Source organism: Fuscibacter oryzae, from assembly GCF_016765795.1.
Lineage (GTDB): Bacteria > Pseudomonadota > Alphaproteobacteria > Rhodobacterales > Rhodobacteraceae > Fuscibacter > Fuscibacter oryzae.
In genome coordinates, this window is the sequence record NZ_JAESVP010000011.1 from 53,907 (window position 1) to 109,525 (window position 55,619).

Genomic DNA, 55,619 nt, shown 5'->3' on the forward strand with positions numbered 1-55,619 from the left:
CTTCATATTGCCGCTGAACCGTACGCGCAGGTCAGCCACCGGCTCACCGCCTTCTTCACGCGGGTTCTCAAAGGCGATGTCGGCGTCCATTTCAACCAACGTGATGTAAAGGCCGTTGCGCGTCAGGTTCTGGCTGACACCGGGCACCAGCACGTCCGACCCTTCGACGATCAGTGCCGCGCAAACCGGAAAGGCGGCGCTGGACGGATCGCGCGGCACGGCCACGGTTTGGGGGCGCAACTCTGGCCGGCCGGTCAGGGTGATGACATGGCCTTCGCCGGTCTTTTCCACATGAAGCTGCGCGCCAAAGCCCAGCAGCATCCGTTCGGAATGGTCGCGGGTCGGTTCCTTTTCGATCACCACCGTCTCGCCCGGCGCATTCAAGCCCGCCAGCAGAATGGCCGATTTCACCTGAGCCGAGGCGACGGGCAGGGCATAGCGCACCGGCACCGGATTGGCAGCACCCACCACCGTCATCGGCAACCGCCCGCCCTTGCGGCCAAAGGCCTGCGTGCCGAACAACGACAGCGGGTCGGTCACGCGGCCCATCGGACGCTTGCGCAAACTGGCGTCACCCGTGAAGGTGGCCGAAATCGGCGTCGTGGCCATGGTCCCCATGATCAGCCGCACCCCGGTGCCCGAATTGCCGCAATCGATCACATCGGCAGGCTCCTGAAACCCGCCGACGCCGACGCCGTTCACTGTCCAGACACCTTCACCGTGGCGTGTCACGGTCGCACCAAACGCCCGCATTGCGGATGCCGTATCCAGCACATCCTGCCCTTCCAGAAGGCCGGTGATGCTGGTCTGGCCCACCGCCATCGCCCCGAAGATCAGCGCGCGATGCGAGATTGACTTGTCTCCCGGAATCAATGCCGTGCCTTTCAGCGGCCCCGACTTTTCGGAAATCATCGGTTGAGCTTCACCGTGGCCGGACATGCACGCCTCCCTTGAATTGCCAAAGCCTGATAGCGCAAGCGGGCGGGGCGGTCCACACCCTCGGGCGAAGGTGCTGGTTGATCCTGCGGATGCCTCCGGCGGGGATATTTATGAACAGATGAAGGGGAGGAAACTCATCTGTTCATAAATATCCTCTGGGGGTGCGGGGGGCGAAGCGCCCCCGCTGCCACGGCTTACCCCTTGCGGTGAAAGGTCAGGTAATGCGGCAGGCGGCCTTCGCGTAGCGCCTTTTGTTCATAGCGGGTTGAAAACCAGTCGGACCAGTGTTCGCCAAGGCCCCCCTGATGGATCAGGTCAAAGCCGGCGGGCGGCACCTCTTCCAGCGTCTGGCGGACGTAATCGGGAATGTCGGTCGCCACGCGGAACTCGGCCCCCGGTTTCATCCGGCTGGCAAGCAGGGCCAGATAACCTGGCGTCACAAAGCGGCGGCGGTGGTGGCGGGCCTTGGGCCAGGGGTCGGGGTAGTTGAGGAATACCTTCGACAGCGATTGCGCGGGCAGCACATCGAACAGGTCGCGCACATCGCCGGGGTGCAGCGCAAGGTTCGTCACCGCTGCGGCGCGGATCTTGCCCAACAGCATTGCGATGCCGTTTACGAAAGGCTCTGCCCCGATGATCGCCACATCGGGATGGTTTTGCGCCATATGAAACAGATGCTCGCCCCCGCCAAAGCCCACCTCCAGCCACAGCGGGCGGCCTTGGGTCAGGCCGGTCAGGTCCAACGGGGTGCGGGCAGGGTTTTCGGCGGGGCTGACTCCCCGCAGGCTCATAGCCTCCAGATCGCCCAGATAGTCGCGCTGGCTGGCCCGCAGGGTCTTGCCGTGAATCCGCCCGTAAAAATTGCGCCGCTCGGTCGTCATCTTGGCCCTCGCTCTGAACCGGCGCGCTATTGGCAGGCGGCGCGCGGGTGGTCAAGCCCGCACAGATGCAAGGCGTATCAGCCTTAGGGGGATTGTTGTGATCCTTCGCGGTCACGCTGGGATGCCCGGTCCTCTGCGCGCTCGATCGTCTGGGCGTGGGCTTTCATCTCGCGTTCTTGCTGGTCAAGCGCGCGGATCAGGTCGGGCAACGAGGGGTTCGCCGTATTGATATAGGCAATCGCCGCGCGCAGGGCCTGCCGCTTTTCGCTGTCGGGCAGGCGGTCCATGCTGATGTCGGGCGCGCCGGAATGCGGATACCAGCGCGGACCACCCAGCCAGACGGCGGCGAACATGATCTTGGCGCGCGCCGGTCTGGTGCCACCCGCGACCAGCGTGTCATAGAACATGCGGTGCACATCCTGCCATGTGGCGGCGTGATAGGCGGGGCCCGCCTCATTCCCGATGCCGCAATAGGCATCGTGCATCGCGGCGGCCAGCGCGAATTCGGGATCGCGCGGATTACCGATCACCGACACGAAGACCGGCGGGATTGATGCGCCATCGGTCAGTGTCAGGCGCGCAGCAGTCCAGCCGCGCGCCTTACCATCGACGAAATCCAGCTTTCGCGCCGTGGGATAGAAGGTATAGGGCCGGCCGGGCAGGGTGACGGGCTTTGGCTCCAGTGCAAGGGGTGCGTTGCGAAAGCGGCAGGTCTGCCCGCTGACGGTGTCCTGACCGCATTCATCGGGCGACAGGGGCAGGCGCGCATCGGCCAGCCTGTCGGGCGAGGAGACGCAGCCGCCCAGTACCAGCGCGACAGAGAAGACAACGGGCAGAAAAGGGCGGGCAAAGGGCTGACGGGAACGCGGCATCGGCTGATCTCCCCCAAGGATTTCGCCCTGCGCTAGCCCTGTGCCCACCCTGCGTCAAGCGTGGATCACAGGTACATGCCGCCCGAAACCTCCAGCCGCTGGCCGGTCATCCAGTTGGCCTCTGCGGTCAGCAGGCTGGCCACGGCGGCGCCGATGTCATCGGGCTGTCCCACCCGGCCCATGGCGGTGACGCTGGCGACAAAGCTATTCAACTGCGCATTGTCGCGCACCGCCCCACCGCCAAAGTCGGTCTCAATCGCGCCGGGGGCGATCACGTTCACCGAAATGCCGCGCGGCCCCAGTTCGCGCGCCATATAGCGGGTCAGCGTTTCGATCCCGCCCTTCATCGCGCCATAGGCGGCATAGCCGGGCAGCGAGAACCGGGCCAGACCGGATGAGGTGTTCACCACCCGCCCGCCATCGCGCAGCAGGGGCAGCAAGCGCTGGGTCAGGAAGAAGGTCGATTTCAGGTGGATGTCCACCATCTGGTCGAATTGCTCTTCGGTTGTCTCGGCAAAGCTGGCATGAGTGCCGGTGCCTGCATTGTTCAGCAGAAAATCCAAGGCGTCATGGCCAAGGGTTTTCAGGGTTTCGGCCAGCACTTCGGCAAAGGCTGCGAAGGTGGCAGCCTTGGACACATCCAGCGGCAGGGCTGCGGCCTTGATGCCGATGGCCCGCAGATCGGCCACCACATCATCAGCGGCAGCGCGATTGTTGTTGTAGGTCAGCACGATATCCACGCCCTTGCGGGCCAGATGCAGGGCGGTGTTGCGGCCAAGGCCACGGCTGCCGCCGGTGATAAGGGCAATGGTCATGTCAGTCTCCTGTCGGGGTGCGATGACGGGAACTTAGGAGGTGCAGCATCACCATGCCTGCCGGTTTCTGCGGCTGCTCTGCCCGATTGTCTAAAACATCACTGGGGGCGGCTTGTCGGCTGGTGGGGGCGGGCCTAGCTTTGGGCACAAGTTATAAAGGGCCCCCGTCCATGCAGATCGATGCGCTGAAAACTCTGGCCCTGCGCCATGCCGATCAGGCTCGTGCCGGATATGAGCCGGTGGCGACTGGGGTTGCTGGCTTTTCGATCATCCGCACCCGCCAGCCCACCGTGCTGCGCCCGCAGATCTATCAACCGGTGTTTTGTCTGGTCTTGCAGGGCACGAAAGAGCTGTATTCCGGGGATCGAAAGGTTGCCTTTGGTGCGATGCAGTCACTGTTGGTCACGGTGGATTTGCCCGCGCTGACACGGATCGTGAAAGCCAGCCCGGCAGAACCCTATATCGCGCTGGCCTTGGGGCTGGATGCGGCCCTGCTGGCCGAAATGGCCGATCTGGTTCCAGAGCACACCGAGGCGGGCGGGCCGGGGTTCGGCATGGGGCAGGCAGATGGGGCAATTCTTGATGCGATGGGGCGGATGGCGGCGCTGATCGGGCGGCCAGAGGCTGCGGGCGTGCTGGAACCGCTGATCCGGCGCGAAATTCATTACTGGCTGATGACCTCTTCCCATGCGCCAATGTTGCGCCGGATTGTCAGCGCCGATGGCAATGGTGCGCGGATCGCCCGCGCCATAGGCACCATCCGGCGTGACTTTGCTGCCCGCCTGCCGGTGGACGATCTTGCCCGCGCGGCGGGGATGAGCCTTTCGGCCTTTCACGCCCATTTCCGCATCATGACCGCGACGACGCCGCTGCAATTCCAGAAAAGCCTGCGCCTGATCGAGGCGCGGCGGCTGTTGCTGGCGGGTGGCCACAGCGTGTCGCAGGCGGCTTTTGCCGTGGGCTATGAAAGCCCGACCCAGTTCAGCCGTGACTTTTCACGGCGGTTCGGTATTGCGCCATCCGGCGTGGCGCGGGCGGAAAGCGGCGGCGCAGAGGCGGCCTAACCGCGCCCGCGATAGGGGGCCACGCCCTGATCTGGCACCCAGGCCCCCGCAGGCGGCGCGCCCGTCTGCCAGAAGACATCAATCGGAATGCCGCCGCGCGGATACCAATAGGCCCCGATGCGCAGCCATTCCGGGGCCAGCAGGGCAACCAGCCGCTTGGCAATATCAATCGTGCAATCCTCATGGAACGCACCGTGGTTGCGAAAGCTGTGCAGGTACAGCTTCAGCGACTTCGATTCCACCAGCCAGTCGCGCGGGATGTAGTCGATCACGATATGCGCGAAATCGGGCTGCCCCGTCATCGGGCAAAGCGAGGTGAATTCGGGCGCGGTAAAGCGCACGACCGACAGGCTGCCCGCATGGCCAAAGGGCACCCGTTCCAACACCGCAGTTTCGGGGCTGGCGGGCAAGTCGGTCTTGGAACCCAACTGAGTCAGGCCGGAAACGTCGGTGTGCGTCATCTCGGACTCCTTGAAGGCGCAGGGGCGCGCTGATCGGTTCAGGCCAAAGTCAGCCGCGTTGAACCAAGACCAGCCCCGCAACCATAGCGGCGATCCCTGCCGCGCGGGTCATCGACAGGCTGTGAACCGTGGCGCCGAACAGGGCGAAATGGTCAATCAGCGTGGCTGCAATCATCTGACCCAGCAACACGCAGAACACTGCATTTCCAACCCCGAAGCGCGGTGCAACCCATGTGACCGACAGGACATAGAAGGCGACAAAAAGGCCCGCCAGAAACAGATGTTTCGGCTGGGCAGGCAGGGCGGAGAGTGCAGGGCTCTGGCCTGACACCAGCAGAACCACACCGCATGCCAGCAAGGCCACCGCGAACAGCACGACCGATGCCGCTACGGGGGCTGCAATCCTGCTGCCCAATTGCGAATTCAGCGCCGCCAGCATCGGGATGCCGATGCCGGCCAACAGCATGATCGCGGCATAGCGCAAAGTGTCACCTGACATAGCAAGGCCCTCCATTGCGATTTGCACCACAGTATAGTGCCGCCGCGCAACCTGACCAGTCGTTTGGCAAGCCTAGAAAGGGCTTGCCAAAGTTGATCAGACCGCCTTTTTCAACGCCTCGATCAGATCGGTCTTTTCCCAGCTAAAGCCGCCATCCGCCTCTGGCGCGCGACCGAAATGGCCATAGGCGCTGGTGCGGGCATAGATCGGGCGGTTCAGGTCCAGGTGGGTGCGGATGCCGCGCGGGGTCAGGTCCATCACCTGGGCCACGGCGCGTTCGATCACCGCCTCGTCTACCTGGCCCGTGCCATGGGTATCGACATAGATTGACAGCGGCTTGGCCACACCAATGGCATAGCTGACCTGCAAGGTGCAGCGGTCAGCCAGACCGGCGGCGACGATGTTCTTGGCCAGATAGCGCGCGGCATAGGCGGCGGAACGGTCAACCTTGGTCGGGTCTTTGCCGCTGAAAGCGCCGCCGCCATGGGGGGCAGCCCCGCCATAGGTATCGACGATGATCTTGCGGCCCGTCAGCCCCGCGTCGCCATCGGGTCCGCCGATCACGAAGGTGCCGGTCGGGTTCACATGCCATTCGGTCTTTTTGGTCAGCCAGCCTTCGGGCAGGATCTCGCGGATATAGGGTTCCACGATACCGCGGATCACCTTGGACGTCTGGCGTTTCGAGGTGTGCTGGGTAGACAGCACGATCGAGGTCACCTCAACCGGCTTGCCGTTTTCATAGCGCAGCGAGATCTGGCTTTTCGCATCCGGGCCAAGGGTCGGCTCGGCACCCGATTTGCGCACTTCGGCCAGACGGCGGAGGATCGCGTGGGAATATTGGATCGGAGCCGGCATGAACTCGGGCGTCTCACGCGTGGCATAGCCGAACATGATGCCCTGATCGCCCGCGCCATCGCGGTCAACGCCTTGGGCGATATGGGCGGATTGTTCGTGCAGATAGTTCTGCACCTTGATCTTTTCCCAATGGAACTTTTTCTGCTCGTACCCGATGTCGCGCACGCAGTCGCGCACGATGCCGTCGATACGGTCCATCATCGCCTTGGTCTTTTCCTTGGTGGAAAGACCAACTTCGCCGCCCACAACCACACGGTTCGTGGTGGCAAAGGTTTCACAGGCGACACGGGCGTTCGGTTCTTCGGTCAGGAAGGCATCCAGCACTGCATCGGAAATGCGGTCGCACACCTTGTCAGGGTGCCCCTCCGACACGGATTCAGAGGTGAAGACATAGTTCAGTCTGCTCATGGGAAGTGCTCCATTGGATATCCCCGTCACGCCAGGAAGCCGTTGTGACGGTTTGATTGCGGGCGATGCCTAGGGGCAATGGCGGGCAGGGTCAAGCCACTCTGCGGTGCCGAGGCCGGATCAACGCAAGGGAGAGCCCGGCCAGCAACACTAGCACCGGAGTTTCGCCGAACCGGGCATAGGGCGTGGGCGGTCGCGCGCCGGGCAGGGTAACATCCAGCGCGCCCTCAGTCTGGAACGGCAGGCTGGCGATGGTGCGCCCCCGCGCATCGTAAACCGCTGTCACGCCGGTATTGCCCACCCGAACCAGCGGCAGGCCCATCTCAATGGCACGCAGGCGGGCAAGGGCGGCGTGCTGGAACGGACCGGTCAGGCTGCCGAACCACGCATCATTGGTGATTTGCAGCATCCAGTCGGCGCGGTCAGGCGCGGCCCGCACATCTTGCGGAAAAACCGCCTCATAGCAGATCAGCGGCAGCACCTTGCCCAGCTTTTGGCCAAGATCAACCACCCTTGGCCCCGGCCCGGCGCTATAGCCCGCCCCGGCCTGAGAGGCGAAGGCCCGCACCCCGAACAGCCGGAACATCACATCGCCCGCCGGGATATATTCGCCAAAGGGCACCAGATGCGCCTTGTCATAGCGCGCCGCCTCTGCCCCATCGGGCGCAATCACGGTCAGGCTGTTCCACGCCAGATCGCCGTCCATCCGCTGCGCGCCAATCGCCACCGGCGCATTGTGGCCAACCCCGCCGATCATGCCGAAAATCTCTGGGTGCAGGTCCAGCGAATAGGGCAGCGCGGTTTCGGGCCAGATTGTCAGGTCGCGCAGCGGGCCTTCGGCGGTCAGCCGCATCAGCAGGTCAAAATGGGTCTGCGCCAGCGCAGGGTCCCATTTCAGCGCCTGTTCGGCATTGGGCTGGATCAGCCGCAGGGTCACATCGCGCGGCGCAGGGTCGGGCTGCGACAGATCGCGGATACCAAGGCCCCAAGCGGCGGCAACCAGCAATGCCGCCCCCGCCATCGGGACGATGCGCAACCGCGACAAGCCCGCCGCCGCCAGCAGCGTCAGCAGCGTCAGGCCATAGCCGCCAAACAGGCTGGCGGTCTGGATGACGGGGGCGTGAAACCAGATATGGCCGGGCAAGGCCCAGGGAAAGCCGGTCAGCACATGGCCCCGCAGCATCTCTGCCGCCGTCAGCGTCAGCGCAAAGGCCAGCGCAGGGCGGGGCAGGCGGGTGGCCACCATGGCCGCCGCCATCCAGAACAGCGCCAGACCAAAGGACAGAAAGACCACGGCAAAGGGGATCATCCAGGCATAGGCGGCGGCATCAACCAGAAACGGCTCGGTAATCCAGTTCAGCGCCAGCGCGAAATGCGCGGCCCCGCCTATGAGCGCCAACCAGCCAGCTCCCCGGCGGTTTGCCACCAGCCAGACCAGCAAGGCATAGCCGGGCAGGGCGACCCACCATAGGCCAAAGGGTTCCTGCCCAAGTGCTGCCAGCGTCCCGGCCAATACCGCCAGCCCGGCCAAGCCACGGCCCGGCCAAGCAGCTCGGGCCGCCTGGAGCCACCGCCGCAAGATCACCTATTTCGCCGCTAGCTCAACGGGTTCCACAGGCGTCTCCGCACCGGGTAGCCGCACCCGCAACCGTTTGATCCGGCGGGCGTCTGCGTCGATGACCTCAAACTCGATGCCCTTCTCATGGGTGACAATCTCGCCCCGTGCGGGCACCCGGCCCGTGCGCAGAAACACCAGACCGCCCAGCGTGTCGATTTCGGCATCGTCTTCATCGGTGCGCAGGGGCATTCCGATGGCCTTCTCGAAATCCTCCAGCGGGGTCAGCGCCTGCGCGACAAAGACGCCGGGCTTTTCCTCTTTCCACATCGCGCCTTCGTCTTCGTCGTGCTCATCCTCAATCTCGCCGATCACGGTTTCGATCAGGTCTTCGATGGTCACCAACCCGTCCACGCCGCCATATTCATCGATCACCAGCGCCATGTGAATCCGGTCGCGCTGCATCTTTTGCAGCAGCGTGCCCGCAGGCATTGACGGGGGCGCAAACAGCACCGGGCGCAGCAGCTTTTTCAGGCTGAACCGCCCCGCCGCACCAAAGCCGTATTGCAGCGCCAGATCCTTCAGCAGCACCAGTCCCTCGGGGTTGTCCAGCGTGCCCTTGTAGACCGGCAGGCGCGAAAATCCGTGCTTGCGAAAGGCCTCGACCAGTTCATCCTTGCCGATGTCCAAGGGCACGGCGGCAATGTCAACCTTGGGGATCGCCACATCGTCCACCCGTAGGCGGCGCAGGTTGCCAAGGCCGTGGCCCGTATTGTGACCAGAGGGCGGCGCTTCGGCCTGCCCGGTCGTGTCCTGCGGGGAGAGGGCGTTCAGAATCCGCCCAAAAAATCCACGAGATTGCGTGTCGCCATCCGTGTTGCCTTGCGCTGATGCGCCCGACTCGTCGCTGCTACTGCCCATTGGTCCTTGGTCCAAACGCACCCTTGCCGGATGCTGCTTCAATATGGGTCAGAAAGGCCCATCCGCGCAAGTATCGCGGTCTCTGTCGATTCCATAAGCTCTGCATCGGCATCATCGATATGGTCATAGCCCAAAAGATGCAGAAACCCGTGAACGACCAGATGTGTCACATGCTCGGCCATCGGTTTACCCGCCTCGGCCGCCTCGCGCGCGCAGGTATCATAGGCGATGGCAATATCGCCCAGATGTTCGGGGTCATCCGCCTCGCCCGGCGTGGGCAGGTCGGGTGCCATGCCGGGCGAGTCACTTGCACGTTCGTCCGAAGGCCAGGACAACACATTGGTGGGCTTGGGTTTTCCACGATGATCGGCATTCAGCGTGGCGATGCGGGTATCGTCACATGCCATCACGCACAGGGTAAAGCCTTTCGCGGGCAGGTTCAGATGGGTCAGCGCCTGCCGAACCACCTGATCGGCCAGCGGTTCAAGCCCGAACTCCTCCCAGCGCGCATCCTCAATGACGAAATCTACCAATGGTTCCAGATGGTTGTCTGGCAAAGTTGATGCTGTCACAGCCATGCCCCCCGCCCGGTGCCGACCGCTGCTGCCACATTGGCCAAACCGGCTTTCCGCGCCCGATCTTCCAGCCCGCGCAGCACGTCCGTGACCAGCGACATGCCGTTATAAACCAGCGCGCTGTAAAGTTGCAGCGCCGAGGCCCCCGCCAACAGCTTTTGCCAGGCCTCTTCGGCGCTGGAAATGCCACCCACCCCGATCAGCGGCAGCTTTCCTTCGGTCAGCTTCGACAGTTGAGCCAACACACGCGTAGACTTTTCGAACAATGGCGCACCGGAAAGGCCGCCTATCTGGTCACGGCTTGCACTTTTCAAACCTTCGCGCGAAAGCGTGGTGTTGGTGGCGATAATCGCATCAAGGCCAGATGCCAAAGCCACCTCGGCAATCTCGGCCAGTTCTTCCCCGTTCAGATCGGGTGCGATTTTCAGGAAAACCGGAATGCGGCGGGGCAGGCCGGCCCGCGCCTCCATCACCCCCGCCAGCAGGGCGGACAGGGCAGCCCGGCCCTGAAGGTCACGCAGCTTTTCGGTGTTGGGGGAACTGACATTCACCGTCGCAAAATCGACATGCGGGCCGCACAGGGTCAGCACGCGGGCAAAGTCACCTGCTCGGTCGGTGCTGTCCTTGTTGGCCCCCAGGTTGAGACCCACCGGCACCGGCCCCTGCGGGCGGGTTGCGAGGCGGGCGCCGATCACTTCGGCCCCGTCGTTGTTGAAGCCGAAACGGTTGATCACCGCGCGATCTTCGGTCAGCCGGAACAGGCGCGGCTGCGGGTTGCCCGGTTGCGGGCGCGGAGTCGCGGCCCCCACCTCGACAAAGCCGAAACCGGCGCGCGTCAGAGGCGCAATGGCGGTGGCGTTTTTGTCATAACCTGCCGCCAACCCCAACGGGTTGGGCAGCATCAGCCCGGCGAGATTGGTCGCCAGTACGGGTGAGGTGATCGGCCCCGGCAGGGGCACCAGCCCAAAGCGCAACGCCGAAATGGAAAGACCATGCGCGCGCTCTGGGTCCATCCGATGCAAAAGGCCAAGGCCCAGCCGCTCGACAAAGTTCAAATCACACCTTCTGGGAAAATATGGCCCGCAGCGCCCAACGGCAGGGATTTGTCCCACACCACATCAGACAGCAGCAAGTTGCGGTAAAGATGGGGGAAAAGCGCGCCCCCGCGCGATGGCTCCCACCGCAGCGCCTCACCCAGACGGGCGGTGTGACAGGCCACCAGCACCAGATCGCTTTCGGTGGCGAAATGGCGCGCGGCGGTTTCTGTGACCTGTGCCGCCGTCGAGAAGTGGATGAACCCGTCGGCCAGATCGACCGGCGCGCCCGCCGTCTCGCTGGCAGCGCGGAACGCATCCCATTCGGGGCGGCGAAGGATCTTGTATATCAACATGGCCGCGTGATGCCCCTTCCGGCGGCGGCGGTCAATGCCGTCATGATCCTGTCGGCAAGGTCTTGGAAAGGTTTGACAGCCGCGCCCGGCTGGCGCGACCATGCCCTATCGACGTCAGAGCCAAAGGTATCGCCATGACACGAATCATTCCCCTGACCTTTCTTGCCGCCCTTTCCGCTACGCCCCTGTGGGCCGACAGCGTGAAGATCACCTTGCTGGGGGTGGGCGACGTTTACAATTTTGATGAAGAAGACGGCCGGGGCGGCTTTGCGCGCCTGAACGCGGTGGCCAAGGCGGAACGCGCCGCCAACCCCAACACGCTGTATTTGTTTGACGGCGACATGCTGTCGCCCTCGTTGATGTCGGGCTTCGACAAGGGCCAGAATACCATCGATTTCACCAATCTGGAACCGTTCGATCTGGCCGTGCCCGGCAACCATGAGTTCGATTTCGGGCCGGAGAATTTTTATGATAAGATGAAGGCCTCAAAATACCCTTGGGCCGCGATCAACATCACCAAGGCCGATGGCAACGCCATTGAAGGCTTGGGGGGGGTGATGGTGAAAGAGGTCGCGGGCCTGAAGATCGCGCTGATTCCGGTGGCGCAGGACACATCGCCTTCGGTGTCGGATACAGGTGACCTGAAATTCCTGCCCACGGTCGATACCGCGATTGCGGCGGCGGAAAAGGCCACCGAGGACGGGGCCGATCTGGTGGTGGGGGTGGTGCAGACCGATATGGGCAACGACCGCCGCCTGATCGCCAGCCATGCCTTCGATGTCATCCTGTCGGGTGACGACCATTCCTATGCCACGGCCTATGACGGGGTGACGGCCTATGTTGAAACCTCGATCGACGGGCAGCTTTTGACGGCTTTGGACCTGAACGTGGAGGTGAAGGAAAAAGATGGCAAGCGTGACATCAAGTGGCAGCCAGAGTTTCGCTTTATCGACACCGCCACGGTTGAACCTGATCCAGAAGCCAAGGCTTTGGCCGATAAGCTGAATGCGGAATTGGACAAGCAGTTGAACGTCGAAATTGGCACGCTGGAGGCCCCTCTGGATTCGCGGCGCAACATGGTGCGGGCGGAAGAGGCGACGATGGGTGACCTGATCGCCGATGCGATGCGGGTGCAGACCGGCGCGGATATTGGGCTGATGAACGGCGGCGGCATTCGCGGCGACCGCACCTATGACGCGGGTGCCAAGTTGACCCGGAAAGACATTCTGACCGAGCTGCCTTTTGGTAATGTGACTGTGGTCACCGAACTGCCGGGGTCACAGGTGCTGCTGGCCTTGGAAAACGGGGTCAGTCAGGTCGAAAAGGGGGCAGGGCGGTTTCCGCAGGTCTCTGGCCTGACCTTCACCTTTGACGCCTCTGCCCCTGCGGGCAGCCGGGTCAGCGAAGTGATGGTGGGGGCCAAGCCGCTGGAGGCGGACACGCTTTATAAGGTGGCCGTCAATGACTATATCCTTGGCGGTGGTGACGGCTTTGCGGCGCTGGGCGGCGGGCGGATTGTCACCGATACCGGCGGCGGCCAATTGGTGGCCAATGACGTGATGGCCTATGTTGAGAAGCTGGGCAAAGTGAAGATCGAGACCGACGGTCGGATCAAGAAGCTGGGCAACTGATCACGGGGTTGAGCCTGCCCGCCTGAGGTGCTATCAGGCGGGCAGTTGCGGGTGTTGTGTAATGGTAAGACCTTAGCCTTCCAAGCTAAAGACACGGGTTCGATTCCCGTCACCCGCTCCAAAATCTTAGACCCGACGCATCGACAAAGGCCTGTCACATCTGTGACCGCCCTCTTTTTTCGCGTATCAGCCGTTACCCTGCACAGCGGCCGGGTCCATCCAGAACACGCCAAAACCGTTGCCGTCCGGGTCATAGAAGGCGCGCGAATACATGAAGCCCAGATCCTGCGGCGGTTCGGCGTCCGAGCCGCCTGCGGCAATTGCGGCCTCGGTGATCGTGTCAACCGCATCGCGGCTGTCGCAGCTAAGCGAGATCAGCGCGGTGGTGCCGTTGCGCGGGTCCACCATGGGCTTTTGTGAAAACCCCTGAAACCGCTCATGCGTCAGGACCATGAAATAGATCGCTTCGGACACCACGATGCAGGCCGTGGTCGCATCCGAAAACTGTTCGTTGATCGTCCAGCCCAGCCCTTGATAAAAGGTCCGGGCGCGGGCCACGTCGGTGACGGGCAGGTTGACAAAAATCATCTGGGGCATCGGTTTCCTCCGGTTCGCCTCTTATAGTTAGTGTATTGGCTAACTATTGGCAATCATCCCAAGCGGAACATCGACAGCAGGGGCAGGGCGACCCAAGCATAGGTGGCGGTTGTGGTCAGATAGGCGCCTGCTGCCAACAGTCCGCGGCGCCATGACATCGGGCGTTGCAGGCGGATTACCTGCGCCGATTGCAACAGGCCCGACAGGCCCAGCAGCACGAAGATGAACAGGAAATAGGACTGCGTCAGGATTGCCAGCGCCGCAGCCAGCGCCGACAGGGCCAGCGTAACCCCCTGCGCCGCGCCGGGCAGGAATGTGAAGACCAGTATTCGCAAAATCTTGCCGCCATCCAGCGGCCAGAACGGCATCAGGTTAAAGGCGTTCAGCCCGGCGATGACCATGGCAAGGATCTGCATGCCATAGGCCAGATGCGGCGCGGCATTCCACAGCAATTCCGAGGCGGACAGCAGCACAAACATCGGCGCAAGGCCGATGGCGGGGCCCATCAGGGTGATGAACACCTCTTCCACATGGCTGCCGGGCAGGCGGGACGAGATGGCCTGCCCGCCGACCAGCGGCAGCAGGCGAAACTGTGCGTCGGCATGGCCGCAAACGCGAAAGGCGGCAACATGGCCGTATTCATGCAGCAAGACCGCGACGATAAAGGCCAGACCAAAGACCCAGCCAAAGAACCAGACTGCCGCACCCACCGCGACGACCGCCAGCCCGACGGCGTTGGGGTCAAGCCCGGTGCGGCGAAGGCCGGGGCCAGACCCGGCAAAGCCGCCGCGCAACGTGGCCCAAGTGCCCGACAACAAACACAAAGAGACGAACAGCGCGACCATTTACCCTAACCGGCGCGAGAGGTGTCAGAGATTGTCTTGCTGCGGCATTCCCAGAACGTGATAGCCGCAATCGACATGCACGATCTCGCCGCTGGTGCAGTTGCCATAGTCGGAACACAGCCATGCAGCGGTGCCGCCAATCGCTTCCAGCGTCGCGTTCTGGCGCATGGGGGAATTGGCTTCTGTGTGGCGGAAGGTGGCGCGCGCGCCGCCAATGGCCGCACCGGCCAGCGTCTTCATCGGGCCGGGGGAAATGGCGTTGACGCGCACCTTTTGCGGGCCAAGGTCATTGGCCAGATAGCGCGTGGCGCTTTCCAGTGCCGCCTTGGCCACGCCCATCACGTTGTAATTGGGCGTCACGCGGTTCGACCCGGCGTAGGTCAGCGTGATCAGGCTGCCGCCATCGGGCATCAGTTCGGCGGCGCGACGCGACACGTCGATGAAGCTGAAGCACGAAATCGCCAGCGAATTGCTGAAATTGCCGCGCGTGGTGTTGATAAAACGGCCCGTCAGCTCGTTCTTGTCGGAAAAGGCGATGGCATGGATCAGGAAGTCCATCGTGCCCCAGCGGTCTTTCAGCTTGCCAAAGCAGGCATCCAGACTGTCGTCGTTTGTCACATCGACATCGACCAGGAAATCGCTGCCGACGCTTTTGGCAAGCGGTTCGACCCGCTTGCCAAAGGCCTCTCCCTGATAGGAAAACGCCAGTTCCGCCCCTTCGGCCGCCAAGGCCGAGGCGATGCCCCAGGCGATGGAGCGTTCGTTGGCCACACCCATGACAAGCCCGCGCTTGCCCTTCATCAGTTCGGCCATACCGGCACTCCTGCTATTCAAATCAGCCGAGGTATTTCGACATCACCAGCGTGGCGTTGGTGCCGCCAAAGCCGAAAGAGTTCGACAGCACGCTATCCAGTTCCACCCCGTCGCGCAGGGTCTGCACGATTTCGCCGGGGTCAATCGCCGGGTCCAGTTGCGTGATATTGGCCGAGGCGGCGATGAAATTCTTGTTCATCATGATCAGCGAATAGATCGCCTCATGCACGCCGGTGGCACCCAAGGAATGGCCGGTCAGCGATTTGGTCGAGGCGATGGGCGGGGTGGTGCCGCGGCCAAAGACGCGGCGGATCGCCTCCAGCTCGGTCACGTCACCTACGGGCGTCGAGGTGCCGTGGCTGTTGATATAGTCGATCTTACGGCCTTCGGGCAGGGTCGAAACCGCCAACCGCATCGACCGTTCGCCGCCCTCGCCACTGGGGGCGACCATGTCATAGCCGTCGCTGGTGGCACCATAGCCGGTGACTTCGCCGTAGATTTTGGCGCCGCGCGCAAGGGCGTGGGACAGCTCTTCCAGCACGACCACACCGCCGCCGCCTGCGATGACAAAGCCGTCGCGCGTCGCGTCATAGGTGCGCGACGCGGTTTCGGGCGTGTCGTTGTATTTCGACGACATGGCGCCCATGGCATCGAACAGGCACGAGAGCGTCCAGTCCAGTTCCTCACCACCGCCGGCGAAGACGATGTCTTGCTTGCCCATCTGGATCAGTTCGACGCCATTGCCGATGCAATGGGCCGAGGTGGAGCAGGCCGAGGTGATCGAATAGTTCACGCCCTTGATCTTGAAGGGCGTGGCAAGGCAGGCCGAATTGGTGCTGCTCATGCAGCGGGTCACCATGAACGGCCCCATCTTCTTCGGCGCGCCCTTGTTGATCACGCAATCGAAGGCGGTGAAGAAGTTCGAGGTCGATGGCCCGCCCGAGCCCATGATCAGGCCGGAACGCTCATTGGAAACGTCCGACTCTTCCAGCCCCGAATCCGCGATGGCCTGCTGCATGGCAAGGAAGTTATAGGCAGCACCCGGCCCCATGAAGCGCAGGTTGCGCTTGTCGATATGGTCTTCCAGATTGATCTGCGGTTGCCCGTGAACCTGGCTGCGGAACCCGTGTTCGGCATAGTCAGGCGCAAATACGATGCCGGATTTCCCGGCCCGCAGGCTGGCTTCGACCTCATCAGCGCTGTTGCCGATGGGAGAGATGATCCCGATGCCGGTGATGACGACGCGACGCATGGGCAATCCTTTCCTGTCAGTTCGCCGAAAGGGCGACCTTCATATCCTTGACCTGATAGATAACCTCGCCGTCGGCCTCTACAATACCGTCAGCGACGCCCATGGTCAGGCGGCGGGTTTGCAGGGCTTTGGTGAAATCCACCTTGTAGGTCAGCATCTTGCGATCGGGGCGCACCATTCCAGTCAGCTTGACCTCGCCCACACCCAGCGCGTACCCGCGCCCTTCCCAGCCGCGCCAGCCCAGATTGAAGCCGGTCAACTGCCACAGACCGTCCAGGCCAAGGCAGCCGGGCATGATCGGGTTGCCGGGGAAATGGCAGTCAAAGAACCACAGGTCGGGGGTGATGTCGAATTCAGCGACCACATGACCCTTGCCGTGAAGCCCGCCATCGCCCGAAGTTTCGGTGATGCGGTCCATCATCAGCATGGGCGGGGCGGGCAGTTGTGCGTTGCCGGGGCCAAACAACTCTCCACGCGAACATTTCAGAAGGTCTTCCTTGCTGAAGCTTGTCGGATACCCGCTCATCCTGTCCCAATCCCCCCGATGGTCTTTGACCCCATGTAACAGAGGGGGGGAAGGGTAAGCAAGGGCAGGGGCCGGTCTGTGCGACCTCTCCACGCCTTCTGGCCCGCTCTGCGCGGGTCTTTGCGGCTTTGCGATTGAATTTCACCCTCATTGTCATCTATATATCGCGGATGAAGGATCAACTGCCCCAGATGCACGACGACCTTGCCGCGACATGGTTGTCGCGTGGCGGCCTGCGCCCGACGCGGCAGCGCTTGGCTTTGGCTGCGCTGCTGGTGGGCGACGGGCAGGACCGGCATGTCACCGCCGAATGGCTGTATGACGCCGCCGCGCGCGCCGGAGAGCGGGTTTCGCTGGCCACGGTTTACAACACCCTGCGCGCCTTTTGCGATGCCGGGCTGGTGAACGAGGTGGTCGTCGATGCCTCGCGGTCGTATTTCGACACCCGGCTGGATGACCATCCGCATTTCTATTGGGAAGACCAGCAACTGCTGACTGACGCGCCGCGCGATCAGTTGAAGATCACCGGCCTGCCCACCCCGCCCGAAGGCACCCAGATTGCCCGTGTCGATCTGGTGATCCGGCTGCGCAAGGCTTGATGCGCCAAGTCTGAGTACGCAGCACCTGACCCTTTATCGACATTCCGCGAGGCTATGATGATCCTTTACGGCATTTCTACCTGTGACACCTGCAAGAAGGCGCAAAAGGAACTGACGGCAGCGGGCCATCAGGTGACGTTCCGCGATGTGCGGGCAACCCCGCTGTCGGCGGACGAGATTGATCGTCTGGTTGGAACCTTCGGTGATGCGATCATCAACAAGTCCTCGACTACCTACCGCAGTTTTGGCGAGTTCCTGAAGGCGTCGGACCCAGAGGCGCAACTGGCCGCCCAACCCGCCGTGATGAAGCGCCCGGTGATCGAGCGTGACGGCGCGCTGACGATGGGCTGGGACGAGACGGTGCGCGCCAAGTATCTTTAGCGCGTCGACCACCCTGTAACGGGAAACGGCCCCGCGCAGGGGCCGCCCGTATTATAAGGCGCGGCACGCCTGCCGCGCGGGCGGCAATCAGAGCAGTTTCAGATCCGACGCCGAGGCGCGGCCATCGCGGCCCGACTGGAGTTCGTATCCGATCTTCTGATTGTCGTTCAGGCCCTTGAGGCCAGCACGTTCCACAGCCGAAATGTGAACGAAAACGTCCTTGCCGCCATCATCGGGGGCGATGAAACCAAAGCCCTTGGTGGCGTTGAACCATTTTACGGTGCCGGTGGGCATTCCGTCTCTCCTTACTCCGTTTCTCCCCTTGCGGTATTGCACGGGGCCGTGCGCCAAATCTTCCGGGCCTACGGGTAGAGGCAGTCAGAAAGCCTGTCGTCACTGTCGAAATCATGCCAAAGCTCAATTGAAAATCAAGCGCCGAATCGGGTTGTCGATTCTGGGCGTCAAGTGCTTGAAAACAGGAGAAAAGTATGCGGAACGCCGCACTTGTACTGGGGATCATCGGCGGAATCTGGGCGATGATCGTGGGTTTTTTCGGCTATGGCTACACCACATTCGTCGAACAGCATGGCGCGATTGGCGAGATGGGCAAGCAGGTTGACCACCCGATGGTGATCAAGGCGGCCAGCTTTCTGGCTCCGGTTCTGGCGATTGCGGGCGGGGCCATGGCACGGTCGCAGAACCAGCCGGCGGGGGTTTTGCTGTTGGCGGCGGGGGCGGCGATCTGGTTCGCCTTTGGCTTCAATGTCTTTACCATGTTCCCGATTGCCTTTTGCGGCCTTGGCGGAATTCTGGCACTGGCAGCGCGGCAGCCCGACACCCATTGAGATCATTGACGGGCGGCAGGTGCGTGACCTCGCGCACCCTATGGGCGAACGCCCCCACCGCGAATGGGGAAGGGGGCGTCGGCACAGACGTTCTTAGGGTGGGGTGCGTGATGTACCCCCCCTGTCAGGACGATGGCGGCAGGCTTTCCAGCCCAAGGACACGAAGCGCCTCGTCAAAGCCCATGGTCTCGGTGCGGTTCTCACCCAGACGGCGGACCGAAACGGTGCGGTCTTCCACCTCTTTCATGCCGATGGCCAGGATGACCGGCACCTTGCCCACCGAATGCTCGCGGACCTTGTAGTTGATCTTTTCGTTCCGCGTATCGGCCTCGGCCCGAACCCCGGCTTTTTTCAGCGCCTCGGTCACTTCCATCACATAGGCGTCGGCGTCCGACACGATCGAGGCGACGACCACCTGACGCGGGGCCAGCCAGAAAGGCAGCTTGCCGGCGTAGTTTTCGATCAGGATGCCGATGAAGCGTTCAAAGCTGCCGAGGATGGCGCGGTGCAGCATCACGGGGCGGTGCTTGGCGCCGTCTTCCCCGACAAATTCCGCATCCAGCCGGTTCGGCAGGTTGAAGTCGGCCTGGAAGGTGCCGCACTGCCACTCGCGGCCAATCGCGTCGGTCAGCTTGAAGTCCAGCTTCGGGCCATAAAAAGCGCCATCGCCGGGGTTCACCTCATAGGGTAGACCAAGACCTTCAATTGCCTTTTGCAGCGCCGCCTCGGCCTTGTCCCAAACCTCGTCCGACCCCACACGCACTTCGGGGCGGGTGGACAGCTTGATGTCGAACTTCTCGAACCCAAGGTCTTTGTAGACCGAAGAGAGAAGGGCGATGAAGCCCGCGCATTCGCTTTCGATCTGATCTTCGGTGCAGAAGATATGGGCATCGTCCTGCGTAAAGCCGCGCACCCGCATCAGGCCGTGCATCGAACCGGAGGATTCGTAGCGGTGGCACGAGCCGAATTCGGCCAGCCGCAAAGGCAGGTCGCGGTAGCTCTTCAAGCCCTGATTATAGACCTGAACATGGCAGGGGCAGTTCATCGGTTTCAGCGCATTGATGCGCTTTTCCTTGGCTCCCTCCTCGTCCACTTCGACGATGAACATGTTCTCGCGGTAGGCTTCCCAGTGGCCCGATTTTTCCCACAGGATACGGTCAACCACTTGTGGGGTCTTGATTTCTTTATAGCCGGCCGTGCGCAACCGGCCGCGCATGTAATCTTCCAGCCCGCGCCAGATCTGCCAGCCGTTGGGGTGCCAGAACACCATGCCGGGGGCTTCTTCCTGAAGGTGGAACAGGTCCATCTCGCGGCCCAGCTTGCGGTGGTCGCGTTTCGCGGCCTCTTCCAGCATGGTCATATGGGCCTTGAGGTCGTCGCGGTTCTTGAAGGCAAGGCCGTAGATGCGTTGCAGCATCGGGCGGCTGGCATCTCCCAGCCAATAGGCACCGGCGACATGCGTCAGCTTGAAGGCATCGGCGGGCACTTGCCCCGTATGTTGCAGATGCGGGCCACGGCACAGGTCTTGCCAGTCGCCATGCCAATACATCCGCAGGTCTTCGCCTTGGGGGATGCGGTTGATCAGCTCGACCTTGAAGGGCTCGCCCTTGTCTTCATAGAATTTGATCGCGCGGGCGCGGTCCCAGACCTCGGTTTTCACCGGGTCGCGGGCGTTGATGATCTGCTTCATCTTCGCTTCGATCGCGCCAAGGTCTTCGGGCGTGAAGGGCTCGGCGCGGTCAAAATCGTAAAACCAGCCGTAATCACGGACCGGGCCGATGGTGACCTTCACCTCGGGCCAGATTTCCTGCACGGCGCGCGCCATGATATGCGCAAGGTCGTGGCGGATCAGTTCCAGCGCGGGGGCGTCATCTTTCATCGTGTTGATGGCGATGGTCGTCGAGGCTGTGATCGGCCATTGCAGATCCCAGTGCTGGCCGCCCACTTGCGCGGAAATCGCGGCCTTGGCCAGCGAGGGGGCGATGGAGGCTGCCACTTCGGCAGCGGTCACGCCCGCCTCATAGTTGCGGATATTGCCATCGGGAAATGTCAGGGAAATCTGGGCCATTGGCCTGATCCTCGTCAGTTTGGCGCCCACGGAACGCCCGGTTGCGGGTTATGGTTCGGGGGTTTTGGCCCCCAAGGGGGTGAAAGTCAACCGGGGCACGGGTGGAAAGCTGCGCCTCCGGCGGGAGTATTTTTGCCAAGAGGAAGGGGCTTTGCGGGGTGATGGTGGCCGTGGCAGGTTGGCGAAAGCAGGAGGGATGTGATGCGCAGCTTTGACGAAATTCTAGCAATTGCCGCAGAGCGCAAGGGGGGCGTGGCGGCGGTTTTGGCAGGGGCGACGCAGCCCTTGGCGGCGGCGGCGCTGGCGGCCATTCCTGATGACCGCTGGCTGGCGGCGATGGCGCGGGGCATCTTTCAGGCGGGCATAAGCTGGAAGGTGGTAGAGGCGAAATGGCCGGGGATCGAGGCGGCGTTTGCTGGCTTCGATCCGGGCCGGCTGGCGATGTTTGAGGGCGAGCGGATTGATGCGTTGGTTTCGGATACCCGCGTGATCCGATCGGGGCCGAAGATCGTGGCGATCCGCGACAATGCGGTGTTCGTGCAAGGGGTTGCGCGTGAATGTGGCGGCTTCGGGCGGCGGATCGCCGATTGGCCCGTGAACGACTTTGCCGGATTGCTGGCATGGCTGGGCAAGAACGGCAGCCGGTTGGGGGGATCGACCGGGGCCTATATGTTGCGGCATATGGGCAAGGAAAGCTATGTTCTGGGGCCGGATGTGGTAGCGCGGCTGGTAGCTGAGGGCGTGATTGACGGCCCGCCCACGTCGGCCAAGGCGATGGCGTCGGTGCAGGCGGCATTCAACCAGTGGCAGGCCGAAAGCAGGCAGCCCTTGAATGTGATCAGCCGGGTGCTGGCGCAAAGCATTGGTGCGGTTGGCAGCGGCGCGGGGCCTTGATAGGGTCCGCCCCAAGCCGAAGGAGAGCGCCTTGCCCCAGTTTCTGAAGACACCGCAGGGCCGCCGGATCGCCTATCACCAGACACCGGGTCAAGGGCCGGGTGTGGTGTTTCTGGGTGGCTTCAAATCTGACATGGAGGGCACCAAGGCGGTGTTCCTGCAAGACTGGGCTGAGCGGACGGGGCGCACATTCTTGCGGTTCGATTATTCGGGGCATGGCGAAAGCGGCGGCGATTTTCTGGACGGCGCGATTGGCGACTGGTTCGAAGATGCGGTGGCCGCGATTTCGGCGCTGACGGAGGGGCCGCAGGTGCTGGTCGGGTCATCGATGGGCGGCTGGATTTCGCTGCTGGTGGCCCGTGCGATGCCGGAACGGGTGGCGGCACTGGTGGGAATCGCTGCCGCGCCGGATTTCACCGAAGACAGCATGTGGGCGGGGTTTTCTGCGGCCCAGAGGAATGAGTTGGCCGCGATGGGGCGGGTGGTTCTGCCGTCTGAGTATGATCCGGCGGGCTATGTCATCACCCGGCGGCTGATCGAGGAGGGGCGGGGACGATTGGTCTTGCGCACCCCGTTGGAGTTGCCGTTTCCGGTGCGGCTGTTGCAGGGCACGGCGGATACGGATGTGCCGCAATCGGTGGCGCTGAGGCTGCTGGATCACGCAACAGGGCCGGATATTCGCCTCACACTGGTGAAGGGCGCGGACCATCGGTTTTCGTCGCCCGACTGTCTGGCGCTGATGGTGAGGACGGTTCAAGAGGTGCTGGGTGCGTAGGGTCACGCACTGGATGAGAATTGGGCTGATTGTCTTTTTCGGACTTTTTGCGGTGGCATGGGTCTTTGCCAAGGATGGCCCTGTAGAACGAAATCTGTCGTTTGATGAAGCTATTCTGCCGGAAAGCTCAACCGATCTTGCGGCATGGCTGGCGAGGAGCGAGCTACAGTTTTCCGATATTCGGCCCGGAGACGGCAAGCAGATTGTCTGGGCAGGTGTGGCAGGGAAAAAGACTCCGCTTGCGATTGTATATCTGCACGGCTTTTCTGGGGGGCCATGGGAAATTCGCCCGGTGCCCGACCGGGTTGCCAAGGCGCTGGGTGCGAACCTGTTCTTTACCCGGCTGACCGGCCATGGCCGGTCAAGCGCAGCGATGGCCATGGCATCGGCGGGCGACTGGCTGCATGATACCGCCGAAGCGCTGGCGATTGGCCGCAGGTTGGGCGACCGGGTGGTGGTGATTGCCACATCGACCGGAGGCACCTTGGCGGCGGTGGCGGCGACCGAACCGGCATTGGCGCAGGACATGGCGGGGATCGTGATGATCTCGCCCAATTTCGGGTTGCGGCGAGGGGAGGCCATGCTGCTGGACATGCCGTTTGTGCAGGCTTGGGGGCCGCTGTTGGTCGGACGGGAGTTGGGTTTTGAGCCAGTGAACGCTGGCCATGCCGCACATTGGACGACGCGCTATCCGACGCGGGCGGTTTTCCCGATGGCAGCCCTGGTGAACTATGCGCGCAAGCTGGACTATGGCGCGGTGAAGGTGCCGATTCTGGTGCTGATCAGCCCGCAAGATCAGGTGGTCAGCCCCAGAAAAACGCGCAGCACCCTGGCAGGGTGGGGCGGGCCGGTCACGCTGGTTGAGCGGCAGATCGGGCCGGGGGATGACCCGTATGCACATATTCTTGCCGGGGATATCCTGTCACCCAACCAGACCGCGCCTGTGGTGGGGCTGATCACAGACTGGCTGCGGGGCCTACAATGAACGAGCCTTTGGTAATGATCCCCGGGCTGATGGCCGATGCACGGCTGTTCTTGCCGCAGATGGTGGCCTTGGGCGCTGGTCGGCAGATGCAGGTGTGCCTGCCCGTGAAGGGTGAGACGGTCGAGCAGATTTCCGAAGCGATGTTGGCGGGGTTACCCGAGCGTTTCGCCCTGTTGGGACACGGCTTGGGGGGCGATGTGGCGCTGGATCTGGTGCGGCGGGTACCGGAGCGGGTGACGCGGGTGGTGCTGATGGCGACCGATCCCTTGGCCGAGCCGCCCGCAACGGCGGCGGCACGCGAGGCGCGGATGGTCGCGGCGCGGGCGGGTCGACTGGCGCAGGCAATGCGCGAGGAAATTCCCGAGGGGGCGCTGGCCGATATGCCGTGGCGCGCTGATGTGATGGCGCTGGTGACCGATATGGCGCTGGGTCTGGGCGAGGGAGTTTTTCTGCGGCAAAGCAAAGCCTTGCAGCGTCGCCCCGACATGCAGAAGACCATGCGCAAGGTGCGGCTGCCCGCGCTGGTGCTGGCGGGGGCGGCCGATACGCTTGTTCCGTTGCGGCGGCAGGAGTTCACTGCGCAACTGATGCCCTATGGCCAGTTGCAGGTTGTTCCCGATGCCGGGCATCTGGCAAGTCTGGAACAGCCAGAGGCGGTTTCGGCGGTTCTAGAGGCGTTTTTGAACGGGCCGATGATGCTGCGATAGGGCGCTAGCCCCATCGCCGGAGTGGGGAGGCTAGGGGTGGGTGAGGGGTTAGCCGTTCGTGACAGCCTTCAGCCGCGCAGGCTTGGGCGTGCCAGCATTGGCATCAATGAAATCCAGCACCAAAGGGCGGATGTTAAGCCGCCAGCTTTTGCCAGCGAAGATGCCATAGTGGCCGGCCTCAGGCTCCAGATGCCAGGCCTTCTTGCTATCTGGCAGGCCGGTGCAAAGTTTCAGCGCCGCCACGCATTGGCCGGGGGCCGAAATGTCGTCCTTCTCGCCCTCGACCGTTTTCACCGCCACTTGCGTAATCGCGCCGAGATCAACCTTTTTCCCGGCGACGGTAAATTCGTTACGGGCGATTTCGCGGTTTTTGAAGATCCGCTCGACCGTCGAAAGGTAGAATTCGGCGGCCATGTCCATCACCGCCAGATATTCATCGTAAAAGCGGTTGTGCGCATCGTGGTCCGACGCCTCGCCCCGCGCGGCGCGCATGATCTGTTCTGCGAACGCCTTCGAGTGACGCTCTGCATTCATTGACATGAAGCTTTGCAGTTGCAGCAATCCGGGGTACACCAGACGGCCCACGCCCTTGTATTTGAAGCCCACGCGCTGAATGGCGATCTGCTCCAACTGGCCCATGGTGATTCGGCGGCCAAAGTCGGTCACCTCGGTCGCGGCAGCGTCCGGGTCGATCGGGCCGCCGATCAGGGTCAGGGTGCGGGGCTGGGCATCGGGATCTTCGGCCGCCAGATAGGCCGTTGCGGCCAGCGTCAGGGGGGCAGGCTGGCAAATGGCGATGACATTGGTGTCAGGCCCCAAGGAGCGCATGAAATCAACAAGGTAGAGGGTGTAATCCTCGACATCGAATTTCCCGGCGGAAATCGGAATGTCACGGGCGTTGTGCCAATCTGTCACGAAAACGTCGGCATCGGGCAGCAAGCTGGTCACGGTAGAGCGCACGAGTGTGGCATAATGCCCCGACATCGGCGCCACGATCAGGATTTTGCGGGCCATGGGGGCACGGCGGCGCACGAAAAACTGGATCAGGTTGCCAAAAGGCTTTTCGACGACAGTCTTGACGTCAACCAGATGGTCCTGCCCTTCGGGTCCTGGAATGGAGCGGATTCCCCAGTCTGGCTTGACGACCATGCGCGAGAAGCTGCGCTCGGTCACCTCGCCCCAGGCGGCCATCAGCGAAAGCATCGGGTTCATCGTCAGCGCGAAGGCAGGATACGAGGCCATGGCCCGCGCGGTGGCGCCCATCCACTCGTTGGTGTTGCGCACACTTTCCATAAGGTCATAGGTGGCCATATACTTCATGTCAGGGAGTCTCCACCGATGATACGCCATACTGTGCGGCGCATCGCGTTTTGGCGGGCGCCTTCATGCTGCATAGCAGCGAGAGTAGGGGCAAAAAATAAGCATGGCAACTAAGGAATACGAGGCGGCACCAAAGTTGGAGAAGCTGACGGCCAATCTTGCCAAGGTCGAGGCTCTGACAGAACGCCTTATGGCGGCGATGGCACAGCAAAAGGCGCATGACCCGGCGCTGCATGGCCCCTCGGCCGAAGTGTTCATGAAGGCGGCGCAGGCCTATCTGGCCGGGATGATGCAAAGCCCCGCAAAATTGCTGGAGCATCAGGTCGGCTATTGGACCAAAAGCCTGAAGCATTACATCGAGGCGCAGCAAGCCTTGGCCAAGGGTGAGCTGAAGGCCCCCGCCGACCCCGGCCCCAAGGACCGCCGTTTTGCCAACCCGATGTGGGATACGCATCCGGCGTTCAATTACCTCAAGCAGCAATATCTCATCAATGCCGAAGCGGTCAGCCAGGCGGTCGAGGATATGGAAGGCATCGCGCCGGACGAGAGGAAGCGGGTCGAGTATTTCAGCAAGCAGATCGTCGATATGCTGGCGCCGACCAATTTCCTGGGCACCAACCCCGATGCGCTGGAAAAGGCGATTGCGACGGACGGCGAAAGTCTGGTGCAGGGGCTGGAAAACCTGATCGCCGATATCGAGGCCAGCAATGGCGGGCTGACCGTGACGCTGGCCGACCGCGAGGCGTTTCATGTTGGCCAGAACATCGCGACAACGCCCGGCAGCGTGGTGTTCCGCAACCGAATGTTCGAGCTGATCCAGTACACGCCCACCACCGAAAAGGTGTATCAGACGCCGCTGCTGATCTTTCCGCCGTGGATCAACAAGTTCTATGTGCTGGACCTGAAGGCACAGAACAGCCTGATCAAGTGGATTGTCGATCAGGGCTTTACGCTGTTCGTGGTCAGTTGGGTCAATCCCGGCGCGGAATATGCCGATGTCGGCATGGATGATTACATCCGCGAGGGCTATCTGACCGCGATGGCAGAGGTGCGCCGCATCACGGGCGAGGCGCAGATCAACTGCGTCGGCTATTGCATCGCGGGCACCACCCTGTCCTTGACGCTGGCGCATCTGGAACGGGCGGGGGACAAGACCGTCAAATCGGCGACGCTGTTCACCACCCTGACCGACTTTTCCGATCCGGGAGAGGTGGGGGTGTTTCTGTCCGATGATTTCGTGGACGGGATCGAGCGGCAGTCGAAGGTTGACGGCATCCTGTCGAAATACTTCATGAGCCGGACCTTCAGCTATCTGCGGTCAAACGACCTGATTTATCAGCCTGCGATCAAAAGCTACATGATGGGCGAAGCCCCGCCCGCGTTCGATCTGCTGTACTGGAACGGCGATGGTACCAACCTGCCCGCCAAGATGGCGGTCGAGTATTTGCGCGGGCTGTGTCAGGGGGACGGTTTTGCCAAGGGCACGTTCCAGGTGTTCGGTCAGCCTGTCAGCCTGGCGGGCGTCAAACTGCCCGTTTGCGCCATTGCCTGCGAGACCGATCACATCGCCCATTGGCGCGGCAGCTTCAACGGCGTGCGACAGATGGGATCGAAGGACAAGACCTTCATCTTGTCGCAGTCCGGCCATATCGCGGGCATCGTGAACCCGCCGTCAAAGGGCAAGTATGGCCATTACACCAATGACGGCCCGATGACGACGCCGGAAGATTGGATGGCCAGCGCCACCTTTCATGCCGGTAGCTGGTGGCCACGCTGGGGCGAATGGTTGGCGGGCCGGTCGGGCAAGAAGATCACGGCGCGGGTGCCCGGTGATTCGGGGCGCGCTGTTTTGGGGGCGGCACCGGGGGGCTATGTCGCGGCGGTTCCGGCAATCTGATGTGCGGGGGCTGAATCGGCTTACCTAGGGTCAATATTCGTGCTGCGTTGCAGAAATTTCACTTGCAATGCTGCGGTGCAGCATCTATGTTCTTTCTATCAGAGGCCGGGGGATGTTGCCCCGGATTTGCAGGAGCAAGACAATGAACAAGACCCCCGACTTCACCAAGGTGTTCCAGGATTTCGCGGCTTCCTTCCCGGTTGACGCGTCTTCGCTGCAAAACGCATTCAAGACCCAGGCCGCCTTTGGCGAAAAACTGACCGCCGTTGCGCTGTCGGCTGCCGAGAAATCGACCGAAATCTCGACCAAATGGGCCAAAGACACCATCGCCAAGCTGACCGTGGCTTCGAAAGCCAAGGCAGAGCCGGCTGAATACACCAAGGCTGCGTCCGATTTCGCGACCGCCGCTGCCGAACTGGCTGCTGAAAACCTGGCCGCTTTCGCCGAGATCGCGAAAAAGGTCCAAATGGACACCGTTGAACTGATCCTGGCCGCTGGCAAGGACGTTTCGGAAGAAGCGCAAGCTGCTGTCAAGAAGGCCACCGCCGATGTGACCGCTGCCGCCAAAAAGGCTGCTGCGGCTGCGAAGTAATCGCGCCCTTTACGTCAGTATCTAGTGTTGGGCAGGCGCTTAGCCTGCCCTTTCTTTTTTGCTGCACCTCTCCTAGACTTCTCTGCACAAGCAAAATCTGGGAGGGCTCCAAATGGCCGATACTGCGAAGCCGCTGTTGATCAAGCGCTACGCCAGCCGCAGGCTGTATAATACCGAAACCTCCGATTATGTGACGCTGGAAGACATTGCCGGGTTCATCCGGTCTGGCCGCGAGGTGCAGATCGTCGATCTGAAATCGGGCGATGATCTGACGCGCCAATACCTGCTCCAGATCGTGGCCGAGCATGAATCGAAGGGCGATACCGTTCTTCCGACCAATGTGCTGACCGATCTGGTGCGCTCTTACGCCACCAACATGCAGGCGGTGATGCCGCAGTTCCTGCAAGCCAGCTTCGAGATGCTGCGCGAAGGTCAGTCGAAGATGGTCGAGAACCTGAGCACCATTCCGAACCCGCTGGCCTCGGTGCCGGGCTTTGACGCGCTGCGCAAGCAGCAGGAAGCCTTTATGAAGACGATGATGGGCGGTTTGCCTGGTTGGACCGGCACCGCCCCCGCCAAGGAAGAGGGCGCGCCAGAGCCGGGATCGGCCGAGGAACTGGCCGAGATCAAGAAGCAGTTTGCCGAGCTTCAGAAGAAGCTGTCGAAGCTCTGACATGCCGCAGGTTCAGGGCCGCGTTACCCTGTGGGGGATCGAGGTCTTTCTGGCGGTAGCGGAAGAGCGGGCGATTTCAGCCGCTGCCCGGCGGCTGAACGTCTCACCCTCTGCCATTTCGCAGCAACTTACCGGGATCGAAGCGGCGCTGGGCGCGGTCTTGCTGGACCGTTCGGCCCGGCCCCTTGCGCTGACGCCTGCGGGGGCGATGTTTCGTCGCCATGCGCAGGTCATCCTGTCGGCCGAGGCCGAAGCGCGGGCCGAACTGGCGGTGGCCGATCTGGCCGGGCTGACCACGCTGCGGCTGGGCATGATCGAGGATTTCGATGCCGAGGTGACGCCGCGTCTGCTGTCGGGGTTGGCACGAGAGTTGAAGGGCTGCCGGTTCCTGCTGGAAACCGGGGCAAGCCATAGGCTGCTGGATCAATTGGAGGCGCGGGCGCTGGATATTGCCGTCACCGCCGATGCCGGGATGACCCAAGGCGATGACGGCTGGCGTGAGGTGCATCCCCTGATGGCCGAACCCTTCGTCGCGGTGGCGCCCAAAGGGCGGGGCACCACGGGCCTGCCTCTGATCCTTTATACCGCGCGGCATCTGATGGGCCGCCAGATCGCGGCGCATCTGGCGCGGCAGAACATGGGGCAGGCGGCGCGGTTCGAGCTGGACAGTTACAACGCCATTCTGGCGATGGTGGCAGAGGGCGAGGGCTGGACCATCCTGACCCCGCTGGCCTTGCACCATGCCGCGCGGTTCCAGGCGGCGGTAGAGGTGTTGCCCCTGCCGATGGACCCGATTTCGCGCACCCTGTCGCTGTCAGCGCGGGCGGGGGTGTTGCAGGATATGCCGGGCCAGATTGCCTTGCGGCTGCGCGGGTTGATCCAGGATCAGGTGGTTGCCCCGATGTTGCAGCGGATGCCTTGGGCCAAGGGCGCGCTGCGGGTGCTTTAGGGCAGGGCGCGTGCCAACACGCGCCCTGCCTTTTGCTTATTCCAGCTCGATCAGCAGGTCTTTCGCCTCGATCTGGCTGCCCGCGTGAACATGCAGCGCCTTGACCGTGGCGGCGCGGTCGGCGTGCAGGCCGGTTTCCATCTTCATCGCCTCGATCGTCAGCAAGAGGTCGCCCGCATTGACCTTTTGCCCCACCGTCACCGCCACCGACGCAACCGAGCCGGGCATCGGGGCACCGATATGGGCGGGGTTGCCTTCCAGCGCTTTGGGCCGGGCGGCGGTCTTTGCCTTGACCGCCCGGTTCGACACGCGGATTACGCGGGGCTGGCCGTTCAGTTCAAAGAACACCTTCACCTCGCCATCCTCGCCCGTCTCGCTGACGGTTTGCAGGCGAATTTCCAGCGTCTTGCCGGAATCGATCTTGGCGGTGATCTCGTCCCCCGGCTGCATCCCGTAAAAGAAGGTGCGGGTGGGCAGCACACGAACGGGGCCATAGGTCTTGTGACGGCCCATGTAATCCAGGAACACCTTGGGGTACATGAGATAGCCGCTGAGGTCTTCGTCATCGATGACAAAGCCATTCAACTCCGCCGAAACCTTGGTTCGCACTGCCTCCAGATCGACCGGGGGCAGCGATTTGCCGGGGCGGTCGGTCAGCGGGGCCTCGCCCTTCAGCACCTTGGTCTGGATGCCCTTGGGCCAGCCGCCGTGGGGTTGGCCAAGGTTGCCTTTCAGCATGTCGGCCACCGAATCGGGGAACGCCACATCAACGGCGGGGTCTTCGACCTGCGCACGGGTCAGGCCTTGGGCCACCATCATCAGTGCCATGTCGCCCACCACCTTGGACGAGGGCGTGACCTTCACGATATCGCCGAACATCTGGTTGGCATCGGCATAGGCCTGCGCCACCTCGGGCCAGCGTTCCTCCAGCCCAAGGCTGCGGGCCTGTGCCTTGAGGTTGGTGAACTGGCCGCCGGGCATTTCGTGCAGGTAAACCTCGGACGCGGGGGCCGGGATGCCGGATTCGAACGCGGCATACTGGGCGCGGACATGTTCCCAATAGTTGGAAATCTCACGAATGGCCCCGATGTCGAGGCCGGTGTCACGGTCGGTATGGCGCAAGGCTTCGACGATAGACCCAAGGCAGGGCTGCGAGGTGCCGCCCGAAAACGCATCCATCGCGGCATCGACCGCATCCACCCCGGCATCGCAGGCGGCAAGAATGGTCGCCGCCGCCGCACCGCTGGTGTCATGGGTATGGAAGTGGATCGGCAGGCCGACCTCTTGCTTCAGTGTCTTGACCAGTTGGCGCGCAGCGGCGGGCTTCAACAGCCCCGCCATATCCTTGAGGCCAAGGATATGCGCGCCCGCCGATTTCAGCTCCAGCGCGCGGTCAACGTAGTATTTCAGGTTGTATTTGGGCCGCGCCGGGTCCAGCAGGTCGCCGGTATAGCAGATGGTGCCTTCGCAGACCTTGCCCGCCTCGATCACCGCATCCATCGCGACGCGCATGTTTTCAACCCAGTTCAGGCTGTCGAATACGCGGAACACATCAACGCCGGTGGCGGCGGCTTGCTTGACGAAGGCCTGCACCACGTTGTCGGGATAGTTGGTATAGCCGACACCGTTGCTGGCACGCAGCAGCATTTGCGTCATCACATTGGGCATGGCCGCGCGCAGGTCGCGCAGGCGCTGCCACGGGCATTCCTGCAAAAAGCGGTAGGCCACGTCGAACGTGGCACCGCCCCAGCATTCGACGCTGAAAAGTTGCGGCAGGTTGGCGGCATAGGCGGGGGCGACGGTGATCATGTCGATCGACCGCATCCGGGTCGCCAGCAACGACTGGTGGCCATCGCGCATGGTGGTATCGGTCAGCAGAACCTTTTTCTGCGCCTTCATCCAGTCGGCAACCGCCTGCGGACCCTTTTGTTCCAAGAGGTTGCGGGTGCCCATCGCCGGTTCGGCCTTGGGTGCGGGGGCCTTGGGGGCCTTCACCTCGGCCGGGGGTTTGGGGCGACCTGCGGTTTCCGGGTGCCCGTTCACCGTGATGTCGGCGATATAGGTCAGGATCTTGGTCGCCCGGTCGCGCCGTTTCTTGAAGTGGAACAGGTCGGGCGTCGTGTCGATGAACTTCGTCGTATAGGAGTAATCGAGGAAGGTCGGGTGCTTCAGCAGGTTGATGACGAATTCGATATTCGTCGCCACCCCGCGGATGCGGAATTCGCGCAAGGCCCGGTCCATCCGCGCAATCGCCTTTTCCGGCGTCTGGGCATGGGCCGTCACCTTGACCAGCAGCGAGTCGTAATAGCGGGTGATGACGCCCCCCGCATAGGCGGTGCCGCCATCAAGGCGAATGCCGTTGCCGGTGGCGCTGCGATAGGCGGTCAGGCGGCCATAATCGGGGATGAAGTTGTTCAGCGGGTCTTCGGTCGTCACCCGGCACTGCACGGCATGGCCGTTCAGCTTGACCTCTGCCTGAGAGGCGACGCCGGTGGCTTCGGCCAGGGTCTTGCCTTCTTCGATCAGGATCTGGGCCTGCACGATGTCGATGCCGGTCACCTCTTCGGTGACGGTATGTTCGACCTGCACGCGGGGGTTCACCTCGATGAAGTAGAACTTCTGGCTGTCCATATCCATCAGGAATTCGACGGTGCCAGCGCATTCATAATTCACATGGGCACAGATTTTGCGCGCCATTTCACAGACTTCGGTGCGCTGCTCGTCGGTCAGATAGGGGGCGGGGGCGCGTTCGACGACCTTTTGGTTGCGGCGCTGCACGGTGCAATCCCGCTCCCACAGGTGCCAGACGTTGCCCTGCTTGTCGCCCAGGATCTGCACCTCGACATGGCGGGCGCGGATGATCATCTTTTCAAGATAACCCTCGCCGTTGCCAAAAGCGGCCTCGGCCTCGCGCCGGCCTTCTCGGACCTTGGCTTCCAGCTCATCCTCGGACAGGATCGGGCGCATCCCGCGCCCGCCGCCGCCCCAGGACGCCTTGAGCATCAAGGGATAGCCAACCTCTTTCGCCTGCTTCTTGATCGCGGCGAAGTCGTCATCCAGCACTTCGGTCGCGGGAATGACGGGCACACCCGCCTCAATCGCGACCTTGCGGGCCGAAGCCTTGTCACCCAAGGCGCGCATGGTGTCGGCCTGCGGGCCGATAAAGGTGATGCCCGCCTGATCGCAAGCCTCAACAAAGTCGGGGTTTTCCGACAAAAGGCCATAACCGGGGTGGATCGCATCCGCCCCCGCCATCTTGGCCACGCGGATAATCTCGGGGATCGACAGATAGGCCCCCACCGGCGACAGACCCTGACCGATCAGATACGCCTCATCCGCCTTGAATCGGTGCAGCGACAGCTTGTCTTCCTCGGCATAGACGGCGACCGTCTTTTTGCCCATTTCATTGGCGGCGCGCATCACGCGGATGGCAATCTCGCCCCGGTTGGCGACAAGAATCTTCTTGAACTCAGGCATAGGCGGCTCCCCGTCGGCCAGGTATCGACCGGGGCACTGTAAGATCGCCGCAGCGCAGCGCAAGGGTTCAGGACGCCTTAACTGCAAATTTTGCGACATATTCAAGACAGGATTTGCAGTTGCAAACCCTGTCTTGCCCGTGAGGTCATTCGCCCTTGGGAACGGTGCGGTTGACCAGAGCCACCTCTTTGAGAACATGAGAGAAACCGAAGCCGATCAGTGCTAGCGCTACCACGATCCAGAACACCGGATTGATGGCATGAACCGCCAGCCCGGCGATCTGGGCGCGCATCTCATCAGGTAGGGCGGCCAATGCCTGCGGGCCGATTTCTCCGCCATGGGCAAGGTTGGCGTTGGCACCAAGGCCGGCCGACAGCCGGGCGGTAAAGATCGCGCCGAACACGGCCACTGCCAGCGACCCGCCGATCTGGCGGAACATCACCCCTGCGGCGGTGGCGGTGCCCAACTGGTGACGCGGCACGGCGTTTTGCACGGCGGTGGTGACGACCGGGAAAATGCAGCCCATGCCAAGGCCAAAGATCAGGATGGCGGCGCAGAACACCGCCGGATGGCTGGTTTCATCCAGCAGCCCCAGCCCCGCTGCCCCCAGTGCGATCAGCGCGGTGCCAACCATGGGCAGGATGCGGTAGCGCCCGGTGCGCCCCATGAACTGCCCTGCAAAGGTAGAGGAGGTCAGGATGCCCGCCGTCATCGGAATCATCATCAGGCCCGAGGCGGTGGGCGAATAGCCCTTGGCGATTTGCAGGTAGACCGGCAGAAAGGTCAGCCCGCCCAGCATGGCCGCACCCGTGGCAAAGCCGATGATGCCCGACACGGTGAAGACGTTGTTCCGAAACAGCTCCAACGGCAGAACGGGTTCGGCGGCGCGGCTTTCGATCCAGATAAAGGCGGCCAGCGCGGTAGGCACCAGCGCAATCATCGCCAGCGTTCCGGGCGCATCCCAAGCCAGCGTGCTGCCGCCAAGCGAGGTCACCAGCGTCAGCGCACCCAAGGCCACCGACAGCGCCGCAGCGCCTGCCCAGTCAATCTTGTGCTTTTGCCGTTCGGGGTTGGCGGCGAAACTGGCGGCGAAACCGGCGATGGCGATAAAGCCCAGGGGCAGGTTGATATAGAAAATCCAGTGCCAGGATGCCGCCTCGACAAACCAGCCACCCGCCAGCGGCCCGATGACGGAAGAGGCCGAGAACACGGCGGCAAACACGCCCTGCACCTTGCCCCGGTCGCTGGGCGGGATCACGTCGCCAATCACCGACAGCGCCAGCACGAACAGCCCGCCGCCCCCCAAGCCCTGAATCGCGCGGGATGCAATCAGGAACCCCATGCTTTGTGCCAGCCCGCACAGGGCGGACCCGAACAGGAACAGCCCGACCGAGATGAACACCATCAGCCGGCGGCCATAAAGGTCGCCCAGCTTGCCATAAAGCGGCGCCACAAGGGTCGATGACAGGATATAGGCGGTGACCACCCAGCTTAAATGCTCCAACCCGCCAAGGTCGGCGACGATGGTGGGTAGGGCGGTCGAAACGATGGTCTGGTCCAGTGACGCCAGAAGCAAAAGCAAACCGATAGAGAAAATGACCAGCCGGATAGAGCCGCGATGGCCCTGGTCCGCAACGGCGGAAGGGGAGGAAGACATGAATCACCTGTTCTGCGTAGGTCCCGGATGTAACGGCATCGCATTTATGTGTCAACAGCACATAAATGCCAGTCGCAGGCTATTGACAGGCGCACGGGCTTCGGCCATCTGCACCCCATGATCCGAACCTCTTTCCAAGAGGCCCTTGCGGCCGACCTGCGCGACAGCGGCTTTGCCCCCGAGGCGGCAGAGGCGCTGCTGGATTTCGACATCGAGAATTTCGCCTATATGCGCCGGGTGAAAAAGGGCGACATTCCCCAAAGCCTGATGGCCGAGGTGGGGACCGATATCGAGCCGATGCAGTTTCACGCCCTGTCTGCCATTGCCCGTATCGCCAGCGGTTTCGGCCGTGCGGCGCCGTCCGAGGTGACGGTGGGTCTGTTGGCCGAGGAAATGCTGGTCGATGCCTCGCGCGCCAGCCGCATCGCGTCGGATCTGGTGGACCGGGGATTTGTCGCGCGCGCCGTCAGCCAGGAAGATGGCCGCCGTTCGGTGCTGGTGCCGACGAATCAGGGACGCGCGCTGCTGCAATCTTTCCTGCGCGCCAAATGGCGGCGCTGGATGCAGTTGTTCCGCGACTGGCCCGCCGAAGATGTGCAGGCCTTGGCGCGCCTGTTCCGCCGTTATAACGAAGGCATGCGGGAGCAGTTTCCCGCCGGATAGGGGGCTGCGATGAAGCTGGGTATATTGGGGGCGACGGGCTGGCTGGGGCAGGCGCAGGGCTTGCGGCTGATCGGGCAGGGCTGGGCGGCCAGTGATCTGGTGGTGCTGAACCGTTCGGGCAAGCTGGGCGGTTATGCCGGGCATCCGGTGATCTGGGCGAAGGATGCCGCCGACCTTTGCGCGCAATCGGATGTGCTGATCCTGTCGGTCCGGCCACAGGATTTTCCGCTCGAAGGGTTCGATGCCGGTGACAAGCTGGTGATTTCCTTCATGACCGCCTGGACGCTAGCCAAGCTGTCGGCACGCTGGCCCAAAGCGCGTATTGCACGGGCGATGCCCAATGGCGGCGCGCCCTTGGGGCAGAGTTTTACCCCTTGGGTGGGCGATCTGGGCGCGGAAGATGCCGCGCTTGTTTCCCGCATCCTGTCGGCCATGGGGGCCGAGGCCCAGGTCGCGGATGAGGGGCAGTTGGATTACCTGTCGGCGCTGTCCGGTTCCGGTTCCGCCTATCCCGCCCTGATGGCGCAGGCCATGCTGGCCGATGCCCGGTCGCGTGGCCTGCCCGAAGCGGTGGCCTTGCAGGCGGTCGAGGCGGTGATCTGCGGTTCCGCCGATTTCCTGCGCGGGCGTATGGCTGAGGTCGGCGCGGTGCTGGATGATTACCGCAGCTACAAAGGCATCACCGATGCCGGGATCACCGCCGCAGAACCGGGCCTGACCCAAGCGATTACCGACGCGCTGGCAGCGGCCACCGCCAAGGCGCAGGCGATGGGGCAATAGGAACATTCGCGGAACGACTCTTTCCCTTTTCCCCCATATTCGCTAGTTTTGCCCCATGATTGACGATGATGATCCGTTCGAGGCCGCAGTCTCCCTGTCGCAAATGGCGCTGGGCCGCAGGGCCATGCCTGCCGATGCACCACCCGAAGATTATCTTGCGGGCCTCAACCCTGCTCAACGCGAGGCGGTTCTGGCCTTGGACGGGCCTGTCTTGATGTTAGCAGGAGCGGGTACGGGTAAAACTAAAACACTAATGACGCGCGTAGCGCATCTTTATTGGCATAAGCATGTACCCTCGGACCAAATCCTAGCCGTCACATTTACGAATAAAGCTGCTTTGGAGATGAGAAAGCGGCTGGAAAACTCACCATTCGGTATCAAGACTCCGATGAAATGGATGGGCACATTTCATGCTGTTTCCGTAAAAATCTTGCGTCGCCATGCCGAGTTGGTTGTCGGAGCACAACCATCTAAGGTTAGTGGGCCGTCAATTAAGGTCAGAAATGATCTTAAGCCGCATAGTAACGAGGCTTTAGCGGAAATCGGCATGTTAGAGGGCGCACCAAATAGTTCGTACGAGGTGCATTCAAATACTGATCGCCTGCATCTAAAGTCCAACTTTACCATTCTAGACACCGACGATCAGCTGCGGCTGATGAAGCAGTTGATCGTGGCGGCCAACATCGACGAAAAGCGCTGGCCGGCGCGGCTGTTGGCCGGAATCATCGATGGCTGGAAGAACCGTGCACTGACGCCCGATCGGGTGCCGTCGTCCGAGGCGAGCGCCTTCAACAACCGCGCGACCGAGCTTTATGAGGCCTATCAGCAGCGGCTTCTTGCGCTCAATGCCACCGATTTCGGCGACCTCTTGCTGCATTGCGTGACTATCTTCCAGAAATACCCCGATGTCCTGGAAAGCTATCAGCGCCGGTTCCGCTATATTCTGGTGGACGAATATCAGGATACCAACGTCTGCCAATACCTGTGGCTGCGGCTGTTGGCGCAGGCGCACAAGAACATCTGCTGCGTGGGGGATGATGACCAGTCGATCTATGGCTGGCGTGGGGCAGAGGTGGGCAACATCCTGCGGTTCGAAAAGGATTTTCCCGGCGCGCAGGTGATCAGGCTGGAGCAGAATTACCGCTCGACGCCGCATATTCTGGCGGCCGCCTCCGGTATCATTGCGAGGAATGAGGGGCGGCTGGGCAAGACGCTGTGGACCGATGAGAAGGACGGCGAAAAGGTTCGGCTGATTGGCCATTGGGACGGCGACGAAGAGGCGCGCTGGATCGGCGAGGAGCTGGAGGGTCTGCAACGCGGCAGGGGCCATTTCGAACCCCATTCGCTGGAGGACATGGCCATCCTCGTCCGCGCCAGCCACCAGATGCGGGCGTTTGAGGATCGTTTCCTGACCATCGGTCTGCCGTACCGCGTGATCGGCGGCCCGAAGTTCTATGAACGGCAGGAGATTCGCGATGCGATGGCCTATTTCCGGCTGGCCGTGTCGCCCGATGATGACCTCGCGTTCGAGAGGGTGGTGAACGTGCCCAAGCGTGGCCTTGGTGACAAGGCGGTGCAATCCATTCAACTGGAGGCACGGGCGCAGGGCAGCAATCTGGTCGAAGGCGCGCGGGGTCTGTTGGCGCGCAGCGGTCTGGGCGGCAAGGGCGCGGGGCAACTTCGCGGTTTCATCGACGGCATCGATCGCTGGCATGAGGCGGTGCTGGGTGCCCGGCCCGCACTTCCCGAAGATACGCTGATCGAGCCGATGCTGCCTGACACCCCACCCGCCAATGACATGGGCCATGTCCGGCTGGCCGAAACGATACTGGAGGAATCCGGCTATGTCTCGATGTGGCAGAACGACAAGACGCCAGAGGCGCCGGGGCGGCTGGAAAACCTGAAGGAACTGGTCAATGCTCTCGAGAAATTTGATAGCCTTCAAGGCTTTTTAGAGCACGTTTCTCTAATCATGGATACTGATCGTCAGGAGGCGGATGAGCAGGTCACTATTATGACACTGCACGCAGCCAAAGGTTTGGAGTTTCCAATCGTCTTCTTGCCAGGATGGGAAGAGGGCTTTCTGCCTAGCCAGCGCAGTATGGATGAAAGCGGTAACAAAGGGTTGGAAGAGGAGCGACGACTGGCATATGTCGGCATCACGCGCGCCGAAAAACTTTGCACCATCTCTTTCGCGTCAAATCGTCTATACTTTGGGCGTTGGCAAAGCCAGCTTCCCAGCCGGTTCATTGATGAACTGCCCGCCAAACATGTTGAGGTGCTGACAGCGCCCAGCCTTTACGGCGGGGGCTATGGCGCGGCGGCAGGGTTCGGGTCTGGCTACGGTTCGGCGGTCGAGGACCGGGCGACCAAGGCGGATGTGTATAACTCGCCCGGCTGGCGGCGCATGCAAGAGCGCAGCGCCGCGCGCCCGGTCAGCCAGCCGCGAGAGGCGCGGGGCATGACGATCGATGCCGTGGCCCTCAGCGCCTATGTCATCGGCGACCGGGTGTTTCACCAGAAGTTCGGCTATGGCGAAGTGATGGGGATTGAAGGCGACAAACTGGATATAGAATTCGACCATGCGGGCGCGAAAAAGATCGTGGCGCGCTGGGTGATCCCGGCGCATCAGGTTTCTGACGTGCCGTTCTGACGGACTTAGCCGGTTGTTAAGGCTTGCCTCCTAGCCTGTAGGCGGAATCGTTTACGGGTCATTTTATGCAGGGTTTGTTTAACAGGGCCGTTCAGTGCTTCCTGCGCGACACCTATGGCCATGGGCTTTGGCTCGCGGTGGCGCGTCGCGCCGGAGTTGGCCCCGAGGGGTTCGAGGCCATGCTGACCTATGACAATGCGGTGACCGAGGCGGTTCTGACGGCGGCGGTGGCCGAACTCGCCCGCCCGCGCGAAACGGTGTTGGAGGATCTGGGCACCTATCTTGTGTCGCACCCCAATGTCGAAGGGCTGCGGCGGCTGTTGCGGTTTGGCGGCGCGGGATTCGTCGAATTCCTGCATTCTCTGGAAGATTTGCCGGACCGCACGCATCTTGCGCTGCCCGATCTGGACATGCCGGGGCTTGATCTTGAAGATCAGGGCAACAGCAGGTTCCGCCTGTCGTGCCGGGGGGTGATTCCGGGTGTGGGGTATGTGGCGGTGGGGTTGTTGCGGGCGATGGCGGATGATTACGGCGCATTGGTTCTGCTGGAGCATGACGGAGAGGCAGACGGGGCCGAGGTGATCCTGATCGAACTTTTGGACGGGGCCTATGCCGCTGGTCGCAGGTTCGATCTGGCGGTCAGGGCGCATTAGGATGGGCGCGCGGCTGAAAGATGGCAGCGTAAGTTTCGGCCCGCTGGCGCTGGCGCGCCTGATGCCGCTGCATCTGGCGGTGAATGCCACTGGTCAGATTGTCAATGCCGGGCCGACGTTGCAAAAGCTGATGAACGGGCAGGCCGCCTTGGGCCGCAACATTGGCGATGTGCTGGCGCTGCGCCGCCCGCCGGGGCCACTGACAATGCCGGTTCTGCTGGCCCAGCACGATCTGGCGCTGGGGGTGGTTCTGACCTCTGATCCGACGGTATCATTCCGCGCGCTGGTGGTGCCGACGCTGGATGGGGGGGCGTTTTTGAACCTGTCGTTCGGGATCGGCGTGGCAGAGGCCGTGCGCCGCCATGCCCTGACGGTAGAGGATTTTGCCGCCACCGACCTGACGGTGGAAATGCTGTATCTGGTCGAGGCGAAGACAGCGGTGATGGACGAATTGCGCAACCTGAACCGCCGGTTGCAGGGGGCCAAGGTGGCGGCAGAGGAACAGGCACTGACCGATCAGCTGACCGGATTGCGCAACCGCCGGGCGCTGGATTTGCAGATGAAGGCACTGATACGGCTGGGGGCGACCTTCGGGCTTATGCATATCGACCTCGATTTCTTCAAACAGGTCAATGACACTCTGGGCCATGCGGCGGGCGACCATGTGCTGCGGCAGGTGGCGCGGGTGCTGACCCAGGAAACCCGCGCGACCGATATGGCGGCGCGGGTCGGCGGGGATGAGTTTGTGGTGGTCTTTCCCAACCTGTCGGACACCGCGCAACTGATGCGGATTGCCGACCGCATCATCGCCAGCGTGACCGAGCCGATTGCGTTTGAGGGGCGAGACTGCCGGATTTCCGCCTCGATCGGGGTGACGGTCTCGACCCTCTATGACAGCCCCGATGCCGACCGGATGCTGAGCGATGCCGACAGCGCGCTTTATGATGTCAAGCGCGATGGCAGGGGGAAGGCGCTGCTGGTGGGTGGCCCGCTGATCGAGGGTCTGGTAGGGCGGTGATGTCACTGGGCCGTTACATGCCCGCTTTACCCTTGTCCGATCCTTGCAGCGGCCCTGATCCCCATGCCTGACACCCTGACTGCCCGCCTTGCGCCCGAGGAAACTGCCCCTTCCGACCGGGTGCGCTTTACCTATTCTCATCCGGGGCAAAGTCGGTTCCGCCGCGCGGTGATCCGCGGGGTCGAACGGATCAGCGGTCAGCCGCGCCTGCGCGAGATGTATATGGACTGGGCCGCGCATCCCCAGCCCGGCGAATCGGTATTCGCGGCGGCGGTGCGTGTTTTGCAGCTTGATATCCGTCTGGCAGGGTTTCCGCTGGCCGAGGTTCCTCAAAAGGGCGGGTTGCTCTTGGTGGCGAACCATCCCTTCGGCATTGTGGACGGGCTGACCATTGGCCATCTGGGGATGGAATTGCGCGGCCAGTCCCGTATTCTGACCAACAGCCTGCTGTGCCAGACCCCCGAAATCCGCCCCCATCTTTTGCCGGTCGATTTCTCGGGTACGGCTGAGGCGCGGCGCATTTCGGGCGAAACGCGGCGACGTGCCGCCGAGGCGCTGGCGGCGGGCGAGGCTGTGGCAATCTTTCCCGGCGGCGGGGTGGCAACGGCCAACAAACCGCTGCGTGGCCCGGCGGTGGACGCCGAATGGCACCCCTTTGTTGGGCGGCTGGCAACAATACCGGGCGTGACAACACTACCGTTGCACTTTGCCGGACAAAACTCTCGGTTGTTCCAGATTGCCAGCCATCTGTCCTATCCGCTGCGGGTGGCGCTGATCTTTCACGAAACGCGGCGGCAGATCGGGCGGCAGGTGGGCGTGACGCTGGGCGAGCCGCTTTCGGCAGAGCAGTTGCGCAAGATGGACAAGGCCGAAGTGACGCGCCACCTGCGCCGGATCACGATGGAACTGGCTGGGCCGGGCGGGGCGGACCCCGAGGAAACCTATATCTGGCCGCGCCACGTCCGCTGGTAAGTGCTGATCGTAACGATCAAAGCCGCATTCTGGGTGCGGCTTTTATTTTGCTTGCATTTCAAACAACCGTTTGAAGAATTGTTGCATGACCCAGACCCCACTTTCCTCTTCTGACAAAACCCGCGCCGCGCTGATTGCGGCGGGGTTGCATCTGTTCAGTCAGCATGGCTATGCCGGGGCATCGACGCGCGCCATCGCCGGGCGGGCGGAAACCAATGTCGCCTCGATCGCCTATCACTTTGGCTCGAAAGAGGGGCTGCGCACGGCCTGCGCCGAAGAAGTGGCGCGGCTGATCAGCGAGGCGGTGGGGAAGGCCGGGCCGCAGCCGGTGGGTCCGTCGCAGGCGCGGGCGGCGATCAAATCGACGCTGACGCGGGTGGCGGGCTTTGTGCTGGGGGGCATGGCGCCGCCCGATGCGATCGGCTTCATGCTGCGCGAGCTGGCGGAAGAGGGGCCTTCGGTCGATCTGGTCTATGCCCGGATGATCGAGCCGACCCACCGGCGCCTGTGTGTGCTGTGGGCAGTGGCGACCGGGCTGGCCGAGGAAAGCGAGCAGGTGCGGCTGGCGGTTTTCGCGCTGATGGGGCAGTTGTTCTACTTTCGCATTGCCGAAGGGATCGTGCGCCGCCGCATGGGGTGGCGGGCCTATGGGCCGGGCGAGATTGCCAAGATCATCGATACGCTGACGCGGGGTATCGAATCCGCGCTGTCGGGCGGTTAGGCTGCCGGCGACGCGGGGGGCGATATGTCGAAGATCATCATCAGTTGCGCCATCACCGGGTCAATCCATACGCCCACGATGTCGCCCTATCTGCCGGTGACGGCGCAAGAGATTGCCGAAAGTGCAATTGGGGCGGCCCGCGCGGGGGCGGCTATCCTGCATCTGCATGCCCGCGATCCGGTCAACGGTCGGCCCTCGTCTGCGTTGGAGCATTGGCAGGGGTTTTTGCCACGCATCAAGGCCGAAACCGATGCTGTGGTGAACATGACAACGGGCGGGTCGGCGATGATGACGCTGGACCAGCGGCTGGCGGCCCCGCTGGCCTGCGCGCCGGAAATGTGCAGCCTGAACATGGGCAGCATGAATTTCGCGCTGTATCCGATGGCCGCCAAGCCGCGCGCCTGGCTGCATGACTGGGAAGAGCCGTTCCTGAAAGGCTCGGACGATCTGGTGTTCAAGAACACGCCGCGCGACATCGAAGGCATCTTGCGCCGGATGGGAGCAGAGCGCGGCGCGCGGTTTGAGTTTGAATGCTATGATGTCAGCCATCTGTACATGCTGGCGCATTTCCGCGACCGGGGCTTGGTGCCGGGCCGGATTTTCGTGCAGTTCGTGATGGGGGTTCTGGGCGGGGTCGCGGCGGAACCGGCGCATCTGATGCACCTGAAGGACACGGCTGACCGGCTGTTCGGGGCCGATCATGCCTTTTCGGTGCTGGGCGCGGGGCGTCAGCAAATGGCGCTGGCGGCGATGTCGGCGGGCATGGGCGGCCATGTGCGCGTGGGCTTGGAGGACAACCTTTACAGCGGCAAGGGCCGGTTGTCGGTATCGAATGCCGAGCAGGTGGAAAAGGTGCGCGGCATTGTCGAGGCGCTGGGCCGTGAGGTGGCGACACCGGACGAGGCACGCGCGATGCTGGGCTTGAAGGGGGCGGCGGCGGTTGGGTTCTGACCGAAGGCCGGGGGCGCTTCGCCCCCCGGACCCCCAGAGGATACTTATGAACAGATGAGGGAAAAGGGTGATGTTTCGGGCGCTGCTGGTTGAAAAGGATGCCGAGGGCATTGTGTCTGTCGGGGTGCGCGATCTGCCCGATGACCGGCTGCCCGAGGGCGAGGTGACGGTTGCGGTCGAATATTCCACGCTGAACTATAAGGACGGCTTGTGCCTTTCGCCCACGGGGGGTGGGCTGGTGCGCAGCTATCCGCATGTGCCGGGCATCGACTTTGCCGGGGTTGTGCTGGACAGCCGCGATGCGCGCTATGCGCCGGGTGACAAGGTGATCCTGACCGGCTGGCGGGTGGGAGAGGCGTTCTGGGGCGGCTATGCCACCAAGGCGCGGGTCAGGGCCGACTGGCTGGTGCCCTTGGCCGCCGGGTTGACCACGCGGCAGGCGATGGCGGTGGGGACGGCGGGGCTGACCGCAATGCTGGCGCTCATGGCGCTGGAGGATCACGGGTTGCGGCCCGACAAGGGCGAGGTTCTGGTGACGGGGGCTGCCGGGGGCGTGGGGTCGGTGGCGCTGGCGCTCTTGAAGGCCAATGGCTACCGCGCGGCGGCAGTAACGGGGCGGCCCGAGACCGAGGGCTATTTGCGCGATCTGGGGGCCAGCCGCATCGTACCGCGCGCCGATCTGGCGGAGGTGGTCAAGCGCCCGCTGGAGGCCGAGGCCTGGGCGGGTTGCATTGACGCGGTGGGCGGCGCGATGCTGGCGCGGATTTTGGGGCAGTTGCAGCACCGCGCCAGCGTGGCGGCGGTGGGCAATGCCGGGGGCTTGCAGGTTCCGGCATCGATCATTCCGTTCCTGCTGCGCGGGGTGAACCTGCTGGGCATCGATTCGGCGCAATCGCCCTTTGCCGAGCGCAGCCGCGCCTGGGCGCGGATTGCGGCCGAATTGCCGATGGCGGTGCTGGAGGGGGTGGTGCGCGAGGTGACACTGGCCGAACTGCCCGCTCTGGGGGCCGCCATTTTGCAGGGCGGCGTACAGGGCCGCGTTGTGGTGAATGTGACCGTCTGAGGCTTGCGTCGTGCAATCTGGCCGCCCTTGCAAGCCGCAGGGGCGGCCTTTTTCTGCGCTGTGTATATCTGAGTAAAAGAATCTGGTTTACAATCCAAAGTCTTTTTGTCATCTATTCGGTCAAGCCAGCCTTCCCGGGCAAGCCGGAAATCTGAAACGTGCGGGAGGTTTGGGATGCAACCAAAGGACAACGCCCCTTTTTGCCAAACCCCTCGGCAGAGGGAGACCCAGATATGACCGCCCTGATCCCTGCCAGTGTGTTTGAGGCTGACACCGTTCCGATTCATGATGCGCTTAACCTGACGAACGGCGGGGCACTGGCTCGCATCGTCCTGTCGGGGCAGATTTATTCGCTGCGCATCACCCGGGCGGGCAAGCTGATTTTGACCAAGTAACCCTGCAACAGCCACGGACGCCCCCATGAAACGCCTTTCGACTGTCTTTCTGTTCACCACCTGTCTTGCTGGCCCGGCGCTGGCCGCAGAGCCGGCCGATGTGGTGCGGAATTATGCGGACATTGCCGAAGCGGTTTATGGCGACAGCCTGACCACGGCGCAGACCCTGCGGGTGGCGGTGGGTACGTTGATCGCTCAGCCGTCGGAGGAAACGCTGTTGGCGGCGCGCAAGGCCTGGCTGGCGGCACGGGTGCCCTATCAGCAATCCGAGGCGTACCGCTTTGGCAATCCGCTGGTGGATGACTGGGAGGGCAAGGTGAATGCCTGGCCGCTGGACGAAGGGTTCATCGATTATGTCGATCCGTCCTATGGGCAGAACGAAGAGAACGATCTGGCCACGCTGAACGTCATTGCCACACCGCATTTCACGCTGTCGGGCAAGGATGTAGATGCCACCACCATCACGCCAGCACTGATTGCGGATACGTTGTTTGAGGCAGGCGGCGTTGAGGCGAATGTGGCCAGCGGTTATCACGCCATCGAATTCCTGCTGTGGGGGCAGGATCTGAATGGCACCGGCCCGGGCGCGGGCAACCGCCCTTGGACCGACTATGCCCAAGGGACCGACTGCACCAATGGCAATTGTGACCGCCGCGCGCAGTATCTGCTGGCCGCCAGCGACCTTTTGGTCAGCGATCTGCAAGAGATGACGGCCGCCTGGGCCGAGGGCGGCGCGGCGCGCGCCCATGTGACCGACGATCCGCAGGTGGGCCTGATGGCCATGCTGACCGGCATGGGCAGCCTGTCTTACGGCGAGCTGGCGGGCCAGCGCATGAAGCTGGGCGTCATGCTGAACGACCCCGAGGAAGAGCATGATTGCTTTTCCGACAACACCTATAACAGCAATTATTACGACGGCATCGGCATTCGGAACGTCTATCTGGGCAGCTATACCCGGGTGGACGGTTCGGTCGTGACGGGGGCTTCACTGTCGGAACTTGTGGCCGCCAAAGACCCGTCGGTGGATGCCGAGATGAAGGCGCGGCTCGATGCCTCGGTCGGGGCGTTGCTGGCGGTCAAGACCCGCGCCGAGGGGGGCGAGGCCTATGACCAGATGCTGGCCCCCGGCAACAAAGAGGGTGAAGCGCTGATTATGACGGCGGTGGATGCGCTGGTGGACCAGACCCCGGCGATTGAGCGCAGCATCGCGGCGCTGGGCCTGTCAAAGACCACATTCGAGGGCTCGGACAGTCTGGATAACCCCGGCGCCGTGTTCCAATAGGGGCTTTGCGATGCTCGTCTGCCACTGCATGGCCATCTCGGACCGCGATATTCGCGCGGCGGTGCAGTGGATGCGCGCGGCGGACCCCGACACGCTGATCACGCCCGGCAAGATCTATCGCGCTTTGGGTAAACGTGCCGATTGTGGCGGATGTCTGCCGCTGTTCCTTGACACCATGCGCGACTGTGACAGTTTCAGCATAGCCACAGAGGGCGCACCACCGCGCCCCCTTAGCCAGCCGATACCGTTACTTGTGTCAAGGAAAGGAAGGCAGCATGAAGGGCGACCCCAAGGTTATTGAGTATCTGAATGCGGGGCTTCGGTCTGAACTTACGGCGGTCAGCCAGTATTGGTTGCACTATCGTTTGCAGGAAGACTGGGGCTTTGGCCGTCTGGCCGCAAAGTCGCGGGCCGAGTCGATTGAAGAGATGCACCACGCCGACAAGTTCATCACGCGGATCATCTTTCTGGAAGGCCATCCCAACCTGCAAAAGCTGGACCCTTTGCGCATTGGTCAGACCCTGCGCGAAACGCTGGAATCCGATCTGGCGGCGGAACATGGCGCCCGCACGCTCTATATCGAGGCGCGCCAGCATTGCGACAAGGTGGGCGATTACGTCAGCCGCGCCCTGTTTGACGAGCTGTTGACCGATGAAGAGGGTCATATCGACTTTCTGGAAACCCAGCTTGGCCTGTACGACAGGCTGGGCGAAGAACGCTATGGGTTGCTGAACGCGACGCCCGCCGATCAGGCCGAATGATCGCAACCGCGTGAGGCGGGATGTCGCGGCAATATTTTCCGATTGAAACAGTCGGAAAATCGGCTAGGAGAGGGGGCGAACGGAGGTTCCCATGCTTCGCCCCCTTTGCCTTCTGGCACTTCTCGCCACCCCCGCCTTTTCCCAGACGCTGGACGACCGCCACCTGACGGTCATTCCCCGCACCGCCAAAGAGCAGGCGCGGATTGACGGCGTGGTCCGGCCAACCACCGATTTCACCGCCCCCGAAAAGTTCGAAGACAACCCCGCCGGGGCGGCCACGATACGGGCCAGCAGCACGGCGGATGCGTTTTCGCAATCTTCGGGCAATATGGCGTTTGAGCGGGAACTGGATTTCAAGCTGGGCAACGGCCTGTTCACCAAGACCTGGGTTGCAGCGCCGTCATCAACGCGGGCTTCGGACGGCTTGGGGCCGCTTTATAACGCGCGGGCCTGTCAGGACTGTCACCTGAAGGATGGGCGCGGCCACCCGCCAGAGCAGCCGGGCGGGGCAAGCGTGTCGATGTTCCTGCGCGTCTCGGTGCCGGGCGGGCCTTCGCCCGAAGGCATCAAAGAGTGGCTGGCCACGCAGGACGACCCGCATTACGGCGGCCAGATTCAAAACCTCGCTTCGGCCGGCATGGCCAGCGAAGGCAAGATGGACATCCGTTATACCGAGGTGCCGGTGACGCTGGCGGATGGTACGGTGGTCAACTTGCGGGCGCCGGAATATGCCTTGGTGGATGGCGGCTATGGCGATCTGGGGGCGGGGGCAATGCTGTCGCCACGCGTGGCCCCGCAGATGATCGGGCTGGGGCTGCTGGAGGCCGTTCCGGCGGCGGATATTCTGGCCCATGAAGACCCCGATGATGCCAATGGCGACGGCATTTCCGGGCGTGCTGCCATCGTGCCATCGGGCGAATTCGGCGCGCCGATGCTGGGGCGGTTTGGCTTCAAGGGCGGCAAGCCGACGATCAAAGAGCAGTCGGCCGGTGCGTTTCAGGGCGATATGGGCCTTTCGACCGTGCTGCATCCCGATGGCTGGGGCGATTGCACCCCGGCGCAGGCCGATTGCCGCGCGGCCCCTGTCGGCCAGGAAGACGGCATCCGAGACGGGCTGGAGGTGGACCGCGAAAGCCTTGATCTGGTGACCTTTTATTCGCGCAACCTTGCCGTTCCCGCCCGCCGCAACCCCGGCGATCCGGTGGTGCTGAAGGGTAAGCAGGTATTCTATGACGCAGGCTGCATTGGCTGCCATGTGCCGAAATACGTCACCAACCGCCTGAAAGACCAGCCAGAGCAAAGCTTTCAACTGATCTGGCCCTATACCGACCTGCTGCTGCACGATATGGGGCCGGGGCTGGCCGACAACCGCCCCGAAGGCCGCGCTTCGGGCAGCGAATGGAAAACCGCGCCCCTGTGGGGTATCGGTCTGACCCAGCAGGTTTCCGGCCACAGCTATTTCCTGCATGATGGCCGGGCGCGTAACCTGCTTGAAGCAATCCTGTGGCATGGCGGCGAGGCAGAGGCTGCCCGTGACCGCGTAGTTGGCCTGCCGAAACCTGACCGCGACGCCTTGATCACCTTTCTGGAGAGCCTGTGATGGTCCGCATTACCGCCCTTGTGCTTGGCTTTGGCCTGATGGCCGCCCCCGCGCTGGCCGATCTGAAACAGGCGGTCGAGGGGCAGTTGACCCCCGGCTATGCCGCCTTTGCCAAGGCCAGCGCCGATCTGGCCGCCGCGGCGGACAAGGATTGTTCGCCCGAGGCCGTCAAGCCCGCCTGGAATGCCGCCTATGATGCCTGGCTGGCTGTGTCCTTTTTTCACCTTGGTCCGGTCGAAGACGATGGTCGTGCGCTGGCCATTCATTTCTGGCCAGACCCCAAGGGTTTGGGCGCCAAGGCACAGCGTGCGCTGCTTTCGGGCGATGCGGCGGCGCTGGAACCTGCGGCCTTTGCCGATCAGTCGGTGGCGGCCCGCGGTTTGATGGGCCTGGAGCGGCTGCTTTACCCCGATACGCCGTTCGAGGGCGATGCTTGCCCCCTGATCCGCGCCACCGCGAGTGATCTGGCACGCATGGCATCCGGGGTGAATGCGGACTGGCCCGCCTATGCCGCAACGCTGCTGACCGCCGGAGAGCCGGGCAACACTGCCTTCCTTTCGCCGCAAGAGGCGTTGCAGGCATTGTTTACTCAGGGCGCCACCGGGCTGGAGGCGATTGTTGATCAGCAGCTTGGCCGCCCGCTGGGCTCGTTCGACAAGCCGCATCCCGAACGGGCGGAATCGGGCGCCGCTGGACGGTCGCAGCGCAATGTCGCGCTGATGTTGCAGGCGCTGCGCGGGTTCGCGGCAGCGCTGGATGACAAGTCGGTGCTGACGCTGGCGGGGCTAGATCGCGCGGTCGGGCTGGCGGAAAAGCTGGACGATCCGGCCTTTGCCGCAGTGGGTGATCCGCAGGGCCATCTGCGGGTGGAAATCGTGCAACAGGCGGTCAAGGCCGCGCGCGATACGATGATTGCCGAAATGGCCCCCGCGCTGGGCGTGGATCTGGGCTTCAATTCGCAGGACGGAGACTGATATGGCGACGCGCCGCGCCTTTCTGGCCGGGCTGGCCTGCGCCAGCCTGCCGCGCCTTTCGTGGGCCGATGCGGGCAGCCCGGCCTATCTGGCGGCGGGTAAGCTGGGGCAGGACAGATTTGTTCTGCACGGTATTTCTGCCGCGGGGCAAAGCCTGTTCCAGATTGATCTTCCCGCGCGCGGCCATGCCGCCGCCGCCCATCCAGACCGCCCCGAAGCAGTGGCCTTTGCCCGCCGTCCCGGAACCTTTGCGCTGGTGGTAAATTGCGTGACCGGCCTTGTCAGCCACCGCCTGACCCCGCCCGAAGGCCGCCAGTTCAATGGCCACGGCGCGTTTTCGGCCGATGGCAGCGTGCTGATGACCTCGGAAGTGATTGCCGAAGGGTCAGAGGGCCGGGTGGGTCTGTGGGACGCCGCAACCTATACCCGCATCGGCGAATGGGCCTCTGGCGGGATCGGGCCGCATGACATCAAGCGGCTGACCGACGGGCGGCTGGTGATCGCGAATGGCGGCATCCAGACCGATCCGGGCGACCGGACCAAGCTGAACATCGACACCATGCGCCCGAATCTGACCCTGCTTTCGCCCAAGGGTGAGATTTTGGAACAGGCAGAGCTGGAGGCCAATCTGCGCCAGAACTCGATCCGACATCTGGCGCTGTCGGGCGATGACATCGCCTTTGCCATGCAGTGGGAAGGCGACAAGGCAGAACCTGTGCCGCAACTGGGCCTGTGGCGGCCCGGTTCCGCACCGCGCCTGTGCCCGCCCGCCGATGCCGATGCTTTTGCCATGCAGGGCTATGCCGGGTCGATCGCGGCGGCGGCGGGGCAGATTGCCATCACCTCGCCCGTTGGGGGGGTGTTGATTGTGTTTTCCGATCAAGGTGTGCCCCTGGTCACCCTGCGCCGCGCCGATGTTTGCGGCGTTGCTCGCGCCGAGTCGGGATTTCTCGCCACCGATGGGCAGGGGGCGGTGTGGTCTTGCACCACGGCAGGGCTGTCACCCTTGTCGCAACAGGCAACGGCCTGGGACAACCACCTGATCGCGCTGGGCTAAGGCGGGCACTGGCCGCCCGGAAAACTCGGCGTCTTCCTAGGGTTGAGTGCGAAGGGTTGCTGTGGCGCCTTTTGATTCAATCATGGATTGTTCTCAGCGTGTGAACAGTGGCGTTTGATTGTTCTAAATTACTGAATTTTATGAAAATTTATACTAGTGCATAGTCATTCTACCCGGAGTTGTCACCGGCTCGAACCAGTTCTGACACATTCTTGAAAACGACGAGGGTTATCCGATGAAAAAAACTTTGATTGCTACGGTTGTGGCCGCCGCCACTGTCGCGGGTGCCGCCGCCCCTGTGACTGCCGCCACCACGCTGTCCTTTTCCGATCTGACGGGCGCTGAATACGATACGGCAGGCGTTTTCGTGACCGGCAAGCTGACCTTTACCGGCGACAATGATGACGGACTTGGCCTTGATGATGTGCTGTTCCAACTGTGGGACGATGGCGCTGTCAAGTTCCAGCAGATATATTCGCTGGCGGTTGGAAGCACTGGCACGTTCAGCTTCTCGGTCTTTTACGCCGGGCTGGTCGGAACCAGCGCGCCTGGCGTTGGGTTGGTGGTCAGCGATGCCACCTCGAGCGGGATCTTCATCGACCCGTTCTATGTGCCGCACTACAAAGACCCCAGCGAATGCCGGGTGAATTGCGGTCCGGTCGATCCGGGTGCCGTGCCGCTGCCGGCAGCTTTGCCGCTGTTGATGGCGGGCCTTGGCGGGCTGGGCGGTCTTGCTGCGAAGCGCCGCCGCAAATCTGCCTGAGCCTGTTTGGATGTGTGATTGGAAAGCGGCCCTGCAAGGGGCCGCTTTTCGCATTCTTGCTCCCCACATGGTTCAGGGGCCCGGTCGAGTCGCCCAGATTTTCACGCCCGGCACACATGAGTCGCCTAATTTCTGCACCGCAGCATGAATATATGGGTGAAAGATTCATCATTTGCATGGTTTGAGGGCGACGCATCCCATCGCATTTCCGACATTTCTTGCTGGCTTGCCCGCCTGCCTGTCTGCTGTCTGTGCTGGGGAACAGTCCAGCCCAAACAACGATCAAACCAGTGCCGCCCGCCACCGTTGTCCGTATCGGCATGGTGCAGACGGGTGACCGGACAGGGGGAAGACCATGAAACTGACCAGACGTTCGCTGCTTGCCAGCGTCGCGGCAACCACGGCCACGTTCAGCCTGCCGCGCCTTGCCTTTGGGGCCGAAGACACCATCAAGATCGGTATCCTGCATTCGCTGTCGGGCACGATGGCGATTTCGGAAACCACGCTGAAAGACACCATGCTGATGCTGATCGACGCGCAGAATGCCAAGGGTGGCGTGCTGGGCAAGAAGCTGGAGGCGGTGGTAGTTGACCCGGCCTCTGACTGGCCGCTGTTCGCTGAAAAGGCGCGCGAGCTGCTTACGGTGGAAAAGGTGGCCGTAATGTTCGGCTGCTGGACATCCGTTTCCCGCAAATCGGTGCTTCCGGTGATCGAGGAACTGAACGGCCTGCTGTTCTATCCGGTGCAGTACGAAGGTGAGGAATCGTCGAAGAACGTGATCTACACCGGCGCCGCCCCGAACCAGCAGGCGATTCCGGCCACCGATTACTTCCTGAACGAGCTGGGCATCCAGAAATTCGCGTTGCTGGGCACCGACTATGTGTACCCGCGCACCACGAACAACATTCTGGAAGCGTATCTGAAATCCAAGGGCATCCCGGCCGAGGATATTTTCGTCAACTACACCCCCTTCGGCCATTCCGACTGGTCCAAGATCGTGGCTGACGTGGTGGCGCTGGGCGCTGACGGCAAGAAGGTGGGCGTGATTTCCACCATCAACGGCGATGCCAACATCGGGTTCTACAAGGAACTGGCGGCGGCGGGTGTGACGGCAGACAAGCTGCCGGTGGTGGCCTTCTCGGTTGGCGAAGAAGAGCTTTCGGGTCTCGATACCTCGAACCTCGTCGGCCATCTGGCGGCCTGGAACTATTTCGAAAGCGCCGATACGCCTGCCAACAAGGACTTCATCGCCCAGTGGCACGCCTATACCAAGAACGACAAGCGCACCACCAATGACCCGATGGAGGCCCATTACATTGGCTTCAACATGTGGGTGAATGCGGTGACGGCGGCGGGCACGGTGGATGTTGACCCGGTGCTGGATGCGCTGATCGGGCAGAAATTCCCGAACCTGACCGGCGGGACGGCGGAACTGTTGCCGAACCACCATCTGACCAAGCCCGTGCTGATCGGCGAAATTCGCGCCGATGGCCAGTTCGACATCATCAGCCAGACCGAGCCGGTTCCGGGCGACGCCTGGACCGATTTCCTGCCGGAATCCGCAGTGCTGGAATCCGATTGGAAAGACCTGAAATGCGGGATGTACAACAAGGACACCAAAACCTGCGTCCAGTTGAAGTCGAACTACTGACTTGACCGGGGCCGGATTTTCCGGCCCCGCTTCAGCCTTTCGGGCGGGAACAGCATGCGCTTGATCTTGATGGCCGTGGCGCTGTGCGCCGCGCTTATGCCTTTGTCATTGCGGGCCGAAACGGCAGCCGCGATTGCCGCGGCCAATGCGGCCAAGATCGAAAAACCGTCGCGCCAGACCATCGGCCCGGTGATCGAGGCGCTGGTCGCCTCGGGCGATCCGATGGCGGCGGCGGTGTTGCAGGCTTGGGCCAGCAAGGGGCTGGGCCTGCGCAAATCCGACAAGGCTTTCTTTCTGATCATGCCTGAGGGCGACGGCTACAAGCTGACCGACCTGACCGGCGCCGATGCCGGAACCGCCCCGAAATCAGAGATTTCCGAACTGAAACCCAATGCCGGTGTGCGCGGCCTGATCGCCACCGCCCTTGTGCAGTTTACCCTGTCAGACCCAAACCCGGCAAAACGGGCCGAGGCGCTGACCTCGATCGCGCGCGACCCCAAGACCGAACATCTTGCCCCGCTGCGGGCGGCGCTGGCGGGCGAAACCGACCCGGCGTTAAATGCGCAAAAAGCGCGGTTGGAGCGGCTGCTGACGCTGCGGTTCGACCCGGACAGCGCCCAACGCGTGACCGCAATTGACGGCTTTGGCGCCGATCTTGGGATTGACCTGCGCGGCGCGCTGAACCCCTTGCTGGCCACCACGCGCCTTGTGGCCACGGGCGACGCCCCGCCCGCCGCCAACATCGCGAATGAGCTGTCGCCGGGGCGTGACCTGACCGAAGCCGATGCCTATGACCTGCTGGTGGCGGCCAATCTGGCCCCGGCGCGCCTGACCGCAGCGGAGCAAAAGGCGGCGCTGGCGGCCAATATCGCAGGGGGCATGGTGGGCGGCATTCCCTTGGCCGATCTGTCAGATCAGACTGCCCGCGACCGGGCCTATACCGCGCTGGAACAGGCGGGCACCGTGCCCACCGCCGCCACTTCGGATGAGGTGACCGCCGCCGTCGCCGCCCACCGCTATTACGATGTCTATGCCGAGCCTGACCCTGCGGTAACCGGGGCAGCCAAGGCCGCGCTGGACCGCATCACCCTGAAACAGGGCGCGATGGAGGTGGTGGATCTGGGCCTTGATGCGCTGTCGCTGTCGGCGATTTACTTCCTTGCCGCCATCGGCCTTGCCATTACCTTTGGCGTCATGCGGGTGATCAACATGGCCCATGGCGAGTTTCTGACGCTGGGCGCCTATACCGGCTATGTCGTGCAGCAATGGGTGCCGAATTACACCGCCAGCATCCTGATCGCCCTGCCGCTGGCCTTTGCCGTGACCTTTGCGGCAGGGGTGGGGATCGAACGACTGGTGATAAGACATCTGTACAAACGCCCGCTGGAATCCCTGCTGGCAACCTTCGGAATTTCCATTGCACTGCAACAACTTCTGAAGAACATCTTCGGCACTCAGGCCCGCCCGCTCACCGCGCCCGCCTGGCTTGACGGGGCGCTGACTTTTAACGATGTGGTGTCGATCAGCTATATCCGCATCGCGATTTTCGTGCTGGCGCTGATATTCCTGTGCTTTTTCCTGTGGCTGATGAAGCGCACGAGGCTGGGGCTGGAGGTGCGGGCCGTCACGCAGAACCCGACCATGGCCGCCAGCATGGGAATCAATCCTGACCGGATCAATATGCTGACCTTTGGCCTTGGATCGGGCATCGCGGGCATCGCGGGGGTGGCCATCGGGCTTTACGCCAAGGTCACCTCGGAACTGGGGTCCGATTACATCGTGCAATCGTTCATGACGGTTGTTGTGGGCGGCGTTGGCAACATCTGGGGCACGCTGGCCGGGGCAAGCATGATTGGCGGACTGCAAAAGGTGATCGAATGGATGAACCCGTCAAACACCCTTGCCGCGCAGACCTATATGATCCTGTTCATCATCCTGTTCATTCAATTCCGGCCGCGCGGGATCATTCCCATCAAGGGCCGGGCGGCGGGGGATTAAGGCCATGAAACAAGGCATTCTGGCCCGCAACCCCTCGGTTCTGATCTTTCTGGCCCTTCTGGCGCTGTTCACCCTTATCGTGACCTTCGGGTCAGAGGCTTACGGCGCGGGCTTCGTCTCCACCTCTTTCGTCAAGACGCTGGGCAAGACTCTGTGCCTGTGTCTGGCCGCTTTGGCGATGGACCTGATCTGGGGTTATGCTGGCATCCTTTCCCTTGGCCACATGGCTTTCTTTGCCTTGGGCGGCTATCTGATCGGCATGTGGCTGATGTACGCCCGTACAGAAGAGATCGTGGTGGCCGCCCTGGCGCAAGATGCGCTGCCCGCCACGGCGGAAGAAATCCGGCAAGGCATCGCCACGCAGATTTTCGGGGTGGTGGGGTCATCCGATCTGCCCCTGGTCTGGAGCTTTGCATATTCGCTGCCGATCCAGCTTGCACTGGTGATACTGGTGCCGGGGCTCTTGGCTCTGATCTTTGGCTGGCTGGCGTTTCGGGCAAGAGTTACAGGGGTTTACCTGTCGATCTTGACACAGGCGATGACTTTGGCGCTGGCGCTGTATCTGTTCCAGAACGATTCAGGGCTGCGGGGCAACAACGGCCTGTCGGGGTTACAGAACCTGCCGGGACTGGGAGATGTAGGGCAGGACCAGCTGTCGGTCTGGTTCTTTTGGACTTCGGCGCTGGCGCTGGCGGGGGCCTATATCGTGCTGTCGGGTGTGGTTGGCGGCAAGTTCGGATCGGTGATCCGGGCGATCCGCGATGACGAGGCGCGGGTAAGGTTCCTTGGATACAGCGTTGAAAGCTATAAACTTTTCATCTTCACGCTTACGGCGGTGATCTGTGCCATCGCCGGGGTACTGTATTATCCGCAGGCGGGCATAATCAATCCGGCGGAACTGGCACCCATCGCCTCGATCTATCTGGCGGTCTGGGTGGCAATTGGA

General features: G+C 62.7%; 55 protein-coding genes, 1 tRNA gene and 1 riboswitch (2 of these 57 cut by a window edge). Of the genes, 34 read left to right on the forward strand and 22 right to left on the reverse strand.

The window, feature by feature from the left end:
* The 4 genes from aroA to JI744_RS17240 form a co-directional block, all read right to left on the reverse strand.
* Window positions 1-939, reverse strand: the 5' portion of a protein-coding gene (gene aroA / locus JI744_RS17225) for a 3-phosphoshikimate 1-carboxyvinyltransferase (RefSeq protein WP_202662417.1). 408 nt of this gene lie to the left of the window's left edge; 939 of the gene's 1,347 nt are visible here — the first part of the coding sequence; its start codon is at window positions 937-939; the stop codon falls past the left edge of the window.
* Between the two features lie 194 nt (window positions 940-1,133).
* Window positions 1,134-1,820 carry a tRNA (guanine(46)-N(7))-methyltransferase TrmB gene (trmB, locus tag JI744_RS17230; RefSeq protein WP_202662418.1) on the reverse strand — a complete coding sequence of 229 codons (687 nt, stop codon included), beginning with the start codon at window positions 1,818-1,820 and terminating at the stop codon, window positions 1,134-1,136.
* 83 nt (window positions 1,821-1,903) lie between these two features.
* The gene (locus tag JI744_RS17235; protein ID WP_202662419.1) at window positions 1,904-2,692 is read right to left on the reverse strand and encodes a DUF1353 domain-containing protein; all 789 of its coding nucleotides are present in this window, start codon (window positions 2,690-2,692) and stop codon (window positions 1,904-1,906) included.
* 65 nt (window positions 2,693-2,757) lie between these two features.
* A complete protein-coding gene (locus JI744_RS17240) occupies window positions 2,758-3,507 on the reverse strand; it encodes an SDR family NAD(P)-dependent oxidoreductase (RefSeq protein WP_202662420.1) in 750 nt (249 codons plus the stop codon).
* Between the two features lie 170 nt (window positions 3,508-3,677).
* Between JI744_RS17240 and JI744_RS17245 the strand changes: the two genes are divergently transcribed.
* Complete coding sequence (locus JI744_RS17245; protein WP_202662421.1) at window positions 3,678-4,571, forward strand: AraC family transcriptional regulator; 894 nt, start codon at window positions 3,678-3,680, stop codon at window positions 4,569-4,571.
* On the opposite strand, the gene queF is transcribed toward JI744_RS17245, so the two are convergent.
* From queF to JI744_RS17285, 8 genes are all read right to left on the reverse strand, one after another.
* Entirely contained in the window at window positions 4,568-5,032 is a 465-nt protein-coding gene (queF, locus tag JI744_RS17250) for a preQ(1) synthase (RefSeq protein ID WP_202662422.1), read from the reverse strand. The genes JI744_RS17245 and queF overlap by 4 nt on opposite strands.
* Window positions 5,033-5,081: 49 nt before the next feature.
* Window positions 5,082-5,531, reverse strand: a complete 450-nt coding sequence (locus JI744_RS17255) for a DMT family transporter (RefSeq protein ID WP_236019520.1) — start codon at window positions 5,529-5,531, stop codon at window positions 5,082-5,084.
* A gap of 96 nt (window positions 5,532-5,627) precedes the next feature.
* Entirely contained in the window at window positions 5,628-6,794 is a 1,167-nt protein-coding gene (gene metK, locus JI744_RS17260; RefSeq protein ID WP_202662423.1) for a methionine adenosyltransferase, read from the reverse strand.
* A gap of 6 nt (window positions 6,795-6,800) precedes the next feature.
* A riboswitch (SAM-SAH riboswitch) is annotated at window positions 6,801-6,848 on the reverse strand.
* A 37-nt stretch (window positions 6,849-6,885) separates the two neighbouring features.
* On the reverse strand, window positions 6,886-8,373 hold the full coding sequence (gene lnt / locus JI744_RS17265; protein ID WP_236019521.1) for an apolipoprotein N-acyltransferase: 1,488 nt from the start codon (window positions 8,371-8,373) through the stop codon (window positions 6,886-6,888).
* Window positions 8,374-8,379: 6 nt separating this feature from the next.
* Window positions 8,380-9,270 (reverse strand): transporter associated domain-containing protein, encoded by an 891-nt coding sequence (locus JI744_RS17270; protein WP_202662424.1) that lies wholly within the window; start codon window positions 9,268-9,270, stop codon window positions 8,380-8,382.
* Window positions 9,271-9,308: 38 nt separating this feature from the next.
* On the reverse strand, window positions 9,309-9,848 hold the full coding sequence (gene ybeY, locus JI744_RS17275) for an rRNA maturation RNase YbeY (RefSeq protein WP_236019522.1): 540 nt from the start codon (window positions 9,846-9,848) through the stop codon (window positions 9,309-9,311).
* On the reverse strand, window positions 9,839-10,900 hold the full coding sequence (locus tag JI744_RS17280) for a quinone-dependent dihydroorotate dehydrogenase (RefSeq protein WP_202662425.1): 1,062 nt from the start codon (window positions 10,898-10,900) through the stop codon (window positions 9,839-9,841). Before JI744_RS17280 ends, ybeY begins: the two co-directional genes overlap by 10 nt.
* Window positions 10,897-11,235: a DUF952 domain-containing protein gene (locus JI744_RS17285; protein WP_202662426.1), complete on the reverse strand. Its 339-nt coding sequence runs from the start codon at window positions 11,233-11,235 to the stop codon at window positions 10,897-10,899. The genes JI744_RS17280 and JI744_RS17285 overlap by 4 nt, the downstream gene beginning before the upstream one ends.
* Before the next feature lie 134 nt (window positions 11,236-11,369).
* On the opposite strand from JI744_RS17285, the gene JI744_RS17290 reads away from it, so the two are divergent.
* A complete protein-coding gene (locus JI744_RS17290) occupies window positions 11,370-12,866 on the forward strand; it encodes a bifunctional metallophosphatase/5'-nucleotidase (RefSeq protein WP_202662427.1) in 1,497 nt (498 codons plus the stop codon).
* Window positions 12,867-12,913: 47 nt separating this feature from the next.
* A tRNA-Gly gene (locus JI744_RS17295) sits at window positions 12,914-12,987 on the forward strand.
* 65 nt (window positions 12,988-13,052) lie between these two features.
* Here JI744_RS17295 and JI744_RS17300 read toward each other — a convergent pair.
* The 5 genes from JI744_RS17300 to fabA are packed head-to-tail and all read right to left on the reverse strand — an operon-like array spanning window position 13,053 to window position 16,899.
* Complete coding sequence (locus JI744_RS17300) at window positions 13,053-13,463, reverse strand: VOC family protein (RefSeq protein ID WP_202662428.1); 411 nt, start codon at window positions 13,461-13,463, stop codon at window positions 13,053-13,055.
* A 53-nt stretch (window positions 13,464-13,516) separates the two neighbouring features.
* Window positions 13,517-14,308, reverse strand: a complete 792-nt coding sequence (locus tag JI744_RS17305) for a metalloprotease (protein WP_202662429.1) — start codon at window positions 14,306-14,308, stop codon at window positions 13,517-13,519.
* A 24-nt stretch (window positions 14,309-14,332) separates the two neighbouring features.
* Complete coding sequence (locus tag JI744_RS17310) at window positions 14,333-15,121, reverse strand: enoyl-ACP reductase FabI (protein ID WP_202662430.1); 789 nt, start codon at window positions 15,119-15,121, stop codon at window positions 14,333-14,335.
* A 22-nt stretch (window positions 15,122-15,143) separates the two neighbouring features.
* The gene (gene fabB, locus JI744_RS17315) at window positions 15,144-16,373 is read right to left on the reverse strand and encodes a beta-ketoacyl-ACP synthase I (protein WP_202662431.1); all 1,230 of its coding nucleotides are present in this window, start codon (window positions 16,371-16,373) and stop codon (window positions 15,144-15,146) included.
* 16 nt (window positions 16,374-16,389) lie between these two features.
* Window positions 16,390-16,899, reverse strand: coding sequence for a bifunctional 3-hydroxydecanoyl-ACP dehydratase/trans-2-decenoyl-ACP isomerase (gene fabA / locus JI744_RS17320; protein WP_202662432.1), 510 nt, complete (start codon window positions 16,897-16,899; stop codon window positions 16,390-16,392).
* A 191-nt stretch (window positions 16,900-17,090) separates the two neighbouring features.
* Between fabA and irrA the strand changes: the two genes are divergently transcribed.
* Together irrA and JI744_RS17330 are read left to right on the forward strand one after the other, a co-directional pair.
* Entirely contained in the window at window positions 17,091-17,498 is a 408-nt protein-coding gene (gene irrA / locus JI744_RS17325; protein WP_202662481.1) for an iron response transcriptional regulator IrrA, read from the forward strand.
* 54 nt (window positions 17,499-17,552) lie between these two features.
* Entirely contained in the window at window positions 17,553-17,879 is a 327-nt protein-coding gene (locus tag JI744_RS17330) for an arsenate reductase family protein (RefSeq protein ID WP_407927606.1), read from the forward strand.
* 87 nt (window positions 17,880-17,966) lie between these two features.
* Here the strand turns inward: JI744_RS17330 and JI744_RS17335 are convergent, their stop codons facing one another.
* Window positions 17,967-18,173 (reverse strand): cold-shock protein, encoded by a 207-nt coding sequence (locus JI744_RS17335; protein ID WP_202662433.1) that lies wholly within the window; start codon window positions 18,171-18,173, stop codon window positions 17,967-17,969.
* Between the two features lie 194 nt (window positions 18,174-18,367).
* Here JI744_RS17335 and JI744_RS17340 point away from each other — a divergent pair, with 194 nt between their 5' ends.
* Window positions 18,368-18,724, forward strand: coding sequence for a hypothetical protein (locus tag JI744_RS17340; RefSeq protein WP_202662434.1), 357 nt, complete (start codon window positions 18,368-18,370; stop codon window positions 18,722-18,724).
* Window positions 18,725-18,848: 124 nt separating this feature from the next.
* On the opposite strand, the gene thrS is transcribed toward JI744_RS17340, so the two are convergent.
* Complete coding sequence (thrS, locus tag JI744_RS17345) at window positions 18,849-20,792, reverse strand: threonine--tRNA ligase (RefSeq protein ID WP_202662435.1); 1,944 nt, start codon at window positions 20,790-20,792, stop codon at window positions 18,849-18,851.
* Between the two features lie 201 nt (window positions 20,793-20,993).
* Here thrS and JI744_RS17350 point away from each other — a divergent pair, with 201 nt between their 5' ends.
* The 4 genes from JI744_RS17350 to JI744_RS17365 are packed head-to-tail and all read left to right on the forward strand — an operon-like array spanning window position 20,994 to window position 24,153.
* On the forward strand, window positions 20,994-21,686 hold the full coding sequence (locus JI744_RS17350) for a DNA-3-methyladenine glycosylase I (RefSeq protein ID WP_202662436.1): 693 nt from the start codon (window positions 20,994-20,996) through the stop codon (window positions 21,684-21,686).
* Between the two features lie 31 nt (window positions 21,687-21,717).
* The gene (locus tag JI744_RS17355; protein WP_202662437.1) at window positions 21,718-22,461 is read left to right on the forward strand and encodes an alpha/beta hydrolase; all 744 of its coding nucleotides are present in this window, start codon (window positions 21,718-21,720) and stop codon (window positions 22,459-22,461) included.
* Window positions 22,462-22,513: 52 nt separating this feature from the next.
* The gene (locus JI744_RS17360; protein ID WP_328757522.1) at window positions 22,514-23,446 is read left to right on the forward strand and encodes an alpha/beta hydrolase; all 933 of its coding nucleotides are present in this window, start codon (window positions 22,514-22,516) and stop codon (window positions 23,444-23,446) included.
* On the forward strand, window positions 23,443-24,153 hold the full coding sequence (locus JI744_RS17365; RefSeq protein WP_202662438.1) for an alpha/beta fold hydrolase: 711 nt from the start codon (window positions 23,443-23,445) through the stop codon (window positions 24,151-24,153). Before JI744_RS17360 ends, JI744_RS17365 begins: the two co-directional genes overlap by 4 nt.
* A 48-nt stretch (window positions 24,154-24,201) precedes the next feature.
* Here JI744_RS17365 and phaZ read toward each other — a convergent pair whose 3' ends face one another.
* On the reverse strand, window positions 24,202-25,473 hold the full coding sequence (gene phaZ / locus JI744_RS17370) for a polyhydroxyalkanoate depolymerase (protein WP_202662439.1): 1,272 nt from the start codon (window positions 25,471-25,473) through the stop codon (window positions 24,202-24,204).
* Between the two features lie 103 nt (window positions 25,474-25,576).
* Between phaZ and phaC the strand changes: the two genes are divergently transcribed.
* The 4 genes from phaC to JI744_RS17390 all read left to right on the forward strand — a co-directional run bounded on the left by phaC (window position 25,577) and on the right by JI744_RS17390 (window position 29,584).
* Window positions 25,577-27,370: a class I poly(R)-hydroxyalkanoic acid synthase gene (gene phaC / locus JI744_RS17375; protein WP_202662440.1), complete on the forward strand. Its 1,794-nt coding sequence runs from the start codon at window positions 25,577-25,579 to the stop codon at window positions 27,368-27,370.
* 142 nt (window positions 27,371-27,512) lie between these two features.
* Window positions 27,513-27,962 (forward strand): Phasin, encoded by a 450-nt coding sequence (locus JI744_RS17380; protein WP_202662441.1) that lies wholly within the window; start codon window positions 27,513-27,515, stop codon window positions 27,960-27,962.
* 112 nt (window positions 27,963-28,074) lie between these two features.
* Window positions 28,075-28,635, forward strand: a complete 561-nt coding sequence (gene phaR / locus JI744_RS17385) for a polyhydroxyalkanoate synthesis repressor PhaR (protein ID WP_202662442.1) — start codon at window positions 28,075-28,077, stop codon at window positions 28,633-28,635.
* Window position 28,636: 1 nt separating this feature from the next.
* Entirely contained in the window at window positions 28,637-29,584 is a 948-nt protein-coding gene (locus JI744_RS17390; protein WP_202662443.1) for a LysR family transcriptional regulator, read from the forward strand.
* Window positions 29,585-29,620: 36 nt separating this feature from the next.
* On the opposite strand, the gene JI744_RS17395 is transcribed toward JI744_RS17390, so the two are convergent.
* Both JI744_RS17395 and JI744_RS17400 read right to left on the reverse strand, forming a co-directional pair.
* Window positions 29,621-33,061 carry a pyruvate carboxylase gene (locus JI744_RS17395; protein ID WP_202662444.1) on the reverse strand — a complete coding sequence of 1,147 codons (3,441 nt, stop codon included), beginning with the start codon at window positions 33,059-33,061 and terminating at the stop codon, window positions 29,621-29,623.
* A gap of 145 nt (window positions 33,062-33,206) precedes the next feature.
* Complete coding sequence (locus JI744_RS17400; RefSeq protein WP_202662445.1) at window positions 33,207-34,718, reverse strand: MDR family MFS transporter; 1,512 nt, start codon at window positions 34,716-34,718, stop codon at window positions 33,207-33,209.
* A gap of 117 nt (window positions 34,719-34,835) precedes the next feature.
* Here JI744_RS17400 and JI744_RS17405 point away from each other — a divergent pair, with 117 nt between their 5' ends.
* The 20 genes from JI744_RS17405 to urtC all read left to right on the forward strand — a co-directional run.
* Window positions 34,836-35,381, forward strand: coding sequence for a MarR family winged helix-turn-helix transcriptional regulator (locus tag JI744_RS17405; RefSeq protein ID WP_202662446.1), 546 nt, complete (start codon window positions 34,836-34,838; stop codon window positions 35,379-35,381).
* 9 nt (window positions 35,382-35,390) lie between these two features.
* Window positions 35,391-36,161, forward strand: coding sequence for a pyrroline-5-carboxylate reductase family protein (locus JI744_RS17410; protein WP_202662447.1), 771 nt, complete (start codon window positions 35,391-35,393; stop codon window positions 36,159-36,161).
* A 55-nt stretch (window positions 36,162-36,216) separates the two neighbouring features.
* A complete protein-coding gene (locus tag JI744_RS17415; protein ID WP_328757525.1) occupies window positions 36,217-38,814 on the forward strand; it encodes an ATP-dependent helicase in 2,598 nt (865 codons plus the stop codon).
* Window positions 38,815-38,879: 65 nt separating this feature from the next.
* Entirely contained in the window at window positions 38,880-39,467 is a 588-nt protein-coding gene (locus JI744_RS17420) for a heme NO-binding domain-containing protein (protein WP_202662449.1), read from the forward strand.
* A 1-nt stretch (window position 39,468) separates the two neighbouring features.
* Complete coding sequence (locus tag JI744_RS17425; protein WP_202662450.1) at window positions 39,469-40,485, forward strand: GGDEF domain-containing protein; 1,017 nt, start codon at window positions 39,469-39,471, stop codon at window positions 40,483-40,485.
* Between the two features lie 63 nt (window positions 40,486-40,548).
* Window positions 40,549-41,457, forward strand: coding sequence for a lysophospholipid acyltransferase family protein (locus JI744_RS17430; protein ID WP_202662451.1), 909 nt, complete (start codon window positions 40,549-40,551; stop codon window positions 41,455-41,457).
* A gap of 85 nt (window positions 41,458-41,542) precedes the next feature.
* Window positions 41,543-42,178 (forward strand): CerR family C-terminal domain-containing protein, encoded by a 636-nt coding sequence (locus tag JI744_RS17435; RefSeq protein WP_202662452.1) that lies wholly within the window; start codon window positions 41,543-41,545, stop codon window positions 42,176-42,178.
* A gap of 24 nt (window positions 42,179-42,202) precedes the next feature.
* The gene (locus JI744_RS17440) at window positions 42,203-43,129 is read left to right on the forward strand and encodes a BKACE family enzyme (protein ID WP_202662453.1); all 927 of its coding nucleotides are present in this window, start codon (window positions 42,203-42,205) and stop codon (window positions 43,127-43,129) included.
* Between the two features lie 70 nt (window positions 43,130-43,199).
* Entirely contained in the window at window positions 43,200-44,192 is a 993-nt protein-coding gene (locus JI744_RS17445; RefSeq protein ID WP_202662454.1) for an MDR family oxidoreductase, read from the forward strand.
* Between the two features lie 233 nt (window positions 44,193-44,425).
* On the forward strand, window positions 44,426-44,587 hold the full coding sequence (gene hemP / locus JI744_RS17450; RefSeq protein WP_202662455.1) for a hemin uptake protein HemP: 162 nt from the start codon (window positions 44,426-44,428) through the stop codon (window positions 44,585-44,587).
* 25 nt (window positions 44,588-44,612) lie between these two features.
* Complete coding sequence (locus tag JI744_RS17455) at window positions 44,613-45,869, forward strand: imelysin family protein (protein WP_202662456.1); 1,257 nt, start codon at window positions 44,613-44,615, stop codon at window positions 45,867-45,869.
* A gap of 10 nt (window positions 45,870-45,879) precedes the next feature.
* On the forward strand, window positions 45,880-46,170 hold the full coding sequence (locus JI744_RS17460) for a (2Fe-2S)-binding protein (protein WP_202662457.1): 291 nt from the start codon (window positions 45,880-45,882) through the stop codon (window positions 46,168-46,170).
* A complete protein-coding gene (bfr, locus tag JI744_RS17465) occupies window positions 46,145-46,630 on the forward strand; it encodes a bacterioferritin (RefSeq protein ID WP_202662458.1) in 486 nt (161 codons plus the stop codon). The genes JI744_RS17460 and bfr overlap by 26 nt, the downstream gene beginning before the upstream one ends.
* Window positions 46,631-46,721: 91 nt before the next feature.
* On the forward strand, window positions 46,722-48,230 hold the full coding sequence (locus JI744_RS17470) for a di-heme oxidoreductase family protein (protein WP_202662459.1): 1,509 nt from the start codon (window positions 46,722-46,724) through the stop codon (window positions 48,228-48,230).
* Window positions 48,230-49,204 carry an imelysin family protein gene (locus JI744_RS17475; protein ID WP_236019524.1) on the forward strand — a complete coding sequence of 325 codons (975 nt, stop codon included), beginning with the start codon at window positions 48,230-48,232 and terminating at the stop codon, window positions 49,202-49,204. Before JI744_RS17470 ends, JI744_RS17475 begins: the two co-directional genes overlap by 1 nt.
* 1 nt (window position 49,205) lies before the next feature.
* Window positions 49,206-50,261, forward strand: a complete 1,056-nt coding sequence (locus JI744_RS17480) for a DUF1513 domain-containing protein (RefSeq protein WP_202662461.1) — start codon at window positions 49,206-49,208, stop codon at window positions 50,259-50,261.
* 235 nt (window positions 50,262-50,496) lie between these two features.
* Complete coding sequence (locus tag JI744_RS17485; RefSeq protein WP_202662462.1) at window positions 50,497-51,024, forward strand: hypothetical protein; 528 nt, start codon at window positions 50,497-50,499, stop codon at window positions 51,022-51,024.
* A gap of 355 nt (window positions 51,025-51,379) precedes the next feature.
* Window positions 51,380-52,675 carry an urea ABC transporter substrate-binding protein gene (gene urtA, locus JI744_RS17490; protein WP_202662463.1) on the forward strand — a complete coding sequence of 432 codons (1,296 nt, stop codon included), beginning with the start codon at window positions 51,380-51,382 and terminating at the stop codon, window positions 52,673-52,675.
* A gap of 54 nt (window positions 52,676-52,729) precedes the next feature.
* Window positions 52,730-54,673 carry an urea ABC transporter permease subunit UrtB gene (gene urtB, locus JI744_RS17495; protein ID WP_202662464.1) on the forward strand — a complete coding sequence of 648 codons (1,944 nt, stop codon included), beginning with the start codon at window positions 52,730-52,732 and terminating at the stop codon, window positions 54,671-54,673.
* Between the two features lie 4 nt (window positions 54,674-54,677).
* On the forward strand, window positions 54,678-55,619 hold the 5' portion of the coding sequence (gene urtC, locus JI744_RS17500; RefSeq protein ID WP_202662465.1) for an urea ABC transporter permease subunit UrtC. The gene runs 291 nt beyond the window's last position; the window shows 942 of its 1,233 coding nt (coding positions 1-942); it begins with the start codon at window positions 54,678-54,680; the stop codon falls past the right edge of the window.

Excerpts from the sequence above, each read along its gene's own strand:
- JI744_RS17420 (WP_202662449.1), top strand. The coding sequence starts at position 38,880 with ATGCAGGGTTTGTTTAACAGGGCCGTTCAGTGCTTCCTGCGCGACACC.
- JI744_RS17430 (WP_202662451.1), top strand. The coding sequence starts at position 40,549 with ATGCCTGACACCCTGACTGCCCGCCTTGCGCCCGAGGAAACTGCCCCT.
- phaZ (WP_202662439.1), bottom strand. The coding sequence starts at position 25,473 with ATGAAGTATATGGCCACCTATGACCTTATGGAAAGTGTGCGCAACACC.
- irrA (WP_202662481.1), top strand. The coding sequence starts at position 17,091 with ATGCACGACGACCTTGCCGCGACATGGTTGTCGCGTGGCGGCCTGCGC.
- metK (WP_202662423.1), bottom strand. The coding sequence starts at position 6,794 with ATGAGCAGACTGAACTATGTCTTCACCTCTGAATCCGTGTCGGAGGGG.
- JI744_RS17455 (WP_202662456.1), top strand. The coding sequence starts at position 44,613 with ATGAAACGCCTTTCGACTGTCTTTCTGTTCACCACCTGTCTTGCTGGC.
- fabA (WP_202662432.1), bottom strand. The coding sequence starts at position 16,899 with ATGAGCGGGTATCCGACAAGCTTCAGCAAGGAAGACCTTCTGAAATGT.
- JI744_RS17410 (WP_202662447.1), top strand. The coding sequence starts at position 35,391 with ATGAAGCTGGGTATATTGGGGGCGACGGGCTGGCTGGGGCAGGCGCAG.
- JI744_RS17475 (WP_236019524.1), top strand. The coding sequence starts at position 48,230 with ATGGTCCGCATTACCGCCCTTGTGCTTGGCTTTGGCCTGATGGCCGCC.
- JI744_RS17300 (WP_202662428.1), bottom strand. The coding sequence starts at position 13,463 with ATGCCCCAGATGATTTTTGTCAACCTGCCCGTCACCGACGTGGCCCGC.
- urtA (WP_202662463.1), top strand. The coding sequence starts at position 51,380 with ATGAAACTGACCAGACGTTCGCTGCTTGCCAGCGTCGCGGCAACCACG.
- JI744_RS17395 (WP_202662444.1), bottom strand. The coding sequence starts at position 33,061 with ATGCCTGAGTTCAAGAAGATTCTTGTCGCCAACCGGGGCGAGATTGCC.
- JI744_RS17400 (WP_202662445.1), bottom strand. The coding sequence starts at position 34,718 with ATGTCTTCCTCCCCTTCCGCCGTTGCGGACCAGGGCCATCGCGGCTCT.
- bfr (WP_202662458.1), top strand. The coding sequence starts at position 46,145 with ATGAAGGGCGACCCCAAGGTTATTGAGTATCTGAATGCGGGGCTTCGG.
- JI744_RS17425 (WP_202662450.1), top strand. The coding sequence starts at position 39,469 with ATGGGCGCGCGGCTGAAAGATGGCAGCGTAAGTTTCGGCCCGCTGGCG.
- JI744_RS17240 (WP_202662420.1), bottom strand. The coding sequence starts at position 3,507 with ATGACCATTGCCCTTATCACCGGCGGCAGCCGTGGCCTTGGCCGCAAC.
- JI744_RS17335 (WP_202662433.1), bottom strand. The coding sequence starts at position 18,173 with ATGCCCACCGGCACCGTAAAATGGTTCAACGCCACCAAGGGCTTTGGT.
- JI744_RS17255 (WP_236019520.1), bottom strand. The coding sequence starts at position 5,531 with ATGTCAGGTGACACTTTGCGCTATGCCGCGATCATGCTGTTGGCCGGC.
- JI744_RS17245 (WP_202662421.1), top strand. The coding sequence starts at position 3,678 with ATGCAGATCGATGCGCTGAAAACTCTGGCCCTGCGCCATGCCGATCAG.
- JI744_RS17285 (WP_202662426.1), bottom strand. The coding sequence starts at position 11,235 with ATGTTGATATACAAGATCCTTCGCCGCCCCGAATGGGATGCGTTCCGC.
- JI744_RS17350 (WP_202662436.1), top strand. The coding sequence starts at position 20,994 with ATGCGCAGCTTTGACGAAATTCTAGCAATTGCCGCAGAGCGCAAGGGG.
- hemP (WP_202662455.1), top strand. The coding sequence starts at position 44,426 with ATGACCGCCCTGATCCCTGCCAGTGTGTTTGAGGCTGACACCGTTCCG.
- JI744_RS17330 (WP_407927606.1), top strand. The coding sequence starts at position 17,553 with ATGATGATCCTTTACGGCATTTCTACCTGTGACACCTGCAAGAAGGCG.
- JI744_RS17380 (WP_202662441.1), top strand. The coding sequence starts at position 27,513 with ATGAACAAGACCCCCGACTTCACCAAGGTGTTCCAGGATTTCGCGGCT.
- thrS (WP_202662435.1), bottom strand. The coding sequence starts at position 20,792 with ATGGCCCAGATTTCCCTGACATTTCCCGATGGCAATATCCGCAACTAT.
- JI744_RS17290 (WP_202662427.1), top strand. The coding sequence starts at position 11,370 with ATGACACGAATCATTCCCCTGACCTTTCTTGCCGCCCTTTCCGCTACG.
- urtB (WP_202662464.1), top strand. The coding sequence starts at position 52,730 with ATGCGCTTGATCTTGATGGCCGTGGCGCTGTGCGCCGCGCTTATGCCT.
- JI744_RS17415 (WP_328757525.1), top strand. The coding sequence starts at position 36,217 with ATGATTGACGATGATGATCCGTTCGAGGCCGCAGTCTCCCTGTCGCAA.
- JI744_RS17235 (WP_202662419.1), bottom strand. The coding sequence starts at position 2,692 with ATGCCGCGTTCCCGTCAGCCCTTTGCCCGCCCTTTTCTGCCCGTTGTC.
- JI744_RS17460 (WP_202662457.1), top strand. The coding sequence starts at position 45,880 with ATGCTCGTCTGCCACTGCATGGCCATCTCGGACCGCGATATTCGCGCG.
- ybeY (WP_236019522.1), bottom strand. The coding sequence starts at position 9,848 with ATGGCTGTGACAGCATCAACTTTGCCAGACAACCATCTGGAACCATTG.
- JI744_RS17390 (WP_202662443.1), top strand. The coding sequence starts at position 28,637 with ATGCCGCAGGTTCAGGGCCGCGTTACCCTGTGGGGGATCGAGGTCTTT.
- JI744_RS17365 (WP_202662438.1), top strand. The coding sequence starts at position 23,443 with ATGAACGAGCCTTTGGTAATGATCCCCGGGCTGATGGCCGATGCACGG.
- queF (WP_202662422.1), bottom strand. The coding sequence starts at position 5,032 with ATGACGCACACCGACGTTTCCGGCCTGACTCAGTTGGGTTCCAAGACC.
- trmB (WP_202662418.1), bottom strand. The coding sequence starts at position 1,820 with ATGACGACCGAGCGGCGCAATTTTTACGGGCGGATTCACGGCAAGACC.
- JI744_RS17445 (WP_202662454.1), top strand. The coding sequence starts at position 43,200 with ATGTTTCGGGCGCTGCTGGTTGAAAAGGATGCCGAGGGCATTGTGTCT.
- JI744_RS17470 (WP_202662459.1), top strand. The coding sequence starts at position 46,722 with ATGCTTCGCCCCCTTTGCCTTCTGGCACTTCTCGCCACCCCCGCCTTT.
- phaR (WP_202662442.1), top strand. The coding sequence starts at position 28,075 with ATGGCCGATACTGCGAAGCCGCTGTTGATCAAGCGCTACGCCAGCCGC.
- JI744_RS17305 (WP_202662429.1), bottom strand. The coding sequence starts at position 14,308 with ATGGTCGCGCTGTTCGTCTCTTTGTGTTTGTTGTCGGGCACTTGGGCC.
- JI744_RS17480 (WP_202662461.1), top strand. The coding sequence starts at position 49,206 with ATGGCGACGCGCCGCGCCTTTCTGGCCGGGCTGGCCTGCGCCAGCCTG.
- fabB (WP_202662431.1), bottom strand. The coding sequence starts at position 16,373 with ATGCGTCGCGTCGTCATCACCGGCATCGGGATCATCTCTCCCATCGGC.
- JI744_RS17405 (WP_202662446.1), top strand. The coding sequence starts at position 34,836 with ATGATCCGAACCTCTTTCCAAGAGGCCCTTGCGGCCGACCTGCGCGAC.
- JI744_RS17340 (WP_202662434.1), top strand. The coding sequence starts at position 18,368 with ATGCGGAACGCCGCACTTGTACTGGGGATCATCGGCGGAATCTGGGCG.
- phaC (WP_202662440.1), top strand. The coding sequence starts at position 25,577 with ATGGCAACTAAGGAATACGAGGCGGCACCAAAGTTGGAGAAGCTGACG.
- JI744_RS17310 (WP_202662430.1), bottom strand. The coding sequence starts at position 15,121 with ATGGCCGAACTGATGAAGGGCAAGCGCGGGCTTGTCATGGGTGTGGCC.
- JI744_RS17435 (WP_202662452.1), top strand. The coding sequence starts at position 41,543 with ATGACCCAGACCCCACTTTCCTCTTCTGACAAAACCCGCGCCGCGCTG.
- JI744_RS17440 (WP_202662453.1), top strand. The coding sequence starts at position 42,203 with ATGTCGAAGATCATCATCAGTTGCGCCATCACCGGGTCAATCCATACG.
- JI744_RS17485 (WP_202662462.1), top strand. The coding sequence starts at position 50,497 with ATGAAAAAAACTTTGATTGCTACGGTTGTGGCCGCCGCCACTGTCGCG.
- JI744_RS17270 (WP_202662424.1), bottom strand. The coding sequence starts at position 9,270 with ATGGGCAGTAGCAGCGACGAGTCGGGCGCATCAGCGCAAGGCAACACG.